Origin of the sequence: Sulfuricurvum sp., from assembly GCF_023229695.1 — a bacterium.
In the GTDB taxonomy this organism is placed as follows: domain Bacteria; phylum Campylobacterota; class Campylobacteria; order Campylobacterales; family Sulfurimonadaceae; genus Sulfuricurvum.
The window spans coordinates 115344-173014 of the sequence record NZ_JALNYS010000002.1 but is presented as its reverse complement, the minus strand read 5'-3'; the positions used below and the strand labels follow the sequence as shown (position 1 = coordinate 173014).

At 46.6% G+C, this 57671-nt stretch carries 54 protein-coding genes and 1 tRNA gene (2 of these 55 cut by a window edge); 28 read left to right on the top strand and 27 right to left on the bottom strand.

The window, feature by feature from the left end:
* Positions 1–1258: the 5' portion of an adenylosuccinate lyase gene (gene purB / locus M0P91_RS02225; protein WP_295063871.1), read on the bottom strand. 71 nt of this gene lie to the left of the window's left edge; only the first 1258 of its 1329 coding nucleotides appear in the window; it begins with the start codon at positions 1256–1258; its stop codon lies off the left edge, out of view.
* A 94-nt stretch (positions 1259–1352) separates the two neighbouring features.
* Here purB and M0P91_RS02220 point away from each other — a divergent pair, with 94 nt between their 5' ends.
* Both M0P91_RS02220 and M0P91_RS02215 read left to right on the top strand, forming a co-directional pair.
* A complete protein-coding gene (locus tag M0P91_RS02220) occupies positions 1353–2267 on the top strand; it encodes an RluA family pseudouridine synthase (RefSeq protein WP_295063870.1) in 915 nt (304 codons plus the stop codon).
* Between the two features lie 5 nt (positions 2268–2272).
* Positions 2273–3190, top strand: a complete 918-nt coding sequence (locus tag M0P91_RS02215) for an RluA family pseudouridine synthase (RefSeq protein WP_295063867.1) — start codon at positions 2273–2275, stop codon at positions 3188–3190.
* Positions 3191–3429: 239 nt separating this feature from the next.
* Here M0P91_RS02215 and M0P91_RS02210 read toward each other — a convergent pair whose 3' ends face one another.
* Both M0P91_RS02210 and ruvC read right to left on the bottom strand, forming a co-directional pair.
* Positions 3430–5151: a GNAT family N-acyltransferase gene (locus M0P91_RS02210; RefSeq protein WP_295063865.1), complete on the bottom strand. Its 1722-nt coding sequence runs from the start codon at positions 5149–5151 to the stop codon at positions 3430–3432.
* A 599-nt stretch (positions 5152–5750) separates the two neighbouring features.
* Entirely contained in the window at positions 5751–6278 is a 528-nt protein-coding gene (gene ruvC, locus M0P91_RS02205) for a crossover junction endodeoxyribonuclease RuvC (protein ID WP_295063863.1), read from the bottom strand.
* 105 nt (positions 6279–6383) lie between these two features.
* Here ruvC and dnaA point away from each other — a divergent pair, with 105 nt between their 5' ends.
* The 6 genes from dnaA to queF all read left to right on the top strand — a co-directional run bounded on the left by dnaA (position 6384) and on the right by queF (position 13229).
* Positions 6384–7709, top strand: coding sequence for a chromosomal replication initiator protein DnaA (gene dnaA / locus M0P91_RS02200; protein WP_295063860.1), 1326 nt, complete (start codon positions 6384–6386; stop codon positions 7707–7709).
* 189 nt (positions 7710–7898) lie between these two features.
* Positions 7899–8966, top strand: a complete 1068-nt coding sequence (gene dnaN, locus M0P91_RS02195; RefSeq protein ID WP_295063857.1) for a DNA polymerase III subunit beta — start codon at positions 7899–7901, stop codon at positions 8964–8966.
* Between the two features lie 171 nt (positions 8967–9137).
* Entirely contained in the window at positions 9138–11456 is a 2319-nt protein-coding gene (gyrB, locus tag M0P91_RS02190) for a DNA topoisomerase (ATP-hydrolyzing) subunit B (RefSeq protein WP_295063855.1), read from the top strand.
* On the top strand, positions 11457–12659 hold the full coding sequence (locus M0P91_RS02185; RefSeq protein WP_295063852.1) for an EAL domain-containing protein: 1203 nt from the start codon (positions 11457–11459) through the stop codon (positions 12657–12659).
* Complete coding sequence (locus M0P91_RS02180) at positions 12623–12868, top strand: hypothetical protein (protein WP_295063849.1); 246 nt, start codon at positions 12623–12625, stop codon at positions 12866–12868. The genes M0P91_RS02185 and M0P91_RS02180 overlap by 37 nt, the downstream gene beginning before the upstream one ends.
* Positions 12855–13229 (top strand): preQ(1) synthase, encoded by a 375-nt coding sequence (gene queF, locus M0P91_RS02175; protein ID WP_295063846.1) that lies wholly within the window; start codon positions 12855–12857, stop codon positions 13227–13229. The genes M0P91_RS02180 and queF overlap by 14 nt, the downstream gene beginning before the upstream one ends.
* Before the next feature lie 160 nt (positions 13230–13389).
* Here the strand turns inward: queF and M0P91_RS02170 are convergent, their stop codons facing one another.
* The 11 genes from M0P91_RS02170 to M0P91_RS02120 all read right to left on the bottom strand — a co-directional run bounded on the left by M0P91_RS02170 (position 13390) and on the right by M0P91_RS02120 (position 26297).
* On the bottom strand, positions 13390–15321 hold the full coding sequence (locus M0P91_RS02170) for a TonB-dependent siderophore receptor (protein ID WP_295063843.1): 1932 nt from the start codon (positions 15319–15321) through the stop codon (positions 13390–13392).
* Positions 15322–15336: 15 nt separating this feature from the next.
* A complete protein-coding gene (locus M0P91_RS02165) occupies positions 15337–16905 on the bottom strand; it encodes a HAMP domain-containing sensor histidine kinase (RefSeq protein ID WP_295063840.1) in 1569 nt (522 codons plus the stop codon).
* Complete coding sequence (locus M0P91_RS02160; RefSeq protein WP_295063837.1) at positions 16892–17431, bottom strand: YfiR family protein; 540 nt, start codon at positions 17429–17431, stop codon at positions 16892–16894. The genes M0P91_RS02165 and M0P91_RS02160 overlap by 14 nt, the downstream gene beginning before the upstream one ends.
* Complete coding sequence (locus M0P91_RS02155; RefSeq protein WP_295063834.1) at positions 17431–19134, bottom strand: GGDEF and EAL domain-containing protein; 1704 nt, start codon at positions 19132–19134, stop codon at positions 17431–17433. The genes M0P91_RS02160 and M0P91_RS02155 overlap by 1 nt, the downstream gene beginning before the upstream one ends.
* Before the next feature lie 116 nt (positions 19135–19250).
* Positions 19251–20036: a phosphate ABC transporter ATP-binding protein PstB gene (gene pstB / locus M0P91_RS02150; RefSeq protein ID WP_295063832.1), complete on the bottom strand. Its 786-nt coding sequence runs from the start codon at positions 20034–20036 to the stop codon at positions 19251–19253.
* Positions 20037–20144: 108 nt separating this feature from the next.
* On the bottom strand, positions 20145–20987 hold the full coding sequence (pstA, locus tag M0P91_RS02145) for a phosphate ABC transporter permease PstA (protein WP_295063829.1): 843 nt from the start codon (positions 20985–20987) through the stop codon (positions 20145–20147).
* Positions 20984–21835: a phosphate ABC transporter permease subunit PstC gene (gene pstC / locus M0P91_RS02140; protein ID WP_295063826.1), complete on the bottom strand. Its 852-nt coding sequence runs from the start codon at positions 21833–21835 to the stop codon at positions 20984–20986. Before pstC ends, pstA begins: the two co-directional genes overlap by 4 nt.
* A gap of 129 nt (positions 21836–21964) precedes the next feature.
* Positions 21965–23341 carry an HD domain-containing protein gene (locus M0P91_RS02135; RefSeq protein WP_295063824.1) on the bottom strand — a complete coding sequence of 459 codons (1377 nt, stop codon included), beginning with the start codon at positions 23339–23341 and terminating at the stop codon, positions 21965–21967.
* On the bottom strand, positions 23338–24747 hold the full coding sequence (locus M0P91_RS02130; protein ID WP_295063821.1) for a HAMP domain-containing sensor histidine kinase: 1410 nt from the start codon (positions 24745–24747) through the stop codon (positions 23338–23340). Before M0P91_RS02130 ends, M0P91_RS02135 begins: the two co-directional genes overlap by 4 nt.
* A complete protein-coding gene (locus M0P91_RS02125) occupies positions 24741–25415 on the bottom strand; it encodes a response regulator transcription factor (protein WP_295063818.1) in 675 nt (224 codons plus the stop codon). The genes M0P91_RS02130 and M0P91_RS02125 overlap by 7 nt, the downstream gene beginning before the upstream one ends.
* A 210-nt stretch (positions 25416–25625) precedes the next feature.
* Entirely contained in the window at positions 25626–26297 is a 672-nt protein-coding gene (locus M0P91_RS02120) for a PhoU domain-containing protein (protein WP_295063815.1), read from the bottom strand.
* Positions 26298–26434: 137 nt separating this feature from the next.
* On the opposite strand from M0P91_RS02120, the gene pstS reads away from it, so the two are divergent.
* The 3 genes from pstS (at position 26435) to M0P91_RS02105 (ending at position 29622) form a co-directional block, all read left to right on the top strand.
* On the top strand, positions 26435–27430 hold the full coding sequence (gene pstS / locus M0P91_RS02115; protein ID WP_295063812.1) for a phosphate ABC transporter substrate-binding protein PstS: 996 nt from the start codon (positions 26435–26437) through the stop codon (positions 27428–27430).
* Between the two features lie 364 nt (positions 27431–27794).
* Positions 27795–29105 carry a hypothetical protein gene (locus tag M0P91_RS02110; protein WP_295063809.1) on the top strand — a complete coding sequence of 437 codons (1311 nt, stop codon included), beginning with the start codon at positions 27795–27797 and terminating at the stop codon, positions 29103–29105.
* A 100-nt stretch (positions 29106–29205) separates the two neighbouring features.
* Positions 29206–29622: a hypothetical protein gene (locus M0P91_RS02105; RefSeq protein WP_295063807.1), complete on the top strand. Its 417-nt coding sequence runs from the start codon at positions 29206–29208 to the stop codon at positions 29620–29622.
* Between the two features lies 1 nt (position 29623).
* Here the strand turns inward: M0P91_RS02105 and M0P91_RS02100 are convergent, their stop codons facing one another.
* The 3 genes from M0P91_RS02100 to M0P91_RS02090 all read right to left on the bottom strand — a co-directional run bounded on the left by M0P91_RS02100 (position 29624) and on the right by M0P91_RS02090 (position 31043).
* A complete protein-coding gene (locus M0P91_RS02100) occupies positions 29624–30283 on the bottom strand; it encodes an energy transducer TonB (RefSeq protein ID WP_295063804.1) in 660 nt (219 codons plus the stop codon).
* Positions 30284–30352: 69 nt separating this feature from the next.
* Positions 30353–30874 carry a hypothetical protein gene (locus M0P91_RS02095; RefSeq protein ID WP_295063801.1) on the bottom strand — a complete coding sequence of 174 codons (522 nt, stop codon included), beginning with the start codon at positions 30872–30874 and terminating at the stop codon, positions 30353–30355.
* Between the two features lie 93 nt (positions 30875–30967).
* Positions 30968–31043: transfer RNA gene (locus tag M0P91_RS02090), tRNA-Ala, on the bottom strand.
* Between the two features lie 219 nt (positions 31044–31262).
* On the opposite strand from M0P91_RS02090, the gene M0P91_RS02085 reads away from it, so the two are divergent.
* A complete protein-coding gene (locus M0P91_RS02085) occupies positions 31263–31871 on the top strand; it encodes a hypothetical protein (RefSeq protein WP_295063798.1) in 609 nt (202 codons plus the stop codon).
* On the opposite strand, the gene M0P91_RS02080 is transcribed toward M0P91_RS02085, so the two are convergent.
* On the bottom strand, positions 31868–32290 hold the full coding sequence (locus M0P91_RS02080) for a hypothetical protein (RefSeq protein ID WP_295063795.1): 423 nt from the start codon (positions 32288–32290) through the stop codon (positions 31868–31870). The genes M0P91_RS02085 and M0P91_RS02080 overlap by 4 nt on opposite strands.
* Before the next feature lie 202 nt (positions 32291–32492).
* A complete protein-coding gene (locus M0P91_RS02075) occupies positions 32493–33182 on the bottom strand; it encodes a sulfite exporter TauE/SafE family protein (RefSeq protein WP_295063792.1) in 690 nt (229 codons plus the stop codon).
* Between the two features lie 148 nt (positions 33183–33330).
* Between M0P91_RS02075 and M0P91_RS02070 the strand changes: the two genes are divergently transcribed.
* Positions 33331–33594 carry a heavy metal-associated domain-containing protein gene (locus tag M0P91_RS02070; RefSeq protein ID WP_295063789.1) on the top strand — a complete coding sequence of 88 codons (264 nt, stop codon included), beginning with the start codon at positions 33331–33333 and terminating at the stop codon, positions 33592–33594.
* Positions 33595–33812: 218 nt separating this feature from the next.
* Here the strand turns inward: M0P91_RS02070 and M0P91_RS02065 are convergent, their stop codons facing one another.
* Both M0P91_RS02065 and dnaG read right to left on the bottom strand, forming a co-directional pair.
* A complete protein-coding gene (locus M0P91_RS02065; protein ID WP_295063787.1) occupies positions 33813–34784 on the bottom strand; it encodes an argininosuccinate synthase domain-containing protein in 972 nt (323 codons plus the stop codon).
* 11 nt (positions 34785–34795) lie between these two features.
* Positions 34796–36439: a DNA primase gene (gene dnaG, locus M0P91_RS02060; RefSeq protein WP_295063784.1), complete on the bottom strand. Its 1644-nt coding sequence runs from the start codon at positions 36437–36439 to the stop codon at positions 34796–34798.
* An 88-nt stretch (positions 36440–36527) separates the two neighbouring features.
* Between dnaG and rpsU the strand changes: the two genes are divergently transcribed.
* The 4 genes from rpsU to M0P91_RS02040 all read left to right on the top strand — a co-directional run bounded on the left by rpsU (position 36528) and on the right by M0P91_RS02040 (position 39639).
* Positions 36528–36740 (top strand): 30S ribosomal protein S21, encoded by a 213-nt coding sequence (gene rpsU / locus M0P91_RS02055; RefSeq protein ID WP_015652475.1) that lies wholly within the window; start codon positions 36528–36530, stop codon positions 36738–36740.
* 108 nt (positions 36741–36848) lie between these two features.
* Positions 36849–38012, top strand: coding sequence for a formate-dependent phosphoribosylglycinamide formyltransferase (gene purT / locus M0P91_RS02050; protein ID WP_295063782.1), 1164 nt, complete (start codon positions 36849–36851; stop codon positions 38010–38012).
* On the top strand, positions 38009–38938 hold the full coding sequence (locus tag M0P91_RS02045) for a D-2-hydroxyacid dehydrogenase (protein WP_295063779.1): 930 nt from the start codon (positions 38009–38011) through the stop codon (positions 38936–38938). The genes purT and M0P91_RS02045 overlap by 4 nt, the downstream gene beginning before the upstream one ends.
* A gap of 101 nt (positions 38939–39039) precedes the next feature.
* On the top strand, positions 39040–39639 hold the full coding sequence (locus M0P91_RS02040; RefSeq protein WP_295063776.1) for a hypothetical protein: 600 nt from the start codon (positions 39040–39042) through the stop codon (positions 39637–39639).
* A gap of 9 nt (positions 39640–39648) precedes the next feature.
* Here M0P91_RS02040 and M0P91_RS02035 read toward each other — a convergent pair whose 3' ends face one another.
* Positions 39649–40563: an AEC family transporter gene (locus tag M0P91_RS02035; RefSeq protein WP_295063774.1), complete on the bottom strand. Its 915-nt coding sequence runs from the start codon at positions 40561–40563 to the stop codon at positions 39649–39651.
* A 158-nt stretch (positions 40564–40721) separates the two neighbouring features.
* Here M0P91_RS02035 and M0P91_RS02030 point away from each other — a divergent pair, with 158 nt between their 5' ends.
* Positions 40722–41222, top strand: coding sequence for an outer membrane beta-barrel protein (locus M0P91_RS02030; RefSeq protein ID WP_295063771.1), 501 nt, complete (start codon positions 40722–40724; stop codon positions 41220–41222).
* 54 nt (positions 41223–41276) lie between these two features.
* On the opposite strand, the gene M0P91_RS02025 is transcribed toward M0P91_RS02030, so the two are convergent.
* Complete coding sequence (locus M0P91_RS02025) at positions 41277–43403, bottom strand: hypothetical protein (RefSeq protein ID WP_295063768.1); 2127 nt, start codon at positions 43401–43403, stop codon at positions 41277–41279.
* Between the two features lie 217 nt (positions 43404–43620).
* On the opposite strand from M0P91_RS02025, the gene M0P91_RS02020 reads away from it, so the two are divergent.
* From M0P91_RS02020 to M0P91_RS02000, 5 genes are all read left to right on the top strand, one after another.
* Positions 43621–45222, top strand: a complete 1602-nt coding sequence (locus tag M0P91_RS02020; protein ID WP_295063765.1) for an FAD-dependent oxidoreductase — start codon at positions 43621–43623, stop codon at positions 45220–45222.
* Positions 45223–45286: 64 nt separating this feature from the next.
* Complete coding sequence (locus M0P91_RS02015) at positions 45287–45994, top strand: 2Fe-2S iron-sulfur cluster-binding protein (protein ID WP_295063762.1); 708 nt, start codon at positions 45287–45289, stop codon at positions 45992–45994.
* Between the two features lie 206 nt (positions 45995–46200).
* A complete protein-coding gene (locus tag M0P91_RS02010) occupies positions 46201–46698 on the top strand; it encodes a YajQ family cyclic di-GMP-binding protein (RefSeq protein WP_295063759.1) in 498 nt (165 codons plus the stop codon).
* Positions 46699–46710: 12 nt separating this feature from the next.
* Positions 46711–47649 (top strand): HD domain-containing phosphohydrolase, encoded by a 939-nt coding sequence (locus tag M0P91_RS02005; RefSeq protein WP_295063756.1) that lies wholly within the window; start codon positions 46711–46713, stop codon positions 47647–47649.
* Between the two features lie 14 nt (positions 47650–47663).
* On the top strand, positions 47664–48269 hold the full coding sequence (locus tag M0P91_RS02000) for a DNA-binding protein (protein ID WP_295063753.1): 606 nt from the start codon (positions 47664–47666) through the stop codon (positions 48267–48269).
* Here M0P91_RS02000 and M0P91_RS01995 read toward each other — a convergent pair.
* Complete coding sequence (locus M0P91_RS01995; RefSeq protein ID WP_295063749.1) at positions 48202–51063, bottom strand: helicase-related protein; 2862 nt, start codon at positions 51061–51063, stop codon at positions 48202–48204. The genes M0P91_RS02000 and M0P91_RS01995 overlap by 68 nt on opposite strands.
* Before the next feature lie 69 nt (positions 51064–51132).
* Here M0P91_RS01995 and M0P91_RS01990 point away from each other — a divergent pair, with 69 nt between their 5' ends.
* The 5 genes from M0P91_RS01990 to M0P91_RS01970 are packed head-to-tail and all read left to right on the top strand — an operon-like array spanning position 51133 to position 53965.
* The gene (locus M0P91_RS01990) at positions 51133–51453 is read left to right on the top strand and encodes a hypothetical protein (RefSeq protein ID WP_295063746.1); all 321 of its coding nucleotides are present in this window, start codon (positions 51133–51135) and stop codon (positions 51451–51453) included.
* Positions 51429–51773, top strand: coding sequence for a DUF309 domain-containing protein (locus M0P91_RS01985; RefSeq protein ID WP_295063743.1), 345 nt, complete (start codon positions 51429–51431; stop codon positions 51771–51773). The genes M0P91_RS01990 and M0P91_RS01985 overlap by 25 nt, the downstream gene beginning before the upstream one ends.
* Before the next feature lie 15 nt (positions 51774–51788).
* The gene (locus tag M0P91_RS01980; protein ID WP_295063740.1) at positions 51789–52409 is read left to right on the top strand and encodes an NAD(P)H-dependent oxidoreductase; all 621 of its coding nucleotides are present in this window, start codon (positions 51789–51791) and stop codon (positions 52407–52409) included.
* Positions 52410–52421: 12 nt separating this feature from the next.
* On the top strand, positions 52422–53246 hold the full coding sequence (locus M0P91_RS01975) for a mechanosensitive ion channel domain-containing protein (protein WP_295063738.1): 825 nt from the start codon (positions 52422–52424) through the stop codon (positions 53244–53246).
* Entirely contained in the window at positions 53243–53965 is a 723-nt protein-coding gene (locus M0P91_RS01970) for a DUF481 domain-containing protein (RefSeq protein WP_295063735.1), read from the top strand. The genes M0P91_RS01975 and M0P91_RS01970 overlap by 4 nt, the downstream gene beginning before the upstream one ends.
* Here M0P91_RS01970 and M0P91_RS01965 read toward each other — a convergent pair.
* The 3 genes from M0P91_RS01965 to M0P91_RS01955 all read right to left on the bottom strand — a co-directional run.
* Entirely contained in the window at positions 53952–55115 is a 1164-nt protein-coding gene (locus M0P91_RS01965; RefSeq protein WP_295063733.1) for an MFS transporter, read from the bottom strand. The two genes, M0P91_RS01970 and M0P91_RS01965, sit on opposite strands and share 14 nt — an antisense overlap.
* The gene (locus M0P91_RS01960; RefSeq protein WP_295063730.1) at positions 55057–55566 is read right to left on the bottom strand and encodes an RDD family protein; all 510 of its coding nucleotides are present in this window, start codon (positions 55564–55566) and stop codon (positions 55057–55059) included. Before M0P91_RS01960 ends, M0P91_RS01965 begins: the two co-directional genes overlap by 59 nt.
* 313 nt (positions 55567–55879) lie before the next feature.
* Positions 55880–57671, bottom strand: partial view of a flagellar hook-basal body complex protein gene (locus M0P91_RS01955; protein ID WP_295063727.1) — the 3' portion only. Its footprint extends 8 nt past the window's final position; only the last 1792 of its 1800 coding nucleotides appear in the window; the start codon falls outside the window, past its right edge — the gene reads right to left on this strand; its stop codon occupies positions 55880–55882.

Genomic DNA, 57671 nt, shown 5'->3' with positions numbered 1-57671 from the left:
TCGCCTCTTCGCTCAAACTTTGCCCCAGCTCTTCGTCATCCAACAAATACTGAAGATAGAGGCTCTCCCCTTTTTCGTTGACGGCACTTTTCCCCTGTTGCAACCCTTCCCACACTCTCATCGCGTTACGCTGAACGATACGGTAGGCATCCTCACGGCTTACCCCTTTAAGCGGAAGCTCCAACAGTACCCGCTGAGAGAAAACCAAACCGCCCGTTAGGTTGAGGTTACGCATCATGTTTTCCGGATAGACGACGAGATTGGCGATAACGCTGTTAAAACGGTGGAGCATAAAATCGGACGTGACAAAGCTGTCCGGCAACCAAAAACGTTCCGTCGAGCTGTGGGAGATATCGCGCTCATGCCATAACGCGACGTTTTCCATCGCCGGAACGACATAGGCACGAACCATACGGGCCAAACCGGTGATGTTTTCGGTCAAAATAGGGTTACGTTTGTGTGGCATTGCGGATGACCCTTTCTGCCCTTTGGAAAAATATTCCTCACACTCGTAGACTTCCGTACGTTGCCAATGACGTACCTGCACGGCAAATTTTTCGATCGAACTGGCAAGAAGGGCCAACGCGCTTGCCAAACGGGCATAACGGTCACGCTGTATAACCTGGTTAGAAGCGGGAGCCGCTTTAAGCCCTAACGCTTCACATGTATATTCTTCAAGCTCTAACGGTGCGTGAGCGAAGTTCCCCATTGCCCCCGATACCTGACCGACGGCAATGACCTCCATCGTTTGTTCCAGGTTTGTTAGGTGGCGTGCCATCTCATCGTACCATACCGCTAACACGAGGCCAAACGTAATCGGTTCACCGTGGATACCGTGGCTGCGCCCTACCATCAACGTCATCTTGTGTTCTTCTGAGCGCTTCTTGATCGATTCCATCACCATTTTGACATCATCGATAATCAATGCAAGAGAATCACGCATCTGAAGAGCCACTGCCGTATCGACCGTATCCGAAGAGGTCATGCCGTAATGAAACCAACGGCTCTCTTCTCCGAGAGTTTCGGATACCGATGTCGTAAACGCGATAAGGTCATGTTTCGTTACCGCTTCGATCTCATCAATCCGTTCAACACTGAATCCCGCATTCTTTACGATCTTCTCTGCGTCCTCATCCGGGATAAGTCCCAATCTGTTCCATGCCTGTACAACCGCTTTTTCAACATCAAGCCATGCTTGATATTTTGCTTGGATGCTCCATTTGGATTTCATCTCTTCTCTGGCGTAACGATCTACCATGATTTGCTTTCCTTAGTATGCTAAAATGCGCTTTTAGATATCGCGCTTAAACTATATTTTTAGTCTATCCAACCCTCCCTAAAAAGGAATTAAATTGCCCTTTATTACCAAGAAGCTTCATGCCCCTACGCGACAAAAAGCTTTTTTATTTTTAATCCAAGAGCTAGGGATAACCCAAAGCGAAGCGCAGCGGCTCATCTCCAAAGGGAGACTCTCTCAAAACGGTATTGTCATGTCCAATAACGCGGGGTATATCGAAGGAGATTTTGATTTTATCTGTTTTGAACCTGTTTCATTCGGTCTGATACCGACATTTGTAACGGAAGAGTTTGCCGTATATGATAAGCCAAGCGGATTGCTTGTCCACCCTCAAAATCGTCACACCCCTTATTCGCTCAATGATGAGATCAAACACCGTTTCGGCCACGAGGCCAATATCACCCATCGCATCGATCAAGAGACGAGCGGTTTGGTTTTAGCCGCACGCAACAAAATATCCGAGCGGATTTTAAAAATGATGTTTGAAGAGCGCCAAATCACCAAACGCTATCTCGCACTAATCAAAGGGCATCTACAAGAGCCGCTCGATATACAAGAGCCGCTATTGCGGCGTGAAGACCCCGATTCTGTCATACGTATGATCGTACGGGTTCATCCGGAGGGGAAAGCATCTCGCACCTTCATTAAGCCTCTGCACTATTTTCCGGAAACCGACACCACCCTCGTCGAAGCTTCCCCCTATACCGGACGGCAGCATCAGATACGGGTTCATTTGTTTCACGTGAAACATCCTATCGTCGGCGATCCTATCTATAATCAAGATGAAAACGATGCCGTCCGTTTTTTAGACAGAGAGATGTCGGCAGAAGAACGGTATGCCAATACCGGAGCATCACGCCTTTTACTCCATGCCCATTCGCTTGAATTTACCTATGGCGATAATCCATACCATATCGTATCCAGAGAAGATTTTATTACACAGTGTTTCGACGCTATGAAAGCGAAATGATTTTCATGCCTTTCATTACTAAAAAACTTCATTCGCCTAAGTATCAAATGGCCCTCACCTTTTTGATGGATGAGTTAGGACTAACCCGCAGCGAAGGACAACGTCTGATTGCCAGAGGCCGTTTGTCCCAAAACGGTACCGTTATGTGTGATCAATTCGGATACATTGAGGGTGATTGTGAGTTCATCTGTTTTGAGCCCTCTACCCAAGGATTCAAACCGATGTTTGTCACTAACGACTTTGCCGTGTATGACAAACCGAGCGGTTTGAGTGTCCATCCTCACAGCCGCCTCTCCCCCTATACGCTGAACGATGAGATCAAACATCAGTTTGGAGATGATGCTAACGCAACCCATCGTATCGATCAGGAAACAAGCGGCTTGGTTTTAGTATCACGCAACAAAAAAAGCGAGGCTGTTTTAAAACGGTTATTCTCACAACGCGCTATAACCAAACGCTATCTTGCACTGGTCAAAGGTCATTTGAGTGAATCTCTTGACATTCATGAACCCCTATTTCGAAACGATCATCCTAACCTTTTAATCAGTATGGTGGTCAAAGTTCATCCCGAAGGGAAAAAAGCTCATACGATTATCAAACCCCTCCGTTATTTTCCCGAACACGATATGACGTTGGTAGAGGCATCGCCGTTAACCGGGCGCACCCATCAGATACGGGTTCATTTGTTTCACGTGAATCATCCGATCATCGGCGATCCGGTCTACGGCCCTGAAGAAGAGGAGATCGTCCGTTTTATAAAAAAAGAGTTGAGCGCTCAAGAACGACTGAAAAAAAGCGGTTCGACACGTCTATTGCTTCACGCCCAGTCGCTTGAATTTGAGTATGAAAATGAGGTGTATCGCATTGAGTCGGAAAAAGATTTTGTCAAAGAGTGTTTTGAAGCGATGAATGTTGATCACTGACACTATAGCGTCAATCTTTAACGGTATATACGTATAAGGTTGGTAATCTCCCGTATCCGAAAGATACGGGTAGCTTCAGGGGGTGGGTAACATCAGTTTTTTTATTAGAGTTCTTGCAGAACTCTCTTTTAAACGTGCTTTGAGCAAAGCCCAAAGCACTACGCTAGCCGCTATGGCGCTAAAGCTTGCCTCTTCGAGGCAGAAAACTTCTTGCATAGCAAGGTTATGCAAGAAGTCTATTAAACAGCCTGTATATAGCGTTGCCGTTTTACCGCTTTTATTTTTGCTATCTCTACCAAAATATATCCGTCGATACAATTATTAAAATCGACATCGATCCCGAAATCGATAAATTGAGCACCCCCCTCTTCACACAACTCACTGTATTGTTTATAAAGGGTTGGAACCGCAACGTCAAACGTTTTAAGATAATCCTTCAGCACTCTAAAATCTTCAGTGTAATTATTTCCGGAAAAAAGTTCTCCAAATTCCGCCTCTACGAAGTCAGAGAGGCGATAGGGTGATTTTGCTTTCAGATAACTGTGATCCGATCCGAAATAAAGATTGTAAAAATAGACCAGCGCTTCTTGTGCATGTTTCGGATAACTCCCCGATATGCTTACCGGCCCGATCATGTATTTGATGTGCGGATTATGACTCAGATACGCACCGATCCCCTGCCATAGATAATCCAGTGCCCGCGTTCCCCAATATTTCGGTTGCACAAAACTGCGTCCCAATTCAATCGCATCTTCTAAAATCGGATCAAACCGTTCATTGATATCACACAGATCACTCAGATAGAGTCCCTCTTGTCCCAGCCATGAAAGGATCCATCCGCATTCACCGATACGATAAGCCCCTACCACTTCCAGCGCTTCATCGTCCCATAAAACGAGGTGATGATAATAACGGTCGTATTCGTCCAGATCTTTTGCCTTTCCGCTCCCTTCACCCACTTTTCGAAACGAGTACTCTCTCAAGCGCCCGATTTCGTTAATCAGATTGGGAGCATTTTCATGTTCAATCAAATAAATGTGTTTGTTATCGCTTGTCGTACCGATCCGTTCACCGAATTTTAATTCGGCACGGATATCTTGCCGCGATACCGGATGGGCGATCGAACATTCGGTAGGATAGATCCCCACTTTCCCTTTTGCGATTCGAAGCAGATGTTTTCGAAAAAGTTTTGCATGATGTTTATCGGTCAGATTAAAATCGTTTAACGCTTTTTCGCTCACCAGTTTGCCGATTGTCATATCAAAAACCCGATTGCGTGCGGCAAACATCTCATGACTGAGCAGCAATGTCCCCAACGGTTTGTAAATCCATGATGCGGTATAAAACAGCGAACTGTTTCTTGCCCGGATAAAAATGGGGAGGATGGGGGCGTTATTGCGTTTGGCAAATTTTACAAATCCCCCTTTCCACGCCCCCTCTTTGAGTCCGAACATCCCCCCTCGCGAAACTTCTCCGCTCGGAAAAAAAATAACCGCCTCTTCTGCGCGCAATGCCGTATCAATTTGTCGTAATGCGTATTTTGAGACTTTTTCATTCATGTTATCGACACTGATTAAAAATTCTTTGAGCTGCGGTATGGAGGAGAGCATCTTGTTGGCAACAATTTTCACTTTTTGATCTTGTCGGACGTGGCACACCATTTGAATGAGAGAAAGGGCATCCAACGCACCGAGAGGATGATTGGCGATGATAATGACTTTTCCGATGGCCGGTATATTTTCTACTTGACGATTGTTGATTTTATACGATACATTTAAATGTTCCAGAGCCGCGTCAATAAATGCCAAACCGGTTTTTTGTTCATGCATTGCCATAAATCGATTAATCGAATTTTCATGAACGATCCACTGTGAAATTTTGACAACGCTTTTTGAAATAAGATCAGGATATTCAAATAATTTTGGATACTCTTTTTTTAGGATATATTCGATACTCACCATTTTCATTCTCCTGAATGTGATGGTATATGGTAGAGAATAACCATTTCAAATCAATTACGGTTTGATTACCCCTCCGTAATCATCTCAAAAATGTGAATAACTTTTTGAAATAAAAACTTAAAAATTATTTAAATCATTTAAAATTGATGCAATTCCCTGAAATAGGGAGTTTGCGGAGTTTTCAACAATGAAATTCAGTTCTATTTTAGATAAATATTTTCTGAATTTAAATGGATTCACACCATTATGAGGGGGATTCGCCTCACATTTTGTTCACATTTCACTCACAGTGTGAATGTTGAAAAATTGAGCAGATTTTTGATCTGTTTTTAAAGATACGCAAGGGATTTCGCAGATTATTAAAACAGAGGGGTATTAAGTCTTAACCCTATCATCAATTGAAAAAAATTAAGCCCCTCTAAGACTCTTTCGATACACTTTCGGCCGAGCGACCTTCCTGGTGTGTCGGTCGCTTATTACTTATTTTTGATACGTCATCGGAACAAGTCCCGATTGACTACGCTAACGCTTTCCTACGATAGTACTTCGTACAATATCTTCGGTTTCGAACCTACAAACGTGAAACTATTCACATTTGCTTAACGGCTCTCATCTTCGGCAGAATGCCCACGCGCAGTTACACCGCGCTTATTTTTCTCCAACTTCACTCTTTGGGCATGGGTAATCGCTACTGCCATCGCATCGGTAATATCCATCGGCTTAATCTCTTTTGTAATCCCTAAAATCTGTTTCACCATAAATGCCACCTGTTCTTTGGCCGCTTTGGCTTTACCCGTTAACGCTTTTTTCACCTGCAACGCCGTATATTCGGCAAACATTCCGTGTTCCTGCAAAAGTTTGAGGGTAATTGCTCCGCGAAACTGTGCCAGTTTTAACACCGTTTTCGGGTTATGGGCATAAAAAATATCTTCCATCGCTACTTCATCGATCGTATGCGTTCTAAAAATCTGTTCCAACGCTTCAACCACCTGCGGAATCTGATATTGGAGTGTTTCACTTTTAATTTTGATTAATCCCGCTTCGATCAAACGGATCTTTTGTCCCTCAATCATGACGATGGCATAACCGCAATTACGTGTCCCCGGATCGATCCCTAGTATCATCATATTCACTCCTATTCACCCCTGTGAATTATTTCATTCACATAAATTTTATCCCTAATTATAGGGAAAAAACGGTATTATTCACATAGCTATTCACAGGGGTATGTAATGAATTCGATCGGTAAACAAGTTTTAAATGCACTCAAAAATGAGATCAGCGAGCTTGATTATTCACGCTATATTAAACAACTTCAATTCAATGAAGAACAATCCAAAAGCAATCTTGCCGTTTACAATGCACCCAATGCGTTGATCGCCAATTGGATTCGAACCAAATATGCCGATAAAATTGCCCACCTGTTTGAAGTCAATACCAATATAAAACCGACCGTTATTATCAGTGTCCTCACCGCGAGTACTGCTTCCTCTACCCCGAATGCTCCGGTTGTCGTCCCGGAAAGAACCATCACCTCATTATTGAACCCCTCTTATACCTTTCAAAATTTCGTCGTAGGGGGATCCAATAACTTTGCCTACATCGCCGCAAAAAATGTGAGTGAAAAACCGGGGATGGTTTATAATCCCCTCTTTATCTACGGCGGCGTGGGTTTGGGGAAAACCCACCTCATGCACGCGGTCGGCAATGTCATGGCGGCTCAGGGAAAAACGGTCATTTATACCTCGGTGGAACAGTTTCTCAACGACTTTTCAAGACACCTCAGTAACCGTACGATGGACCGGTTCAAAGACAAATACCGTAAATGCGACCTTCTTTTGATTGACGATATTCAGTTTTTAAGCGGTAAAAATCAGATACAGGAAGAATTTTTCCATACCTTTGAAGCACTTCGCAATGAAAACAAACAGATCATTATCACCTCCGATAAAAAACCCAAACAAATCGGCGGACTGGAAGAGAGGCTCAAAAGCCGCTTCGAATGGGGACTGGTCGCCGATATTCAACCCCCCGAACTCGAAACCAAAATCGAAATCATCAAGAAAAAGTGTGAAATCAACCGTGTTAAACTCGATCGGGAAGTTATAAATTACGTTGCTACGATTATCGAGAACAATACCCGTGAAATCGAAGGGATCCTCTCCAAACTCAATGCCTACTCCCAGCTGATGGGGGTTGATATCACCATCGAATTTGCCCGAAATGTCCTCAAAGAACAAATGGCCGAAAAACGGAGCAATATTACGATCGATTTGATTATGGATACCGTAGCCAAAGAGCTGAATGTCAAAACCAGTGAAATCCGTTCCAAAAGCCGTAACAGCAACATTGTCTATGCCCGCCGGATCGCCATTTATCTTTCCCGTTCCCTTACTCCCAATTCCATGCCTCAGCTTGCCCAATACTTTGGGATGAAAGACCATACGGCCGTCAGTCATACCATGAAAAAGATACAGGAACTGATGAAAAACGATGAAGATTTCAAAATCAAAGTCGAAGAACTCTCCAACAAAGTTTCGATGGTCACATCCCAATAATTTTTCTATTTGTAAAGGGGTTTTAAAAAAGATATAATTCAAGAGGTGAATGGATGTGAATGAAAGCGCGCCTTTTGATCACACCCCTCCATTACGCTGATTTGGGAGTTTGCAAAGTGTTTTCACTTATTCACACCCCCTTATTACTAACTACTAGCTATTGTTAATATAAATAATAAGGAATCGCTCATGAAAATTACCGTTGAAAAATCGGTTTTAGAAAACATTCTCCTTCATCTACAACCCTTTTTAGAGAAAAAAGATACCTCCCAAATTACCTCTCATATTTTTCTCTCTACCGATGGAAGAACGCTAACCGCAAAAGCAACCGATTATGAGATAGGGCTTACCATACAAACAAACTCTCTTACTGTTGAAGAACCCGGCTCATTAACCGCTAACGGTAAAAAGCTTCTCGATATCATCCGTATCCTCAAAGACGAAGAGATAGAACTCGATCTCCAAAAAGATACCTTGCATATCCGTCAAAAACGTTCAAATTTCAAACTTCCCACGTTTAAAAGTTCCGAGTTCCCCTCATTCCCCTCTATCGACGGAAAACCTAATATTGCGATCAACTCTCAACTGCTGATCGAATCGCTCAAAAAGATTACCCCCGCAGCCGATACCAATAATCCTAAGTTCGAGCTCAATGGAGCATTGATCGATATTAAAACCAATCAGATCAATTTTGTCTCTACCGATACGCGTCGTCTCGCTCTTGTTCACATAGAGAGTCAAAATAACGAAGAACTCTCCATCATTGTCCCGAAAAAAGCAATTATAGAGATTCAAAAACTGTTTACCGATAACATCGAAATTTATTACGATAACACCCATTTGATTATCAAATCCGAGGATTCTCTTTTTTACACAAAATTGATTAACGGTAAATTTCCCGATTACACCCGCATCATCCCCAAAGAGGTTCAACGCTCTATTACCCTTCCCAAATCAACAATCATTACGGCAATCAAACAAATTACGACCATTTCCAATGACCTGAAACTCACTTTTCAAAACGATGCTATTTTGTTTGAAAGTCTAAGCGACGATAACATCGAAGCAAAAACAGCCATTGAGATTACAAACGGATTTGATGCCCCTTTTATCCTTGCCATCAATAGCCGCTATATTTTAGATTTTTTAGGTCAGGTTCAAGGGAACACTTTTACCCTTGAAGCCAATGAATCGAATCAACCCTTTGTGCTGAAAGATGAAAATTTCAAAACCATCGTCATGCCGATCGTCATTTGATTTTATTTCGGAGATGCCCTTCTCCTGAAATAAAATCGCATATCCGGTTTTCTCACTTACACCCTCTTCTCCTGCCCTATACGGCTTATTCATCCAAAATCCGTTAAAAACCTTCTTTTTAGTTTAAATCGGGTAAAATAGAGCTTTTAACACGCTATCGCGGGAGCAATTATGGAACAAAATTACGGTGCCAGCAATATTAAAGTCCTAAAAGGGCTCGAAGCCGTTCGAAAACGGCCCGGTATGTATATCGGTGATACCGGTCATCGAGGATTACACCATCTGATTTACGAAGTCGTTGATAACTCAATCGATGAAGCGATGGCAGGGCATTGTGATACCATAAACGTCACCTTGACAAAAAAAGGGACAGCAATCATAAGCGATAACGGACGGGGTATTCCGACCGATATCCATCCGGGTGAAGGGATATCAGCTGCAACGGTTGTTTTAACCGTTTTGCATGCCGGCGGAAAATTTGACAAAGATACCTACAAAGTTTCAGGCGGTTTGCACGGGGTAGGGGTATCCGTCGTCAACGCACTCAGTTCCGATCTTAAAATGACCATTTTTCGCGAAGGTCAGACATTTGAACAAAATTTTAAATGCGGTATACCCCAAGAACCTTTGGCAACAACCGGAACTACCCGTAAAAAAGGGACAACGATCGAATTTTTTCCGGATCCCACTATTTTTACCGAAACCATCATTTTCGATTACGACTATCTGGCAAAACGGTTTAAAGAGCTTGCCTATCTTAACCCCCGCATCACGATAAAATTCAAAGACGAGCGTAACGGTGCCGATAACACCTACCATTTCGAGGGGGGAATTACCCAATTCGTTACCGATATGAATAAAAAAATCGTTGTGGCTACTCCGTACGAATTCAACGAAAAAATAGAAGATATCGAGATGGATATAGCCATCATGTACAACGACGGTTATGATGAAAAAAGTTATACCTTCGTCAATAATATCAATACTCCCAACGGCGGTACCCATGAAGCCGGTTTTCGTGCCGGTTTGACCCGTGTTGTTTCCAATTACAACAAACAAAACGGCAATGCCAAAGAGAAAGATATCCCTCTTTCGGGTGAAGATGTTGCCGAAGGGCTGATCTGCGTCGTTTCGGTCCGGGTACCTGAACCGCAATTCGAAGGACAAACCAAAGGGAAACTCGGAAATACGTATGTTCGTCCATTAGTCCAAAAAGTAACGTACGAAAAGTTGACCAAATACTTTGAAGAAAATCCGATTCAGGCCAAAGCGATCGTCCAAAAAGCGCTAATGGCGGCACGCGGACGCGAAGCGGCGAAAAAAGCGCGTGAACTGACCCGACGTAAAGACGCGATGACGGTTGGAACCCTGCCGGGGAAGCTGGCCGATTGCCAAAGCAAAGATCCGAGCATCAGTGAACTCTATCTGGTGGAAGGGGACTCTGCGGGCGGTTCGGCAAAACAGGGTCGTGACCGTGTATTCCAAGCGATTTTGCCGCTCAAAGGTAAAATTTTGAACGTTGAAAAAGCCCGTTTGGATAAAATTCTCAAATCCGAAGAGATCACCAACATGATTACGGCGCTGGGATGCGGAATCGGAGAAGAGTTCAACGAAGAGAAACTCCGTTATCATAAGGTCATTATCATGACCGATGCCGACGTTGACGGAAGCCATATTCAAACGTTATTGCTCACCTTTTTCTTCCGATATCTTCCGAAAATTGTCGAAAACGGTTATCTTTATCTGGCTCAGCCGCCACTTTTTCGATACAAAAAAGGGAAAAAAGAGATCTATTTTAAAGATGATCGCGTCATGAATGCCTTTTTGATCGAAAACGGAATTGAAGCGCTGGAGATGGAAAACCTCAATGTCGGCGTAAACGATTTGATCTCTTTTTTCAAAATGGTGGACCATTATCGAAGTACCCTTGATGCATTGGAACGACGGTATGCGTTGGTCGAATTGATCCGTTATTTTATTGAAAATCCGGATCTTATAGCACTTTCTTTAACCGAATTGTATACCCACGTAGAAAAATTTCTGAACGATCAGGGGAACAATATCCTCTCCAAAAATGTCAGTGATGAGGAGATGCATCTTTTTGTCCAAACCAAAGAGGGGCTTGAAGAGCTCTATGTCAATGATGAATTGTTTGCATCGCCCCATTTTGCCGAAGCAAACTACATTTTTCAAAAAATCCAGGAGTGGAATCTCCCTTTAGAGGGGGATCTGCTGGAACTCCTGACGATGATTACCGATCACGCGAAGAAAGGGTCTTATATCCAACGCTATAAAGGGCTAGGGGAGATGAATCCGGAGCAGTTGTGGGAAACAACCATGACGCCGGAAAACCGTGTATTGCTCCGTATTACGATTGATGATGCCGAATCGGCCAGTGAATCGTTTAACCTCTTTATGGGAGATGACGTTGAACCCCGCCGTAATTACATCGAAACTCATGCCAAAGACGTCAAACACCTCGATATCTAAATGGCATATACTCAACAAGTTGAGAGATCGCGTCGATTTCGTTTAGCACTTCGGATGGGGCTTCCCATCTTTTTATTAACCCTCATCACCTTTTTTGCGATGTTTAATCAACATAAAGAGGGGTTGTTCGTCTCGTTTATCACCGCGTCATCCCTCTTGCTCGGGGTAATGGTTTATTTTATTTTTTACCTCATTTACCAAAGCAGCCGTGAAAATATTATCGATACGACGACCCATACCTTCACCCCCGATTATTTTTTCTCTTTGTATGCAAAAGAGAAGGGGGTTAAAACCTTATTGATGATCTCTTTGGAAAATATTTGGGCGATTAACGAACGTTACGGTATCAAAAACGGGGATGCGATTTTAAAAGAGAGCGTTGACAAAATAAATACATTTTTCAGTGACAAAGGGTTCGAAAAATTAATTATTACCCGTTATAAGGGGGGGGATTTTTTACTTTTTTTCTCCGGAAAAAAAGAGAATTATATCCCGTTGCTTGAACTCTTTATCGCTAAATACCAAGACCATCTCGTCAATGATATCGAGGTAAGATTGGAAAGCAGCCTCGTCGATTCAAGGCTCTCCGATGATTACGATATGCTTATCAGCCGTTTGTATGAACTCCATTTTGATCGTAAAAGTAATGAAAAATCGGAAATTTATTCCATTAACGAACTTGAAAATCAGATTCTTGATGCACTCGAAGGAGAGCGGTTTTCCATCGGTTTATGGCATTTGTCCGGTCCGAACGAAAAAATGTATGATACGTCAATCAAGCTGATCGATTCAAAAGGGGGATTAATCCACCAAAGCCGTTATGTGCCGGTACTCAATCGACTGAATAAAATGCGTAATTTAGAGATGTCCCTTCTGGAAAAAATCGGTAAATTGTGCGGCTCTCATGAAGGAAATTTTATTCTGACCATCACTTCGGTTACCCTCCGCAATCCCTATTTTTTCGAACATGCGGTAACCATGTTTGAACGTTTTCCGAAAGCCCGAGGGAGAATTACCCTGATGTTCGAAGAAAAAGAGTATTGTCATCAACTGGACCGTTTTAAACAGCAGTTGGGACACTATCGAAAAGTGGGGTATAAAATCGCATTAGACCGTTTAGGAGGATACCATACGACGATGCTCTATCTTAAAGAGCTGAAATTGATTTGGTACGATTTGATTCGATCTATGCACGCCATTTAAAAGAACAGGGGTATCAGAATATCCTTCAGGGGCTTAATTTGAGTGCCCATTTATGCGGGGCCCAAACCTGGCTGCCGCTGATTGAGGACGAACATACCGAACTTTTGGCAAAATCACTGAAAATAAATTATCGTCAGGGAAATTATCTCGGTAAAATTTTAACTCTGGACGAAATTGCCCACAAGGAAACAAACAATGAAATACGGTGAACAGATAGTAGAAAATTTCGATAGCGAAAAAGATTTTGAGATTTGGCCCAATGAACATCAAAGAGATTACGTGATTAAGGTAACGTTGCCGGAATTTACCTGTCTCTGTCCGCGAAGCGGATACCCCGATTTTGCAACGATTACCGTAGAGTATACGCCGGACAAATGGGTAGCTGAGCTCAAAGCGGTCAAACTCTACATTAATTCGTTCAGAAACCGCCATATTTCGCACGAAAACAGTGCCAATGAGATCTATAGTCTTTTTGAGACTAAAATCGCTCCTAAGCGTTTAAAAGTCGTTGCCGATTTTTATCCGCGCGGAAATGTCCATACGGTAATTGAGATTGATAGTGAAAAGTAGGTGATTTTATTAACTGATGTTATACACTTTCCGCTCATAGCCCGTAAAGTGGCGGGGACAATTTGTCCCCTGCACCCCCCTGAAGCTACCCGCATCTTTCGGATGCGGGAGATTACTAACCTTTTTGCACTTGTTTAGACAAAGTGTATAAGGTCAGTTATTAAAACTTGTAGCTATAGGTTATATTCGCACTGCGTCCCCAGTGGTGGGGCACGGTATTGGTTCCGTTGGTATAATTGAGATTGGGGGTATAAATCTCTTTATCCAGTAAGTTATCGAGATAGAGTGTTATCATAGAATTTCCCGGTTTTCCGACTCCCCACATTTTGGCCGTATCGACCGATACGTTTGCCGTTAAAAGGTTATAGCCTTCCGGTTTCGGATTTTTTAACGGAACACCGTTCGTGACGGTCAAATCGGTCGATTTTCCGAAGTAACTGTTAAAGAGGCCGATCCCCATTCCGCGAAACCCCTGATGGGAAATTCCTATTTTAGCCATCACATTCGGGGCAAACGTTGTATCTTCAACCCCTTTGTCGTTTTTGTTGTGCTGATAACTGAAATTGCCGATGATGCTCAAATTCTCTTTTGCCTCCATTTTCCCTTCGACTTCCAACCCCTGAAACCGTACATGCCCCTGATTGGTGAACGTCGTCGGTGTTCCCGGAACCCTGACGATTAAATTTCTAAGGGTTGTATCGTACAAGCTCACTGCAAAATAGCGAGTCGGTGTCTGATAGATGAGCTGGGCATCGTATGTTGCCACTTTTTCGGGATCGAGAAATGGATTTCCTTTGAGGGTCGGAGCATCGATTTTTGCCTCCTGGAGATTTGCAGATCGGTACGCTTCGCTGTAGAGAAGTTTTACCCACCATTGGTCGGATAGTCCCTGAATAAAACCGATCCGGGAGGACAAATCGGAACAAGTCTCTTCGGGTTTGTTCCATTGTATCCCTCCAATTATTTTTTGTTTCGGAGTAAGCATGTAATCGAATTGGGTATAGGCGCTTTTACTGCGCATACGCGAAGAGGGAAATCCGATCGTAAAAGCGGTGGTGTAATCCATAAAATTGGCACCGAAAAGGAGATTCAGATCACTCGCGACGTTGCCTCGCACAATGGCCTCCGTCATGTTGGAGCGGTCCTTGTAGTGATTTCTCCCCCCGGCTTCGCTGATCTGCCAGTCGAAATCGGCAATATTGACCGTATAATTCAGGGAAGCGTCCCATCCGCTGGCAATAGTGTATTGATAGCCGGCATCGATAAAATAGCGGTTTTTCTTCATCGGCTGAGAGGGGAGTTGAAAGGTTGAACCGCCGCTGTCTAGGATATTCTTCATCACCATGGTATTGAGGGTAAAATTTTTGTAAGTGGCGTTGATAACGAGATTGTCGCTCTTTTCACCGCTCTCGTAGGCTCCGGGAAGGTTGTCTTTATCAATCACTCCGTTGATCGTGTCGCCCTCGGAACGGATCGAATTGAGTCCGATATTCAATGAATAATCGGCCCCTCCTTTGAGGGTTGAGAGTTGAAGCTGACGGCGGTTGAAACTTCCGCCGCTCAGATCGATCCGAGTTTCGTTAATCGATTTTTTTGGATCTTTGGTAATGATGTTGATGACCCCGGCCATCGCATTGGATCCGTAGATAACCGAACCGGGTCCCCGTATGATCTCGATACGATCAATGGTATTCAGGGGAAATCCAAGATAAAGATCAAAATTGAACCCGCCGTCGGTTGCGTCGTGTATCGGACGTCCGTTGAGGAGAACCACCTCCCACCCCTCCTGATGGGCTCCGTTCATCGCCCGAATCGAAGTTTTGTTATGGGGGCGCTGATGGGAACTGAGCACCTGCATGCCGACGAGGCGATCGATTACATCGCGTAAATGGCGTGCTCCGAATTGTTTGATCTCCTGGGCGGAGACGACGGTGATAACTCCGGAAGCGAGGTGTTGAGGCTCTTCGCGGCGTGACGTACTGGTTACCTCGATTTTCAGGAGATCTTCGAGAGAGAGGGATTCCAGATCGTTTGAATTGTTTGCCAGAAGGAAAGAGGAAAATATTCCGGAGAATAAAAAAAGTTTTTTCATATCGATATCCTTTATTCAAACTTTCGTTTCGGTTTGGGGAGTCGTCGGTTCCAGAGGGAGGGTGAGGGTAAACGTCACCCCTTTGGAGGGTTCGGAGGTGAATGAAATGTCACCGAAAAGTTTTTGGACGACGAGATTGTACACAATGTTGAGCCCGAGCCCGGTCCCCCCTGCATTTCGTTTGGTGGTCGTAAAAGGGTCAAAAGCGTTCTTTTTCACTTTTTCATCCATTCCCGAGCCGTTATCGGCGTAGATTACAACAAGGGTATCCCCCTGCGTATGAAAGCGGATGGTGATTTGAGGATCGGCGGGGGGATTTTCAAAACCGTGAAACAGGGTATTTTGGATGAAATTACTGAATATCTGTGCGTAAACTCCCGGATACGATTTGATGATAAGGTCGGGATCCCCTTCGATGCATATCTGTGCGGGAACTTTTTTAATTTTGTTGTGGAAGGTGAGAAGAATCTCTTCAATGTAATGATATAGATTAAAATCCCGTTTCTCTTCGACGCTTTGGTCTACCGATATCCGTTTGAAACTGCGGATAAGATCGGCCGCCTGAGTGATGCTTTTAAGGAGGAGAACGGCCGTTTCATTGAGGACATGGAGCCCTTCTTCCATTGTGGAGCGCTTCAGGGTCCCCTCCTCCATCTGTTTGAGAAGTGTTTTGGACTCGTTGACGATAATGGATCCTCCCGTCATGGCATTTCCAAGGGGGGTATTGACTTCGTGTGCGACGCCGCTGACCAGATTCCCCAACGAGGCCATTTTTTCAGACTGTACCAGCTGCATTTGTGTCTTTTTAAGGGTTTCGATACTCGCTTCGAGTTCCTGCGTCCGTGAGGCAACCCGTGACTCCAGATGGGTTGTTAACGATTCGGTATTGGAGAGAAGGTAGTTGAATGCATCATAAAGATAGGAGAGTTCATCGTTGCGTTTATGGGTGACGCGGAGAGAATAATTGTTATTCTGGGAGACCTCTTTTGCCGCTTCGGTCAACGTCAGGATCGGTTGAAGGATCCTTTTACCGAGCAGGCGGGAGACGAGATAAATAAGCAAGATCAATCCGAAGGAGAAAAGAGAGACATTTTTTAAAAATGTCAAAACATACGTAGTAATCTGATCGGTCTCTTTTTCAAGATACAGATATCCTAAAAGCTGACTGTTTTGCGTAATTTCGACCGTAATGTGCAATTTCCCGAATCTCCACGGGAGCCAATGATCGTTTTCAAAAAAGACTCCGAGGGTGGGAAGGGTACCCGGTAGAGGGGTATTTTTATTGTTAATAAAAGTTATCGGAGTTTTATCGGCACCGTACACAACGGCCAGATTGATCTCTTTGTTCCCTTTTAACCGGATGAGATGCGTTGCAATCCCCTCGGTATCAAAAAAGGCCAACGGTGCGGTAATCAAATCGGCGATTAAATCGGCTTCGAGATTACTTTCATGGAGAAAAGAGATTTTTTCATGGTTCGCGGTGTAAACGAGATTGAAAGCGGTTTCGATGCAGATGATAAAAATACTCGTTACGACGAGAGAGAGGATAATCTGGATGGTGAGAGAATGGTTATTTAGCTGCATTTTTACCCTCCGTAGGGTCGATTAGGGTGGCAAAATTGAGCAGTTTGTAACTCGCTTTAAGATTTGCCGTTTCAAGATTCCGCTGGCTCAGTAAAAATCGAAATGCGTTGTTTTCAAGATAAAACCCGATAGCTGCCCCTTTTTTAACATCCGAAGCCTCATCGCTGATCAGTAAAACATTATTTTTACGCAGCAGGTTCAGTTGCGCTTCATTTTGGGCCGGTTTGGCCGTCCGGAAAAAAAGGATATGACACTCCGACATCTCTTCGGCAGAGCTGCCGGTGAAAAGGGGAATTACCGTGGCGGGACGGTTATTAAAGAGGTTGGAATCGTACGATTTTTGAAGTGTTTTTGAAAAAACCGGATCGTTGAAAATACAAATATTGTAGCTCTTAATCGGTTTTGGCCATTCGATAAACATCGCAAAACGTTCGAGATAGGCTGCTTTGATACTCTCTTCCGAAACGGCGAAAAGAGGAGCGATACAGGAGTGTACAAAAAGGAGAAGAAAAACAGACGCTTTCATCACAGTAAATAGGGTTTGGGTTCCCCTAAAAAATACCCTTGAGCATAATCAACCCCTAACGCTTTCACAATCGTATAAACCTGTTCGTTATGGACAAACTCCGCAACCGTCTGCACCCCTATTTTGTCGGTGAAAAAAAGGATCGTTTCGGTAATGGATTTGGATTTGAGATTGATGTCGATATCCTTGATATAGGTTCCGTCAATTTTTAAAATATCGAGTTTCAAATTTCCGAGCTGGGCAAAATTGGAGCATTGAACGCCAAAATCGTCCAGACAAAGGTGATACCCCATTTCGGTCAGTTGGTGGAGGTGTTTTTCGGCAATAGGATTGGAGAGGATACTACTCTCTTCGAGAATTTCAAAATAGATCCGTTCCGGCTCAATTCCGTACTTTACCCGGGTTCTCTCGATAAAATTTAAAAAATCGTTTTCAATCAGATCCTGATCGGTGATGTTGATGGAAAAGGAGAGGGTGTTGGAAGCGAACAAGGCACACGTATGTTCAAAAACCCGCTGGGTTATTTTGTAAAGGAGCCCTGCATAGCGGGCGGTTGAGAGAAAATGGTGGGGGGTATAAATCACTCCGTCACGTTCCAGACGGACCAATGCCTCGTATTTGGAGACCGTTCCGCTTTTGCATTCGATAATGGGCTGGAAATAGGGGTAAATTTTACCGTTTTCAAACGCATCGATAAGCCATTTGGTCCATTTGGTATTCTCTTCGATTTGTTTGATCACCTCTAATGTGTCCGAATAGAGCTGAACCCGGTTTCGGCTCATTTTTCGCGCTTCGCGCAGCGCAATTTCCGCTTTTTGGATCATATTACCGATATCGTGTTCGACCACACCCATCGTCACGTTGATGCGATGATCGATACCGCTGATGTGAAACGACTGGGAAACAATGGTATTTTGGATCCGATACACTTCGGCGTTGAGATTCTGCGTCTGGGTGTAACAGGCTAAAATCGCATAAATATCGGCTTCGAGGCGGTACACTTTCCACGCAGGATCGACGGCATTCAAGAGTATATGGCTGAATTGTATCAGCAGTTCATCTCCTACATCGAATCCGTAAACATCGTTAATCATACTGAACGCATCGATATTGAGGAGAATCAGCGACATCGGCTTGCCCGTATCGAGATCATGGGTGAGCTTGACCCGGTTGCCGAGTTTGGTCAAACTGTCGGTGATGAGGGTATTGTAAATTTCATTTTTTTTATTCAAGAGCTCAACAAGCTGTTTGTACTGGCTCAGGGCACTTCGAACCGTTACATAGAGGCGGTCGCTCGTCAATTCGGTTTTTTCTTTGTAATCGTTGATATCGTAATGGTCGATGACGTACCGCTCAGGGGCGACACCGGGCTGTCCGGTACGGATGATGATACGGGATATTGTATTTTTTAAACGGTAGCGGATGGTTTCGACGAGTTCAAGCCCCGATGTCGCCGTTTCCATGACGACATCCAGAAGGATAACGGCGATATCCTCCGAGTGTTGCAAAATTTCCAACGCCTCTTTGGTGTTGTGCGCGGAGAGAAAAATAAGAGGGCGCTCATCATAGATAAAATTTCGTAATGCTAGTTTCGTAAAGGAGTGCACTTCATGATCGTCATCGACGATGAGTATTTTCCACGCCTCACGGTTGGATGATGGTTGTTCATCTTCGGGAAGAAACACAATTTCATCATTCAACATCACGATTCTCCTTGGGACAGTACACGGGTGGTAGTATTGTTTAAATCATATCACAATAAATAAAAATTTGGAAGACAAACAGAGCTATGCGGGGAAGAGAAGGGTGGGGCAGGGGATCAACCGAATTTACCGGTGATGTATTCCTGCGTTAATTTTTCTTTTGGTGTGACAAAAAGATTTTCGGTATTTCCAAGCTCGATCAGCTCTCCCAAATACATAAATCCGGTGTAATCACTGACGCGGGCCGCTTGCTGCATATTGTGGGTGACAATGATGATGGAGACGCGCTCTTTAAGCTCGATGACCAGTTTTTCGATCCCTTGTGTCGAGATCGGATCAAGCGCCGATGTCGGTTCGTCGAAGAGCAACACTTCCGGTTCTACCGCGATAGCGCGAGCGATGCACAGACGTTGCTGCTGTCCCCCCGAGAGGCCGTTGGCATCGTTTTTAAGACGATCGCTCACCTCTTTCCAGAGTGCGGCATCTTTGAGTGCTTTTTCGACACGGTCGGAAAGCTCAGATTTGTTTTTAATCCCCTGCAGACGCAGTCCGTAAGCGACGTTATCAAAAATGGACATCGGAAACGCGGTCGGTTTCTGGAAAATCATTCCGATTTGTGTCCGTAACTGGATTAAATCTTCTTTTGAAGAGAGGATGTTGCGCCCCTCAAATTCAATCTCGCCGTTATACACATTGCCGGGATAGAGATCATGCATTCGGTTGAATGAGCGCAACAGTGTTGTTTTACCGCAACCGGAAGGGCCGATAAGGGCCGTAATGGAATTTTTGGCGATAGGCATCGTTATTTTTTTCAGACTCGGAGCTTCTGCCCCTTTATAGGTAAATTCAAAATCACGCACCTGTAGTGCGCATTCCTCTTTGATATCGATAATGCTTGCCATAAATTACTTCCTTTTTCGTAAATTAATACAACCCCTCGCATTTGATTAATGCGAGTAGCTTTAGGGGGTTGCAAGGGACATTTCTCCCTGCCTCAAAATGGGCTTTGCTTATTTTGAGCGTGACATCAGTAATACAAGTCGTCCTAAGATATTAAGACCCAAAATAAACATTGAGAGGATAAAGGCTGCTGCCCATCCGAGCTGCTGCCAGTCTTCATACGGACTGATTGCATAGTTAAACATGGTTACCGTAAGTGAGGGCATCGCATCGTTTAGATTGGTTGTGAAAAAATTGTCGTTAAATGAAGTGAACAGCAAGGGTGCCGTTTCCCCTCCGACGCGGGCGATACCCAATAAAATACCGGTTAAGATTCCCGCTTTGGCCCCGCGATAGACCACATCCATAATGACTTTGTATTTTGGGGCACCGAGGGCAAATGCCGCTTCGCGAAGGGTTCCCGGTACCAATTGTAGCATATCATCCGTGGTCCGTAAAATAATCGGGATCATGATGATTCCCAAGGCGATGGCACCGGCCCAGGCACTGAAATGCCCCATCGGCATAACGACAACGGCATAGACGAATGCTCCGATAACGATGGAGGGGGCCGACATCATGATATCAGAGATATCCCGGATGGTGTGGGCCAGTTTGGAATTTTTGCCGTATTCACTCAAATAAGTACCGGCCAATATCCCCAAGGGTACACCGATGGCGGTTGCCATCGCAATCAAAATGGCCTGACCTACGAGGGCATGTCTGAGACCGCTCTCCGCATATCCCGGAGGGGCCCCTTCGAAGATAAAGATGTTCCAGTTAAGGGCACTTAACCCTTTCATGACTAAAACGCCTAAAATCCAGAACAAAAACCCTAAAGCGATAACAGCACTCAGGGTAGACAAGGTTAAAACAATACGGTTTGCAATAACCCGTTTTTGCGTAGCGGTCATTGTCCGTTCCTCACTTTACGTAAAAAGTAAAATTTTGCAATAGCGATTACCACGAAACTCATAACGAGAAGGGTCAACGCCAGACCGAATAAACTGGAGAAATAGAGTGACGAATCGGCTTCGGTAAATTCGTTCGCTAACGTAACGGGGATCGATGTCGTCGGATCAAGGATACTGCTTGGGGTGTGGTGGACATTACCCATGACAAAGGTAACGGCCATCGTCTCACCGATCGCCCGTCCGAGTGCCAAAATAAGAGAGCCGATAATCCCCGCTTTTGCGTAAGGGATGATAATGTCTTTAATGACGTCCCATTGCGTCCCCCCAAGGGCATACGCCGACTCTTTGAGGATATCGGGAGTTGTGTTCATCGCATCACGGGTAACGGCTGCCATAAAGGGGAGGATCATAATCGCTAAAACAATCCCCGCCGCGAGAAGGCCGATCCCGACCCCTCCGAAAATGTCACGGATAATGGGGACAAAATAAAATAATCCCCACATTCCGTAGATGACGGAGGGGATAGCCGCTAGCAATTCGACGCTGACACCGAAGAACCCTTTGATTTTATCATGGGCAATTTCACTTAAAAAGATAGCGACGCCGATGGCAACAGGGACGGCGAGGAGCATTGCCAAAAATGTTGATGCAACCGAACCGAAAATTGCGGCGTAGGCACCGAATTTTTCGAGATTGGGAGCCCACTCGTCTTGGGTAATGAAATCAAGCCCAAAAGCGTGCATCGCTTCGGTAGAGTGGTTAAAGAGGACCACAAATATCCATGCCACGATAAAGAGAATCAAGAGGGCGCTGGTACGGGTCATGTTAAAGAAGATTTTGTCAATCATGCCTAGCCTTGATACAAAAATGTTGGCAATTATAGTATATTTATGATTACATATACGTTACGTAGCGCTATTTTAAGCCCCGGCGGAATAAACCGTCTGAGAGGTGTTCGTGTTGCGAGAGGGATGAAATCACCCCTTTTCAAGGTAAAAATTCAACCATTCGCACGCTTCGGCAGGGGTGGTGAATTCCAGATTGATCTGCGCTGCATAAGCGGCGTCCAAAATAGTTTTGAATGTTTCCGAAGGGGAGAGGCCCAGGGCGACAAGATCACGTCCCCTGAGAAGAGGCTCAGGGGGAAAATGCAAAACTCCCAACGCTTGCGCACGTTCATAGAGCCATTTGCCGGCTTTAAAATCATCCGGAACGGAGGGTAAAGATCGGCCGAAATAATCGGCGCGTGCTACAAGAATTAAATCGGCAATAGCTACTTTTGTGCTGAGGCGGAGTATTTCAGTATCGGGGGAATGGTTCTGATAAAATTTACGGGGGGTTCCGTGATGGCGTACAAGCGGTAAAACCGCTTCGATCAACGACTTCTCTTCGGTTATGCGCGACAGCCAGATTTCGGCTATGAGAGCCCCCTCCTCGGCATGACGGGGAGCATTGATCTTCCCGTCGCAGATGAACGTGGTAACGGGTTTGGCAATATCGTGCAGCAGTGCCGCAAACATCAGTACCGTATCACGTTTCGAATCTCCGGTACGCAGCCGGGCCATTTCATCAACACACATCAGGGTGTGGGTCCAAACATCCCCTTCGGGATGAGAGCCGGGATCTTGGAGGGTTGTTTCGAGTTTTTCGAGAGGAGAGAAAAAAGAGAGCCCCCCCATTGCTTTGAGAAGCGATAAACCGACAGAGGGTTTTGGAGAGAGGAGAAGTTTTTTAAACTCTTCGAAGATACGCTCTTTCGGAAGTTCCTGCAATGCCCCTTTTTCGATCATGATGCGGCATAAGGACAAAAGTTTTTCATCGCATTTCAAATCAAAGCGTGCCGCAAATTGAACCGCACGTAAAAGGCGCAGGGGATCTTCAATAAAGGTCTCCGGATTGACGCAGGCAAGACGTTTCTTGGATAAATCCCCTCTCCCTCCGAAAGGATCGAGGAGGGTTTTATCGAGGGGATTGTATCCGATTGCATTGATCGTAAAATCACGTCGGCGCGCTGCGGCAGTGAAATCGGTTCCACGCATAAAAGCGATCTCAAACCCTTTGTGCCCGGAAGCTTGCTTCGATTCCGTGCGCGGCGGGGAAAAATCGATCGAAAATCCCTGATACGAGAGTTTTAGAACTCCGAAGCTTTTGCCGACGGCATTGAGTTTTCCGAAAGGTTTTAAAATACGTTCCAGTTCATCGAGCGAGGTGACCCCGTAGAGTTCAAAATCCAGATCGGTTCCCGTATGGCCGATAAGGGCGTCGCGCACGTATCCTCCGACCAGAATCGGGGTGATTCGGTGGCGGCTTAACGTTTCGATAATGGGGAGAATGGGGAGGGGGACGGAGATCATTTTTTCGAAGAGGGTTTGGGGAGAAGTGCATCGAGCTTAAGGCTGAATGTTGAGCCTATCCCCAGAGTACTCTCTATGTTGAGTGTCGTATGGTGCAGTTTTAGAATATAGCTGACGATAGAGAGTCCCAGTCCCATCGAATTGTCCCATCGGTTTTTCTGTACGCGGTAAAATTTGGAGGTAATTTTATCCAATTCGGTGGGGGCAATTCCAATCCCTTTGTCACGAACGCTGAGAGAATCTTCGGTGAGGATAATGCTCACCTCCTCTTCCGAGTATTTAAGGGCATTGTCAACGAGATTGACGATCACAAGATCAAGCATCGTTTTATCGGCAAAGACTTTTTTGGAGATGCCGCTGTAGAGGATACGCCGATGGGGATATTTTGCCTGAAGTATCGAAACGGTTTCGGCGCACACTTCGGCGAGGTCAAAATGGATGGGTTTAATGCTGAGATCGTTGTTTTCAAGCTTAACGGAGAGGGCAAGCCGATCGAGCATCAGGGTGATTTTTTGGGTATTGGAGAGGATCTTGGAGAGGAACCTCTCCCGAATTTTCGGATCAAGGGAAAGATCGTCGTGGAGCGTTTCGGCATACCCCATGATGGCGGCAATCGGATTTTTAAACTCGTGGCTGATGGCTGAGAGGATATCGTTTTGCTGTTTGTTGATCAGCCGGAGTTTGGCGGTATGTTTCCGTTTTTGTTTGTCTCGGTTATGAAGTTTTTTGACCAGATTTTTCAGCAGGATCGAGATTTGTAAAAATTCTCTGAAATATTCGGGTTTAAGGATCGCTTTGTAATTTTTAGCGGAAATCTGATCCAGATAGTGGGTGATTTGGGCAATATCGTGGCGTGCTTTTTTAGAGATGTTGTAAGCAATCACAAGAGAAATGACCATGATAATCGCAAATGCGGCGAAAAGCTTGAGCCATAAGGCGTAAAAATGGTCCATTACCCCCTGAAGAGACATGGCAAGTCGAAAATAGAGGGTTCTCTGCGGTGTCGAAACTTTTCGGGCGACGTAAATAAGATCGGTTTTAAGGGTATTGGAATAGCGGATAGCAACACCGTAGGGCTGCGTCATGGAGTGCATCACCTCGATACGTCCGGAGTGGTTTTCCATCGTTTTTTTATTGGCATTGGTCTCGGCGATCACAACGCCGTTTTCGTCTATAACGGTGACCCGATAGCCGGTTTTTTTGGCGGTTTGGGCGGCAAAAAGGTCAAGATCTTTAGTGCCGATCAGCTGCGGTTCAATAAGGCTGATGCATCGTATCAAAGAGGTTTCGCCGTCTTTAATCAACATTGATTTAAGGGTTAAAAAGGTGATCACCGAAGCGATGAGGAGGGCAAAGGTAAAAAGTCCCAGAACATTGAGAAAAAAGAGTTGGTGAATTCTTAGCACAGCGTGTATCCGACTCCCCGAACCGTTTTAATATACTCTTTATTTTTCGTGGGGTCAATTTTCTCTTTAAGGCGGTTAATGGCGACGTTAACGGTACGGTCTTGATAGACATCGTCGCCGCCCCATACGTTTTCGAGGAGAAAATCACGGTCAAGGACGACGTTTTGATTGGTGATAAGGGTATGCAGGAGGTCAAATTCAAGCTTGGTCAGCTCTACCTCTTTGGATTCAATCATGACGGTACGCGATGCGAGATTGAGAGTAATGTCACGGTAAAAAAGAGCGCCCTGAGAGGAGAATTTTTTGGTACGGCGTAAAATGGCACGGACCCGCAGAATAAGCTCTTTCATGCTGAACGGTTTGGTAAGGTAATCATCACCTCCCCGTTCAAACCCCTGTTCTATCTCCTGATCTTTTTGTTTGGCACTGACAAAGATGACGGGGGTGTGAATGCCCCGTTTGCGGAGCGATTCGACAAATTCACTCCCCTCTGCCCCGGGTAAATTTCGATCCATCAAAATGAGATCGATACTCTCCTCTTCGAGGGCATCGAGAACATGTTTCGTATTGAGAAAACCGATGGTTTCAAATCCCTCTTTGGCAAGATGGTATTCCATTAACTCCAAAATGTCCTGTTCATCTTCGACGATCAGTATCAACCCATCCACTGCCGATCCCTTTTAAAAATTTTCTGTAAAACTCAGTGTATTGACACTTCTCTGCCCCAAAGAGGCAAGAAGGAGAGTTAATCTCCCGCATCCGAAAGATGCGGGAAGCGTTTCAGGAAACATCCCTTCGGGAGCGCTTCGCTTGTTTTGGGGGTTGTAGGGACTTTAGTCCCTGCCACTTTCCGGGCTTCGCCCGAAAAGTGCGTAACATCAGTTATAAATCTGCATCTCCCCCCCTTTTTGCGCATACAGCAAAAGGGCGGCAATATTGACGGCTCGGTCGCCGGAACGCTCCAATTTACGGAGTGTTCCCAAAACCTTGACATATTCTACGGAGAGTTCACCGGAACTGATGACAAGGGTGAGAAGCTCTTTTTCCATAATAGAGAAAAGGTCGTCGTTTTTAGACTCTTCAACCATGACTTTACGGTAAAGTTCTTCCGCATCACACCCCTCTTTGATTTCAAGACATTGGTGAATATAGTGTAACGCATTGATCGTGGTTTTATGCAATTGAATAATGGTGCTTGTGAGAATAGAAAGATCGATTCCGCCGTTCAGGTGTTCTTCAAGACGTTTGGAATATTTACGCATCCCGTCACCGATACGGTCAAGTTCGTTGGTCATTTTTAAATAGGAAACAAGGAGACGAAGCTCATCCGCTTCCGGTCCGAAGAGGGCAAAGGTCTTGATAATTTCGTTATCAATTTTATTGGCGTCACTTTGGAGACTTTTGAGATAGTTGCGTGCGGTTTCGTAGAGTTCATTTTGGTTATTTTCAAACGCAAGCAATGTCTCTTCACTGGAGTGAATAATTTGTAATAGCAATGTGGAGATCATTGAGCGGATCTCGCTAAGCTTATTTTCATAGCGTGGTAGCATGAGGAGCCTTTTAAATAAATAGTACGCGATTATAACGACTTTGTATAACAGTGTGATTACAAATCACCCTTTTTTCTTGTAATCTTTTCGTTACACTACCATTTTACAATGTCACCATCAAATACCAAGGACAATCCATGCTAACGAAAGTAACAAAAGGTTTAGTGATCGCGGCTATTGCAGCCACGTCAATGATCGCTGCCGACAAAATCAGTGGTGCGGGGGCGACTTTCCCGGCTCCGTGTTATTATGATTGGGCGTATAACTACCAAAAAGCGACCAAAACCCGTGTCAACTACCAAGCAATCGGTTCAGGCGGCGGTATCAAGCAAATTTCTGAGCGTATCGTTGATTTCGGTGCGACGGATGCACCGATGACGCCAAAAGAGTTGGATGCGGCAAAATTGTTACAGTTCCCTGCGGTTATCGGTTCAATCGTCGTAGCATTTAATATCCCGGGTGTAGCGGATGAGCATCTTAAGCTTAAAAACAGTGTTGTTGCCGATATCTTCGCCGGTAAGATTACCATGTGGAACGATCCTGCAATCGCTGCGGATAATGCAGGGGTTAAACTTCCTGCGGAAAAAATCGTTGTAGCGCATCGTTCGGACGGATCAGGTACAACGTACGTATTTACCGATTATTTGAGCGAAAGTTCAAAAATGTGGAAAAGCAAGTTCGGTGTGGGTAAAGCGATCGGCTGGGCAACCGGTATCGGCGGAAAAGGGAATGAGGGGGTAACCAACCTTATCAAACAAACTCCGTACTCTATCGGCTACATTGAAAATGCTTATAAAGAGAAAAACAATCTTTCGGCTGCGACGCTTCAAACGGCTGAAGGCAAATGGGTAACGGCGCGCAAAGATAATTTCCAAGCAGCGGTTAAGCAGGCAAAATGGTCTAAAAAAGACCATTTCTACAGCTCCCTTGTTTTGCAGGACGCATCGTATCCGATCGTAGCGGCAACCTTTATCTTGATGCCGCGTGAAAAAGCGGAAGTGAATGAACAAGTTATTAAATTCTACGATTACTCATTCCGTAACGGGGATCAGGCGGCTGAAAAACTCGGCTACATCCCATTGCCGACGGAAACAACCAATCTTGTCCGCCAATACTGGGCAGAAACAAAGTAACGACCTTACGCACCTTGTTTAAACAAGTGCGAAAAGGTTAGTAATCTCCCGTATCCGATAGATACGGGAAGCTTTAGGGGGTTGTAGGGACTTTAGTCCCTGCCACTTTACGGGCTTTGCCCGGAAAGTGCGTAACATCAGAAAGTAACGACCCTACGCCCTTCGGGGCGTTCTCTCCTTTTCTTTTTTCTCTTTTCGTCAACTTTAAGTTTTTGTAGCCCGTGTACACTTTGTGCACGGCTTTTCGGAACATTTCCTATCACATATTTATATTCTTTTTTCTTATTGTAATCATTCTGTAATGTAACAACATCGTAACCTAGTTTTTCTACAATACCGCCATTACATTACAGGAGTGCATTATATGAAAAAAGTAGCATTATCCGCCCTTGCTGCGGCGATGGTGAGCGGAGTTGTCTATGCAGACAGTATGACACTTTACAGTGATCCGAAAACAGGTCAAGTATTTACGGCACCGGGCGAAAACCGCATCGAGATGGGTGATTTCGTAGACGCAAAAACAGTGGACATGGCGGATCGCGATCAAGAATCAAAATTTGCAGAGTACCTAGACGGGCAAAAAAAATACACAAAAGTAAAGTCAAAAGCGAAAACCATCGAGTTTAGCGGAACCCATTACTTCGGCTTGACATCGGCTACGCCGGAGACAACAAGTGCGACGGGTGATACATCAACCGGATTTGAACTTCGCCGTAACTATGTGCAGGTAAAAGCGTATTTCAACGACAAAGACTATTTCCGTGTCACCATGGACACAACAAAAGAGTTGGGTTCAACATCAACGACGTATGCCAACATGTTTGCAAAATACGCCTACCTTTATTTGGATGATGTCCTTCCGTATACCGGCGTAGAGATCGGTATCGCCCACCGTCCGTGGATCGATTATGAGGAGCACAACTCATGGCACTACCGTTCGTTCAATAAAGTTTTTCTTGAGGAAAAAGGGACGACTACCGAAGCAGGTGTTGACCTTGTCAACTCGGCTGACCTCGGGTTCAACCTAAAAACTAAAACTGATATGTTCAGTTCTGAAATCGGTATGTTCAACGGTGAAGGGTACCATGCAGATAAAGTGGCAAAAAATCAGCAAAACAGCAAAGATTTGTCACTTGAGTGGCGTTTGACGGCTCACCTCCTTGGAAGCGGGACAAAATTGGGCAAAAACGATCGTACAAAAGACACCTATGCTAACCTTTCAACGTACGGTTTGATCTCTAAAAACCATAAAGATGACAATGCGACGATCGGTGATGCAAAAGAATACGATCGCTCTTTTTACGGTATCCACGGGGTGTATAATCAACCGGAGTTCTTGATTGCGGCACAATATTTCAAAGCAACGGATGACGTCGTTTTGGCATCAGCGAGCGATTCAAAATATACAGGTTGGTCCGTCAATGCTGAAATCCGCCCTATGACAGATTGGACGATCATCGGACGTTACGATGATTATAAAAAAGAGTCTGAATCATCAACCGTAACAAAGATCACGTACGAAGGTACTAAAAAAATCGTTGCTCTAGCGTATAAAATGAATAAAAACGTGAGCTTTATCGGTTCAGGAAAATTCATCAACGAGAACAACTCTGCCGGAATTGATGATGGTCAATCCAAAAAAGTTTACATGATGACGACCGAAGTTAAATGGTAATTTTTTAAATATTTATACACTCCTTTGTATTCCCGCACGACGCGGGAGTATCTCTTCATCCAATTTTTGCTACAATCGTTAAAATCATACCGGAAACATCATGCCGATAACGTTGATCCTCACAATGGTGGGACTCCTTTTTTTATTAATCCTTCTGGTTTTTCTCTACGTTTGGATTTTCCATTCTAAAACCGTCTCCAGACAGCCCGTCATGGTTTCACCCGATCCCCCGGCGGTTACCTTTGAGAGCTTTCAGTCGATGATTAAAAGTCCCTCTTCCACCAAAGAGGAACTCAACATGGCCGTGGATATGATTCTGGAACGTTACGGCATGATCGGGGAGGGGGGACATCCTCTGCGTATTTATGAATTGCTGATCGAGATGCTGTGTCTCCATCCCAATACCGATGCAAAAATGGTACTGCGTTTTGAAAAAGGGCTTCGAACGGCAAATCCTAAGTACATCAACGAGATTGAGCGCTCCCTTGCACAGGGGTTGAGGATTCGGAGAAAATAATTTAACGGATTTTATACTCTATCGGAATCGTAATCCGTACACTTTTGGAGGGTTTTGGAAACATCTGTGCCGTTGTTTCGATGAGGGTGCGTGCTGCATCGTCGAGGAGTTCGAAATCAGAACTTTTAACGAGGGTTACGGCACTGATATCCCCCGAAGGGGAGAGGGTAAAGGCCATAATGCTAATCCCTTGCTGTTTAAGGCGCAAAGCATTTTTAGGATATTTCAGACGTTCTGCAAGAAGGGCTCGGATAGGCCCCAGATTCTCTTCTTCGTAGAGCGTTTGGATATTGGGTGTTGGGGGAGGAGGCGGTGGCGGAGCTTTTGCGATGAGCGGTTCGGGTGGAGCCGCTTTCAGCGCTACCGGTTCTGTATGGACCGGGGCAATCGGGGTTAGGGGCAAACTCGGTTTTATGGCAGGATCTGATTCCATTTCGGCAGGGCGGGAGAGTGTTTCACTGCTTTTTTGTTTTTGGGGTCGAATATCCGGTTCAGGAGTTTTGGTCACGATCGGTGCTTGTACGATGTGTTGTTCCATAGGCAGAGCGATCTTTTGGTGCTGCACTGAGGGTGCGGATTGAATTTGAAGCGAGATTCGGAACGGATTCTCTTTTTTTGGAATCTCCTTCAGAACTGTAAAGGCCGCCCATCCCGCTACCACAATAAAAGTATGTGCGCTAACCGATAGGAGAAGTGGTCTGAGTGAATTCACGCGTCGGCGGTACAAGGATTAGAGTTTAACTTCAACTTTTGAGTTTGCACGCAATGTTTCGGTCGTTTTACCCATTTGTGCTTTGAATTTTTCCATTTTAATAAACTGCATAATTTCCCCTTTTACTTGGTCAAAGGTGAGCTTTTTATCCCCCTGTTTCATCTTCTCCCCGTTGGAATCGTAAAAGGATTTGGCCTCTTTTTCATTAACGGTAATTTTGGAGAGCTGTTGTTTCATCCACATATCGACGGCAAGATCATCTTTGAGAGCGCTGTAGGACAACTTGAACTGAGGGGTATTCTCAATGCCGCTTTTGAGTACGAGATCCTTAATAAGGCTTTGATTGATCAATTGGTCAACAACCTGGCGTTTGGTTTTGGCATCCAGCTTCTCAAAGCTGGTACCCGGGATGGCTTTGGACATAAAAGCATTGGCATCATTGAGTGTAATCGCTTTTCCGTTGATGGTTGCTAACGTCACAGGAGCTGCGAAGGTAAGGGTAGTAGCGGTTAGTAAAATCAGGGGTAAATGTTTAAGCATAAGGGTTCCTTCTGATAGCGGTAATAAGGGTGCTATTGTAACGAAAAAAAAGGAAAATCGGTAAACAAATAGGTTACGAAGAAAAGGATGGAATGGTGGAGCATAGCGGGATCGAACCGCTGACCTCGTCGCTGCCAGCGACGCGCTCTCCCAGCTGAGCTAATGCCCCAAAAGAGATCTTTTGGAAAGGATGAAATTATACGCTTTATGTTCTTAAATTTTGATGAGAAGGGCAAAATGATAATTCTAACTGATGTTACGCACTTTTTTCAAAAGGGGCGACATAGATCAGTAATCTCCCGCATCCGAAAGATGCGGGTAGCTTTAGGGGGTTGTAGGGACATGAGTCTGGTTACAGTTTTTTCATTATCGGGTCGATATAGATACTATGAAAAAATTAGCCCTAATATTTGTCTGTGGTGTTGCCGGTATGACTTTGAACGCGCAGGAGTATACGATTCAAGTCATTAGTGCGATCAAAGAGAGCTCAATCACCCCCGCATTTGAAAAAAAAGTTAAAAAAACGGGAATCCCGTATATCAAAAAGGAGGAGGGGGAACGCCATGTTCTCCTTGTCGGAAGCTATGAAACCCGAGATCGTTCCGGAATGGATGCGAAAAAAGTAAAAAAGAGTGTCGTGCATGACGCTTTTGTCCGTCCGATGGAGAGGAAAGAGGTGTCAGGTGCGATCTCCAAGGAGGAACATTCCTCGACACACAAAGCGATAAAAGAGTCCATTGCCGCAGATCACGTATCACCCCTTGGCACGGCTTCCGTTGTTGTGAATCACAACGAACCGGCTGTGGCGATTTCATCTGCCGCTCCCAATCATGATACCAATGCTACGGGAGAGATGAAAGAAGCGAAGGGATGCTCAGCATCGAATATCGTAGTGATATACGATCGCAATGCTATCCGAAAATACGATATTTCCGAAGCGATAGAATACTATAAAAATTCATCCTACTACACGTTTAAATCGACAGCCGGGCGTTAAGGCTTCCGCTCCACCGCACTGTAAAGGCAATCGAGATCGATTCGGTGGAGTTTTTTCGCTTCGAGATGGAGCGATTCAAGCAATTCGGCAGGATTTTCCCCGTTGACCGGATAGCATACCGCAGCAGAGGGGACAGGTTTGACGAAAAGATCTTCTACCATCCGCTTTACAATTCCCGTCCCGTATCGGTCGGTGTAGGGCATCACGAAAAAATAGTAGTGTTCATAATGGACGATGGAATCGGAATTGCGAAGCAGACTCGGAAGATTGGTGTCGATTAGCGACTGCGGGATACCGGAAAAATCGCAAAACAAAATCGTAAAACTCTCAGAGCGGTTTTCATCCAACCGGTTTGCTATCCCGATATTGAGTTCCAAGAGCGCTGAAAAATTATAAAATGAAAACATTACCCCGGCCATCACAAATCCTTCAAATAAAAGTTCCAAGTAGTATAACGTAAAGTCTGACCTTACGCACCTAACTTCAGTAAGTGCGTTAAGGAGAATTAATCTCCCGCATCCGACAGATGCGGGAAGCTTCAGGGGGGTGTAGGGGACAAATTGTCCCCTGCCACTTTCCGGGCTTTGCCCGAAAAGTGCGTAACATCAGTAACGTAAAGTTTTAAATCGGCAAATCGAAAAAATAGGCCAGACCGTAATAGATACTGTAAAGTCCGTAAATGAGAATGGCCAATGCGGCGATACGGTTCATCGTTTGGCGAAAAGCGATCTCTTTGAAAAAACTGACCGATTGTCCTAACGCGAGCAGGGTGGGGACGGTGGCAAGCCCGAACGCCGCCATGATCAATCCTCCGTCGATGATGGAGGCCGAAGCGGCCGCTTTTGCGGCGAAGAAAAAGACAAAGCCGCAGGGGAAAAAGCCGTTCATAATGCCCAAAGCAAAAAAACTCCCGATGCTTTTGCTTTTGATGAGGCGCGAAAAGAGAGTTTTAAAGAGGGTATTGGTCGAAAAAGAGCGCTCCAGAATATGGATCAATCGAGAGAGACCGAACATCCCCAGTGCCGTGATGATCATCACGATTCCGGCAAAGATAAAGAGTACGCCGTGCATCTCCATGCTCAGAGCAAAGAGGGAGCCGACGGCTCCGAAAAACATCCCCAGAACGACATACGAGCTGACGCGGCCGAGGTTGTAGGCACTGTGGCGGATAAGCTGCGCGGTGCGGCTCATCGACGCATCGATTTTCGTCGAGCTGTAAGCGACGATGAAACCGCCGCACATCCCGATGCAGTGGCCGAAACTGCCGGCAAAGGCAATCGTGATGATTGCCCACCATTCTATAGAAGTCATACAATTCCTTCAATTAGGTTCATAGATGCGAACGTGTCTGATTTTAGTCATATTTTGTTACAGGAGTGTTAATTTATTTCGATTTTTTAACGCTTTTGTAACACAAGTATGGAACAATAGCATGAAAATATTTAAAAGGGTTTCGTTTATGAAAAAAGTTTTACTTACTCTTGCGGCATTCATTTCACTTGCAAGTGCGGATGAATTGGTTAATCTCAAAATTGAGGGGATGATGTGCCCTGCCTGTGCCAAAACGGTCAAAGAGAGCCTTGGGGGAGTTAAAGGGGTGTCCGAAGCAAGTATCTATCTCAAAGAGGGCCGCGCTGAGGTAAAAGCTGCAACGGGTACTAAGCCTGCCGCAATGTGCGACGCGGTTAAAAAAGCGGGTTACGGCTGCGCGGTAAGCAAATAATAGGGGCTTTGCCCGAATGGCACTTACTTAAGCTTTTAAGCCTTATTTCGGATACTAAAACAAATGAAACTTAATCGGAAGTGGGACTTCAGTCCCGCACGATGGCGAGGCTAAAGCCTCACTTCCAAATAGATTCACATAAACAAGTAAATATATTAGGCTTTTTAGGCTCTTTTTTCCTTAAGTAAGTGCCATTCGGGCTTTGCCCCTATTGGCGTTTAAATAAAGTATTTCGCCGCCTCTTTGCGGCTCAGATCGCTGAGGGTAGTGATCTTCTCGTCACCGAAATCAAGCGTTTGTTCCCCCTCAAATCCTGCTTTGCAATAGGCCAAGACCAGTTTTGCCGCCAACGTTTTATCGGCTTCGGATGCTTGTGCGGAAATCATTGCATGCGGTCCGACAAGCTCGGTGCTGATATGGGTAAACTTGGGATTGTCAATTGTTTCGAGTCTGGTATTGTCGTTCTCATCGCGTCCGATAATCAGTTTTGCCCCTTCGGGAAGACGGAGCTGCCGTCCGTATTTCAGGGTGATGATATCGGCCACTTCGAAGGTGTCGTGTGCAATAAAATCGCGTATTTTTCGTGAAAAGTGCTCATCGGTCAGGAGGCATCCGCCGCCGGGAGATTCATAATCGACCAGTCCGAACGCTTCTGCTAATTCCAATTGCCGCTCGCGGTTACGTCCGACGATATTTTCGAGTTTGTCACGATCTACCCATCCGTTTAACTCCGCTAGGGTCGGTTCCAATGATTTTGCGCTCATCGGGCGCAGCAGCAGACCGTCGCAAGCGCTGTCGTTCAGCACTTTTGCCAATGATTCGCGATTTTGGCTCATCGGGCGCTGTCCGAGGACTTCACCGCTGATCAAAAAACTCGCCCCCTCCGCTTCCATAATCCGCTTGGCTACGGCAAACATTTTGGCATGGCAGTCGATACAGGGGTTGAAATGCTTGCCGTAGCCGTGTTTTGGACTGAAAAGGACCTCTTGCAGGTATTCGTTCTGGATATCGATGATTCGCAGCTCGGCACCTGCTTGTTCGCACATGTTTTTCATGTGGGCAAGGCGGTCTTTGGTGGAACCGAATCCTGTATTGATATTGCATGCGATTACTTCGATCCCTTGATTGATGATCAGTTTCATGGCAAGGGTAGAGTCGAGGCCGCCGCTGAACAAAGCGATAGCTTTCATGGAATTCCTTTTTACGTTAATGGTACGAGTTCGCCCCGTTTCAAGCGTTCGATTTTGTTTCGAAATTGACGAATCAAATACGATTTTTGATCGAATGATACCGTATTTTGGGTATTAAGTTTTTTGAGTTCGCGGGTGTAGTGTCCGATTAAAAAGGTGATCAGTTCGGCTTTGAGCCCCTCATCTCCCGAAAATGGATGGATCCTTTCATCCATCAGCAATGCACCCAGCCTTGGATCGTCGGTACGACCGCTGATGGCCGATTCAAATTCCTGTACATGGTACTGAAAGAGTGATGCATCGATAAAATCAAGGAGGGCATCGGTCACTTCAGGGCGTTCGATAATGGTTTTAATGAGGCTGAGTTCCCAGATATCGTGATGCGAAAAATTGATCGCTTTGGGTTGGATATTTTTACTCTGTCCGATCCGGATCAGGGAAGGGGATATCCCCAGTCGTGAAGCGACATAAAGGCGGTACTCCTCCTGAAGCAGTGGAGAGAGAGTTGCAAGATAGCCGAGGGACTCGTGCAATGCACTCTCTTTAGCTTTGGGATCACGCAGATCATACCCTTCGATCGTGCTTTGGATGACAAACTCGATAAAGGGAATAGGGCGGTGCAGCAGAGCGTTGAGCTCATTGGTAAGCCCCTCTTTGATCATGTCGGCGGGATCTTTCCCCTCTTCAAAGAGGATTACCCCTCCGTCAAACCCGGAGGTGCTGAGAAGCTTGGCCGCTTTGAACGCTGCGGCACGCCCCGCTTTGTCCCCGTCGTACGCGACGAAGACTTTCGGTTCCCCTTTACGCAGCAGCGGCAGATGTTCGGTAGTGAGCGCCGTTCCCAGCGTCGCGACGGCATGGGTAAATCCCGCCTGATGGAGCATGACGACATCGAGGTACCCCTCGGTGACGATGATCTCGCGGCGGCGGTAAATGGTATCGCGGGCGAGATGATAGGCATAGAGGAGGCGCGATTTATTGAAAATAGCACTTTGGGCGGAGTTGACGTATTTGGCCTGATGCCCCGTGATGGTCCGTCCGCCGAATCCGACGATGGCTCCGCTGGTGGAGTGGATCGGAAAGGTAATCCGCTCGATAAAGCGTGCAAAAAGTCTCCCTTCATCCCCTTTGCCGATGGCCCCTTGTTCCAGCGCTTCGGCGGCAGAGAGCTTGCGCTGCTCCAAAAAGCGGAGCGTTTCTGGGGAAGTGGGGGCGTATCCGATCCCGAAGCGCTCGATACTGGAGGCGTAGATACCGCGTTCATGCAGATATGTAAGTGCTTCGGGTTTCTCTTCGAGGAGTTTTTGGTACCAGTCGTTGAGGGTTTCGAGGAGATTGGAGCGTTTTTTTTGCGGTGCGTTGTCGGTATAGTGGAGGGTGAAATTCATCGTAGCGGCAAGCTTTTCGATCGCTTCGGGGTAGCTGAGTTTTTCGTACTCCATGACAAAATTGATGGAGTCTCCCCCAACGCCGCATCCGAAACAGTGATATTTCTGACGTGCGGGATTGACGACGAAGCTGGGGGATTTTTCATCGTGGAACGGGCAGGGAGCTTTGAAGCTTGCACCTGCGCGTTTAAGCTCGATATAGGAGCCTACGACGTCGACAATGTCAAGTCGGGCTTTGAGAGCCTCGATCGAATCTTGGGTAATCATAAAGATATTTTAGCGAAACGGTGCTTTAGGTAAATATCTATGCTATAATTGCGGTTCAAAAATTTTAAATAGAAAGTAGGTGATGTGAATGCCTGGTATCGTTCTTAGACAAGATGATAACTTTGATGCAGCTTACCGCCGTTTCAAGAAACAAACAGATCGTAATCTGATTGTTACTGAAGCCCGTGCTCGTCGTAACCATGTTACAGAGACTGAAAAGCGTAAGCAATTCAAAATCAGCGCTCGCAAAAAGATGTTAAAACGTCTGTATATGATGCGACGTTACGAATCTCGCCTGTAATGAACAGCGCTTCGGCGCTTTCGTTACACCTCTCCTTCAAAAAATAATCCCCCCTTTAAAAACCCTGTGTTACACTTACGGACTTAATTTACACGCAAGGCTAATCTTATGCTCTTCAGTGCACCTTTAAAAAGCAACTCCAAACGTATACTGTTACTCGGTTCGGGAGAACTGGGCAAAGAGGTCGCTATCGAGGCGCAGCGTCTCGGGATCGAAGTGATTGCCGTTGACCGGTATGAACATGCTCCGGCCCATTTGGTCGCCAATCGTTCTTATGTCGTCAACATGCAAGACCGCGAAGCGGTGTTGGAGATTATCCGGCTTGAAAAGCCCGATTATATTTTACCTGAGATCGAAGCGATCAGCATCGATGCGTTGTTTGCCGCCGAAGCCGAAGGGTTCTGCGTCATCCCCAACGCCGAAGCGGTCAATAAAACGATGAACCGTAAAAACATCCGCCGTTTTGCAGCGGAGGAGTTAGGGCTTAAAACCAGCCGTTACCATTTTGTGAGCACCTATGAAGATATGTGTGCGGCGGCAGACGATGTCGGATTTCCGTGTGTAATCAAGCCGGTGATGAGCTCTTCGGGACACGGACAGAGTGTTGCCCACAGCCCGTTTGATTTAGAAAACTCATGGGAGATTGCCAAAGAGGCACGCGGCGATGCGAGCGAACTGATCGTCGAAGAGTTTATCCGTTTTGATTACGAGATCACGTTGCTCACCGCACGCAACGGCGTGGAGACGGTGTTTTGTGAGCCGATCGGACACATCCAAAAGGATGGTGATTACATCTACAGCTGGCAGCCGATGGAGATGTCGAAAAAAGCGCTTAAACGTTCTCAGAAGATTGCTAAAGCGATTACTGACGGCCTTGGCGGCAAAGGATTGTTCGGCGTCGAGCTGTTCGTGGCGGGGGATGAGGTCTATTTCAGCGAAGTGAGCCCCCGCCCGCACGATACGGGGATGGTGACATTGATTACCCAGAGCCAGAGCGAATTTGCCCTCCATGTCCGTGCGGTACTCGGATTGCCGTTAGGCTTTACGTTCTACGGAGACGGGGCGAGTGCGGCGTTTAAATCCGCCGTTGAATCGGATGAGCCGGTGATCGATGTGGATGATTCGCTTTTTGATAACAACACTTTTGTCCGGGTGTTCGGAAAACCGGAAGCCCATATCGGACGCCGTATGGCAGTGGTGCTAGTGTTTGATAAAGTAGAAAAAGCGTTGAAGAAAGCGAAAAAATTGATCAAGGGGATTAAAGACGCATGAAAATAGTTCTTTTGGATACCCTCACCTTTGGAAATACGTCGTTAGAGGGGTTTGCCGCGTTAGGTGAGGTTATTGTCTATGCAACGACATCAGCCGATGAGACGGGGGAACGGATACGTGATGCCGAGATTATCGTCACAAACAAGGTCGTGATCAATGATACTGCAATGGCAGCAGCCCCGAATCTTAAGCTCATCTGCGTCGCGGCGACGGGTATGAATACCATCGATCACGATGCGGCGGCACGTCGGGGAATCACTGTGAAAAACGTGGCCGGGTATTCGACCGATGCCGTTGTGCAGCACACCTTTTCAATGCTGTTTTACCTGATGGGATATTCGCGTTATTACGATGAATACGTCAAGAGCGGCGGCTGGCAGAATGAGGAGGTGTTCACTCACATCGGCCCCTCATTCCATGAACTGCGCGGGAAAACGTGGGGGATTATCGGTTTGGGGGAGATCGGGCAAGGTGTCGCTCGGATTGCTCAGGCTTTTGGTGCAAAGGTGTGTTATACCTCCACTTCGGGTAAAAACGAAAACAGCGAGTTTGAGAAAACGACGTTGAGCCGTTTGATCGAAAACAGCGATATCGTCTCGATCCATGCTCCGCTAAACACCTCGACGGAAAAGCTCATTTCCCATTCAGAATTGTTGCAGCTCAAAGACGGGGCGATTCTCCTTAATCTCGGACGGGGCGGAATCGTCGATGAGGATGCCTTGTCCGTGATTATCGACGTTAAACCGATCTACGTCGGACTCGATGTATTGGTACAAGAGCCGATGAAAACGGCGCATCCTCTTTTAAAAATCAAACATCCTGAGAGACTCTACATGACTCCCCACATTGCGTGGACCTCGGTTGAAGCACGCCAGCGGCTGATAATGGCAACAATAGAGAATATCCGGTCTTTTTTTAAGATTTAAACGGAGTTTTCCAAAATTTCTATGAAAGAGGTAATGACATTGAGTGATGGAAGGGGTATGATAACTCTTATTTGATCCTAAAAATAGTGTAAGGGGGTATTTTGAAAAAAGTTTTCATGACAGTTTTGTTTGCCGGCGGATTAATGGCTGCAGAACAGGGTTGGTATATGGGAATAGAGTCCGGTTTTGCTATCGGTACCCTTAAAATGACAAAAATGGATGAGACGAATAGCCTATATGATACCGAGCGAAGGCACCATACTACTTTCAGTGATGTAAAACTGAAATTGGGTAAAGGGAGAGATGGTGATATCAAGTTTCAAGGTGCGCTCTCTTTTGTCCGATTTGGCGAGTATCCGTTCAGTATAAGAACTAAACAAGTGACGGAGGGAAGCGTGGAGATAATCAAAGAATTTGATGCAGGCAATCTGTTCTATCCTTTTGTTAAAGCGGGCTTGGGGATTGGGTATATGGGAGTGGAAGGATACAGCACCAGTCGTATTCAGGAAGTTTGTTACAACATGGGGGCGGGCCTTTCTTATAAAACGGCGGATCATTTATACCTGCTTGCGGGAATCGATTTTGTCGGCAAAATATGGGAAGAGTTTTACATCTATGATCCCAAGGTTAATAAGGTTACCGTTGAAAGTATTGACATGGGCGGATTTAAACCCTATATAGGTGTGAACTATCGGTTTTAAGTTCTTTTCCTATAACAAGAGTGTTAATACTTTCGGCAGTACGAAAGCAATTCCCAAAAACAGTACCGAAGTGATAAAAACCTGTACCGTTACGGTACGGGGGGCACAATTGTAAAGAGAGGCGAGATTGACATTGGCAACCGCCAGCGGGACGAGCAGCTCTAAAAACAAGACCCCTTTGATCATCGGCTCCATCTCGACCGTTTCTAAAACAATCCAGGCCAGCAACGGTAATAGAATAAATTTTGTTCCGTTGACCCATACGGTGAGTTTGAGAGTGAGCTCTCCTAGTTGAATTCCGTAAAGATAAATGCCAAATAATACCAGCTGCATCGTCATCGAAGCGTAGGCTCCCATCATTAATGTTTTATCGACGGCTTGTGTGGGGTGGTAGCCTCCCAGATTGAGGATAATAGCAATCATTGCCGCCCATAATATCGGAAGTTTGAGGATATTGAGGAGTGAATCTCGGACACTGAACTCACCGCGTGAATAGTAAAAGACCCCAATCGTGTAGACGATGAAAACATTGGCGAGATTAATAAGGGTCGTATAGGGGATACTCTCTTCGCCGAAGAGGGCAATGCCAAGCGGTATCCCGAGATTGCCGGTATTGCCGATCAAAGCCGCTACGGCCGCAATAGAGCGCTCCTTCGGATCGCTAAAGAGCATTTTTGAGAGAGGTATCATCAGCAGAAGTGCTATCATCGTAATGAGAAGATAAAGAGAGGGGGCCAAAAGGAGATCGGTATCGATCGGGCGCTTGAGCAGTCCCCAAAAGGTGAGAAAAATCTGAAGAAAATAGACACTGAGCAGGGTAATCGTACGGTCGTCTATTTTCTCTTTGAACGTCCATTTGGCACCGAAGCCGACGGCGATAAAAAGGTAGATGCCCAGTAACGATATAAGAGTTTCTGTCGTCATTAAATGGTTCCGAATCGAGAAGATGGAGTGTGATTATAGTACGTGAACAAGGATAGGTCAATCGAAGCCTATTCGGATAAATTATCTCTTAAGTGTAATCTCTATACAATCTTTGCCAAATAACTATTGTTGGTTAAATTTAACACGGGACTGTAGAAATGAAAAAAATAGTATTGGCGGCATTGGTGGCAAGCGGAGCGATGGCCGCAGGGAACAGTGATTATGCGGCGATTAGCGTCGGAGAGGCTACGAGTTCGTTAAGTAGGGGCGGAAATACGGTTACCGATACAAAAACGGCCTACAGTATCGGATTGGGCCATTATTACGGCGATAAAGGGCGTGTGTCCGGAACCTATTCGCATATCGATTATACCGGGATCAATTCAGATTCCTTGTCGCTTTCGTATGATTTTATGCTGCCGGTGGCAAGCAGTGTGAGTGTGTTTGCGGGACCGAGTGCCGGCTATATGTGGTTTGAAGATTTAAGCGGTCTTATTTACGGTGGTGAAGCGGGGGCGGTGTATCGTATTAACGATGCGATTGAAGTGGAAGCCGGATACCGTCTGATGCTGGGTACGGGAAGTTATACGGTGGGGACTACGAAAACCGTTTTGGATGATGTTTCGGGATGGTATGTCGGAGCGAATTTCCGATTTTAATTTTCTACTGCTCTTACGATCCCCTTCAGGGATCGCTTCCATTTTAAAGATATTTTAAAACTCTGAAGCTAGAACTGGGGAGATAGTTATGGTGCCACCATCTATAGCTGTAACATTATAGGTTATCCATGCTTGCCCGCTGCTACTGCAACTGTAAATATTATCGTTTAAGCTTGATGTGTACGAGGCACTAACATCACCGCTCACGTTAACCATCGCTCCGAAATGGCTATTCATGAGCCATTCGGCCGTATCGGTCAGCTTTATGGAAAAGGTGACGGTTCCGCTATAGCCTTTTGGTATGGTGAAGGCTGCTGGAGAAGCCGTTAGCCCATGTCCCCGCAATGTCATCCGCTTCACTTCTCCCAGACGGATTTCGTTGCCTGAACTGTTGAGAACACCGACCAGATTTGCAAAGAGGGCAATTTTCTTGCCCACCATATATGGATCATATTTGACTTTGACGAGGGCATATCCATCGCTATTAACCTGATAGGTACCGTCAGACGAGTCGACCTGAACGAGATGCTCGTCTCCGAAACTGCACACCTCCTGACGGTAGTTATGCCCGACCGCATACCCGAGATTGGGGACGCTTGCCCCCTTGAAGGTATCTTTGAGGGTAATGGTGGAACCCGAAACACTTTTGATATCCCATTTTCCGGATGCCTGATAGGTGTAGCCGTTTCCGAAGGTGACGAGAATATCGTTATTGCTGTCAATTTTAGTGAGGTCTATGGCTGCACCTGTCAGTTTGGCACCGGAGGGGTCTTCGGCAAGGGTGGCAACCGCCCTCTCTTCGATAAGATATTTATTGCCGGTGGGACTCGTAGAACTCTCCGTATATCCGGCAAGGGCCCCGGCATAGATGGTGGGAGCGGTATTGACGGGGTTGTTCCACTGATCGGCCAAATGGATGGCCATATTCTCGATAAATTGCCCCGAGAGGAGATCTTGCCCGGTATTGAGATAGACGATGCTCATGGCCGTTGCCGGTCCTGAAAAGATGGTGATCGCTTTGGTAATGTTTTTATCTTCGGTGCCGTTGGTTGTGTTGATTTTAAACTGGATGTCAAAATTGGCCAGACCGGCGGCGGTATAGGTTTTAAGCTTGAGCGAAATATTGTTTTTCTTCGTAAAGGTCAACGATGTTTGCGTCGCGCCGGTCGAATCGAGGAGTTTGACCATATTGGGCTGTTTGGCGGTAATGGTCGCACTGACGATGTCCGCATCGGCAACCTGTTTTCCGGTCGTGTCTTTGAGGGTCAGGTTAAAGGCTGCCGTTGTTTGTAGATTAGTGGTTGGTTTGCCGTTTGAACTGAGAAATTCGACGTCGTATCCGGTCAGCTTCACCGGCGGAGTTGTTGTGTCCGGAGCATAATTGATGGTTAGGGGGATCGATTTGCTCGGATTGTTCGTGTCGTAAAAGGTAAACGTTGCCGAGGTGATCCCGCTGTTTTTAAGATCAATCAAGTCGGACGGTCCGATATAATCAAAAATGGCTTGCCCATTTTTGACATCGACGGTTTTGATCGGATTTAAACTTCCGACATCGACACCGCTCGTGATTTGGCTCGGGTAACTGACGGAGATGGACCCGGAGGAGAGGGGGACATTCGTCGAATCATAAACATTGAACGTCAACTTTCTGCTTTCACCGTTTTGGGTCAACGTAATGTTTTTGGTCGCCGCATTAGGGAGAATCAAGGCTATAGGAGAAGCATTGCTGATCACTGCCGGATTAATGAGCGTTTTTTTGGTCCATTGGAGAGTCTTTTGTGCGTTGTCCGTTTCCGAAGCGTTGAGGGTCAAGACGGTAGCGCGGCACTCCGATCCCAGCGTGATGACTACGTTTGATGTTTTTGAATTATTGTCCGAATAAGAGAGTGTGTTATTGACATCGACAGTCGTGTCATTGACGGTACATCCATCAATCGTTGCGGAGATGTTGGAGAGGGTTGCGTTTCCCCCCTGCAAATATTTGGTGGTTATGGTCCCCGTTATTTTCATCCCCGTTGAATCGTATTGCAGCGATGAGTTTGTCAGTTCCACCACATTTGATCCGGATGCGGTGGTCGCATTGACAGGAAGAGAACCGCTTCCGCCCCCTCCGCATCCGCTTAACCCAATTGCAACGATAAGAGAAGCGAGAGCTGTTTTCAGCATGTATTTTAACTCCATTGCTATGCCTTTTGTGATTTTTTGATCTATTCGTGCCCGATTATACAACCTTTAAATTTAACTACTCTTGAAAGTTTGAATTGGATTTAAAGAGTTCATTTCGTATTTTTTTTGCTACAATCGCACACAATATGCATAATGAATTGGACAATGGGCTGTTCTCTCTTCTCACAGGGGAAGGGGAATGTATCTCTAAGGGTAGAATGAGGTTATTTAAATGGCAAGAATTTTAATTATCGGCGGCGGCGGTGCCGGGCTGGTCAGTGCACTGAGCGCGCAGAAATCGGGTGCAGAGGTGATGGTCGTCTCCAAAACGGTTCCGACCCGTTCGCAAACGTCAATGGCGCAGGGGGGGATGAATGCCGTTTTGGGGGGAGAGGATACGATTGCACGCCATATCGAAGAGACCCTCCGCTCCGGTGCCGGACTCGGGGAGGAAGAGAGAATCGCATTTTTATGTGAAAACGCCCCCGATGCGGTGCGATGGTGTAATCTTTTGGGGCTCCCTTTCAGTTGTGATGCGGAGGGTGAAATTGCCCGTCGCCGTCTTGGCGGAGCATCGGCACCTCGGGCGTGTCATGCTCAGGATTATACGGGGCTAAAGCTGCTTCATACCCTGTACGATCAATGTTTGAAAGCGGGTATCGCGTTTAGGAATGAGCGGTTTTTGTTGAACCTGATTGTAGATCACGAAGAAAATCGGGTAGTGGGGGCAACCTTTTTGGATATTGCGAGCGGTGAAGTCGAAGAGATCCGTGCCGATGCGGTGATCCTTGCTACGGGGGGGTATGGGGCAATTTACGGCAAGCACTCCACAAACGCGGTAGGGAGCAGCGGTGACGGATTGGCAGCGGCGGTACGGGCGGGGGCAAAGCTGGCCGATATGGAGTTTATCCAGTTCCATCCGACGGCATTGAAAAATTCATCCATCCTGATATCGGAGAGTGCGCGGGGGGCGGGAGGATATCTCGTCGATGAACAGGGGGACCGTTTTACCGATGAACTGGCCCCTCGTGATGTTGTTGCCCGTGCGATACACGATGAGATTAGTAAAAGCGGCGGTGTTTATCTCGACATTCGCCATTTGGGAGAGGAGTTCATCAATCATGAACTTCCGCAAGAGCGTAAGCTGGCCCGGATTTACGAAGGGGTTGACCCGGTGAACGATCTGATTCCGATCAAACCCTCTGCCCACTACAGCATGGGGGGAATCGAAGTGAATGAAGCGTGTATGAGCAGTGTAAAGGGTCTCTTTGCCGTCGGCGAATGTGCGAATCATAAAACACACGGAGCAAACCGTTTGGGGGGGAACTCACTTCTTGAACTGGTTGTTTTCGGCCGCCATTGCGGAGCGAAAGCGGCTGAATACGGAGCTAAAAATCCCGCTTCGTCATCAAGTAACCCGCAGTTGGCGAAAGATACGAACTTTGTTCGCGGCGTGATGTATTTTACGAATCAGATCGATTTTTACCAAAAACAGGAGATGCTCGCCAATATCTTCTATAACAACGTCGGTTTGGTGCGGGACGATATGGGGCTCAAAGCGGTACTGGGAGCGATCCGTCAGATGCAGAAAGAACTCCCCTTTATGGGGCCGCGCGACAAGTCGAAAGTGTGCAATACCAATCTGGTCGAATTTATCGAATTCGGAAATAAGATCGAGTTGGCGGAGATCATCGTGGTGAGCGCGATCAGCCGTGTCGAGAGCCGGGGGGCGCATTACCGCGTCGATGCCCCAGTGCGAAACGACCGGATGTTCGGCGCCCACACCGTTACCTGGAAAGAGGAGGGCGTATTATGTGCCGATTTTATGGAATAAATGAACCGTTTGATGACGATTTTTATGAGGATGACGATGATAACGAAAAAGAGTGGTGTGACTGATGAATATTTTAGTTAAACGTTCCGGCAACGAAGAGGCGCAAACCTATACGCCAGATGTTGACAACACAACCTTGCTCGCAGCGCTCAATCACATCAAAACCAAGATCGATCCGACCCTGACGTACGCGCACGGATGCCGCAGCGGGGTATGCGGTAGCTGCGCGGTACGGGTCAACGGAAGAGAAGTGTTGATGTGCGAGTATAAGGTTCAGGAGGGGGATCTCGTAGAGCCGATCCGTAACGCCCGTGTGATTCGCGATCTGATCGTCGATTCAAGTGATATAGAACGTTTCAACCGTACCGCCAAGGCGTGGAGCGAAGGATCCAAAGAGGAGAGGGTAAGTGAAGAGGAGGCGAGCCGTATCGAGACGCAAAGCGATTGCATTTTGTGCACTTCGTGTTACAGTGCCTGTCCCGTATACGCTATCAATCCTGATTTTATCGGCCCTTTTGCCCTTACCCGCGTATGGCGTTACGTGAACGATGCGCGTGAAACGCAGAGTACGGAAAAAATAGCGGCGGTGCAGACGAACGGGATTTGGGACTGTACGCTGTGCGGCGAGTGTGTCCCCGTATGTCCCCAAAACATTGCCCCCAAACAAGACATCACCATGCTTCGGATGAAAAGTGCGATGATGGGGTATCAAGATCCCAATGCGGCGATGGCGTTTGGGGGAGGATTGGATTTTGGCGGAGGGAGTTTTTAACTGACATTACGCACCTTGCCTTAACAGGTAGTTCAAGGGGAGTTAATCTCCCGTATCCGAAAGATACGGGTAGCTTCAGGGGGTTGTAGGGACATCTGTCCCTGCCACTTTCTGGGCTTCGCCCAAAAAGTGCGTAACATCAGTTTTTAAAACAATAAGGTTTTGATGTGTTATACTAATGTTATAAAACCGTTAGGAATAGTACAATGGCATCTGAACACTCTCTTGATATCTCTGCAAAAATTGATCTCCAAGCTTTTAAAGACGCGATTGCCCAAGCCGAAAAAGAGGTGGTGGGGCGTTATGATTTTAAAGGGGTTGCGTATGAAATCAACTACCGCGAAAAAGAAAAACAGCTCATTCTAGTCGCTTCGAGCGATAATAAACTCGACGCCCTCAAAGACGTGGTGATCGGCAAGCTGATCAAAAGGGGGCTCTCCTCCAAAGCAATCGATGAGCTTAAAACGGAGGATGCAAGCGGAGGAAGCCGCAAAGCGACCTATAAAATCGTCGATACGATTGACGCCAAAGAGGCGAAAAAAATCCAGGCTGAAATCAAAAACCTCAAAACCAAAGCCTCCGTAGCGATCGAGGGGGAGCATATCCGCGTCAAGTCCAAACAGATTGATGAGCTTCAAAAAATCATGGCGCACATCAAGGCAATGGAGTGGGACGCCCCACTCGTTTTTGACAACTTCCGTTAAGGGGGTATACGCATGCAAAAAAGGTATAAACTCATCGATAAGCGACTCATCACCGAAGGGTCACAAATCGATTTCAACCTTTTTTTGCCGAACGAAACCAAAACCTCTATGAGCCTTTTTCTCCAAAGCCATAGGGCAGTGGACGCAGATGCGAAGGTAAAACTTCGCGAAATTGAGATGCTGTATGTCCGAGAAGAGGATGAAGCGCGCTACAAAGCTTATGTCGAGCGGCATATCCAAAGTGTAGTCCAAAACGGGGCCCTATCAACCGAACAAAAAGGGCGCTTGATCTATGAAAAAGCGGCTGAGTCGATTGATGCGATGTTTAAAAATCCCGAGTCGCTTGAAAATGTGAAAAATGCCGAACCGGTGGTGAAAAGTTTCATTGACATTATTTTGCACGACAAGAGTGCGGTAGAGTCTCTGATGCACATAACGGCACACGATTATTACACCCATACCCATTCGATCAACGTCAGTATCTATACCCTGAGCTTAGGCTCCTTTTTGGGAATTACGGGAAAAGATTTGGAAGCGCTGGGGATGGCGGCCATTCTTCATGATTTGGGAAAGAGCAAAGTGGATTATTCCATTATCAACAAAAACGGCAAACTCACGGATGTTGAGTTTGATCAGATGAAAAAACATCCGGCACTGGGTCATGCGATCGCTTTAGAGCTGGGGATTTCGGATGAGCGGATTTTGACCGGCATCCGGCATCATCACGAAAGAATTGAGGGGGGAGGTTACCCCGATAACCTCAGAGGGGGGCAGATTAGCCAATTTGCCCGTATTATCGGGGTATGCGATGTCTTTGATGCCCTTTCGACCAAACGGTCGTATAAAGATCCAATGAGTTCGTTTGAATCGCTGCGTCTGATGAAACAGCAGATGGCGGAGCATTTGGATATCGGCATGGTTGACGCATTTATCAGAATGTTACACAAATAAGGAGAAAAGGGCTCATGAAGAAATTAACCGTTGCCGATGCGGCAGAGCATTTCGGAGTCTCCAGAGAGGCGATTCACAACCGTATCCGGCGGGGTTCTCTTGATTGTATTGTGGAAAACGGAGTGAAATACGTTGCCGTCCCTGCGATCAAAGCCGCTTTAAACGCTAACGCCGTGAGCGATACCCGTTATACGCATTATATTGAGCAGGAGAATGCACGTCTTCGCGAGAAAGTGGATCTTTTGGAAAAAGAGACGACCCGTCTTCGTGACCAGCGTGAGCAGATGCTGATCGATGAGAGGATAAAAATCGAGCAGATTTACAAAGAGCGGGATGCCCAATTGCGAAGCGTATTGCACGTCGTCGCCTCCAAATTTCTTTCGCATCCGAACGCCGATGCGATTGTCGAAGAGGCGATTAATGCCGATGTGGTCGAAACGGATAATGAATGGATATCCCTCAAAGCATTTTTGAAACTGAAGCGGGTAAAAGAGAAAGATAAAAAAAAGATCAAGAACCGCTTTAAGGAATCCCAAGAGGGGGATTCACGGATCAGCGTCCGCGATAGGATGATCTTTTTGAATCCTTCACGGCACGATTATTCGGATTTGCTGCGTTAACGCGGGTTCGGCTTGGTTCAGAGGTCTGGGGGGATTTAAGACGGCGGAAACAGCTTTGGCAGATGTTGAATTCGCTTTGAGGCGGGAGCGGTTTTGAACAGGTTCTACAGCGGGGGACGAAGTGGCTTTGTTTGAGCGAATTTTCGATAAAACGGTTCAGCTCTCCCCGAAATGAACGTGCTTTTTCCGCATCGACAAAATACTCTCCCAACCGGTAGGACAACCACAGATAGAGCGATATCTCTTTGATCCGGTCTTCGGCATCTTGGAGCTCTTCGCTGGTGTGGGCATAGGTTCCCAAATGTTTTGGGGGGATATAAGCGATCGGTTTTTTCTGCTCCAGAGCATGAACATAGCGCTCAAATGCCCCCATCACCAGCAAGGATGAGGTGGAGAGGGGTGCAGTGGCGAGGGTGTATTTGGTCCGCATATCCAGATCGTGACGATCGACAATGGCGGATGCTTCGCTCATCGATTCGAGATTGGCCGCCCGAAACGGTCCTTCAAACTTCATGTTTTCCACGAAAAATTCGACGATGGACGAGAGGGAGTTTTCCTCCAATATTGTCGAGACAAGGAGAATATGGTCAAAATTGGCCATGACGTTAAACGGAAGGGCAATCGGCTCAATCTCTTTGGTAAAAAGGGAGCTGATTGTTTTGAGAACATCCGAACTCAATGCCCCAACGTACCCTTTTTCGCTCAAACCGTAGCGCCCCGCCCGCCCTGCGATCTGACGCACTTCGCTGACACTTAGGTTGCGTTGGTTTTGACCGTCGAATTTATCGGATTTGGAGAAAAGGAGGGTTTTGATCGGGAGATTGAGCCCCATCGCAATCGCATCGGTCGCCACCAAAATCTCCGTTTCTCCTTCGCGAAAACGGCGTGCCTCTTCACGGCGAACTTCCGGGCTGAGATTGCCGTAGATGACACTGGTTCGGTAGGTGCCCGAGAGTTGCTGCTTCAGCCGAAGAACATTAGAACGGCTAAAAGCGATAATGGCACTTTGCGGTTCGATAGCGTTGATAGGGGTAGCTGTTTTAAGGAGTTCAAGGGGGTTCATCCGTTCGAATTCGATAATCTCCAGAGCCTCTCCCAGATACTCGGCGAGGGCGACAACCGCTTCGCGCGAATTGGGAGAACCGGTCATGATGACGGTTTTGGCCGGGGCGCCGATGATGCCGTTGGCCCATGCCCAGCCGCGGTCCCGGTCGCCGATCATCTGCACCTCATCGATAACGCAGCAGTCTACCTCCGTCTCAAAACTGAGCATCTCGATCGTGGAGCTGATATGGGTCGCATCCTCATCGATGAGCTGCTCTTCTCCGGTAATCAGCGAAGCATTGATCCCCTTCTCTCGTAAGCTCTCATACCCCTCCAACGCCAGCAGACGCAGGGGGGCGAGATAATATCCCGTCCCCGCTTTGCGCAATGACTCGAAGGCGGTGTAGGTTTTTCCGCTGTTAGTGGGGCCGATGTGCAAAATGAGCTTGCGGCGAAGCGAGCGTGCAAGCGGGAAGAGGTTTTTAAAGTCACGGATGCTGCGGGCAAGGAGCTCTTGGCGTTGCCGTTTGAGGAGTTCTCCCGCAATTTTTTGGTCAAAGGCAAATAAAACCCGTCGGGAGGTTTTGGCACTGATGTGGAGGGTTGCGGTGAGATAGGGGAAGAGAAGGGCATAGACCATCTGGTGCAGACGGGACTCTTCGAGTGCCAAGAGCTTGGAGTGTTCGCGGCATTCGTCGATCAAAACACTTAATTCGGCAAGAAAATGCCCTTTTTCCTCGTTGCACTGCTTTTCGATAGAGGCATTAAGATCGATCGGCTGTTCCATCCAGATTTGACGGGTAATGTCGGCGATATCGATCTGAAGATGGGTCGTATAGTTCAACGTTTCGGTGGCGTAGGGGAGCTCAAGCCGCTGGGTATGTTCAATCAAAAGATCCTCTTCCGATCCGACAAAAGCAACGCTCTCAATATTGCCGGACAAGAGGCGCTTGATCGTCTCCCTTGAGAGGGGGAGTGTCGTTTGCTGCAGTGATGGAGGAGCGCTTTTGAGGGCGGTGATGATCTCTTCGCGTTTCAGATAGCGATGGGTATCAAGAGGGAGCGAAGCGATAAAGGCATCGGTCTGGAGCTGCTTTTGTACGGTTATCGCTGTTTTAAGTTCGGTTATCTCCGGAATCAAAACCTCAGGCACCTCTTCATGAAGACGCTTGTTGTCGAGAGGGGGTGTTTTGAGGATATGGATTTTAGTAAAACTTTCCGAACCGATCTCATACCGGATAGGGGCGTAGTATTCGAGGGTGTCATCAAAATTAAATTTCCCTTCCACCCCTTTTTCGAGGAGCTCCCTCTTACGGGTATAGCGTAGATGCTCCAGTTTTGAGGAGAGCTTTTCCGGGGTGATTTTTCGGGTCCGTATATCGATGAACGCAGCATGAAGTGCTCTGCGCTCATCGGAAGTGATATCAAAATCCTCCAAGAGCTCATCGATTTTCTCTTCGCGCTCATGCGGTTTCTCTTTGGGTTTCGGATTGGGATAGATCCGCCCCTCATTGCGAAAAAAATCGACGATTATCGTCCGGTTATCGGTCTCCCCCTCCGACCATATACGGCGAAAGGTTTTAATCAGAGCCGCTTTTTCGGTCGTGCCGTTAAAAATTCCGAGTGCATGAGAGAGGGCGATCAGCGATTCGGTAGGAACCCGCTCGATCCCCTCGTCAAATCCTTCATCGCCGAAGAAATAGCGAATCTGTTGGTTGAGTTTGATCATTTTTTTCTTTTTCTTTGCCATAACGTAAGTGTAACCTAAATTTCTAAGGGACATCCTTTTTTAAGTTCGATAGACTCTCACAAAAACATGATGGATACAATAATGGTCGATCTTGACGTCGATGAGTGGACGCAAACAGAGTATTTGACAAATAAACGGGTGTTAGAAGAGAGGGGGGTTAAGGTGCTCCTCATCGATACGATCCTCAATCCGATTCTTGGGACACAGACGGTGACCTACAGCCCCCCATTGCTTCGTGCCGAGCCGGAGGGGAGTGTATTCGTCTTTTATTGCGATACCGGAAAATCCTCCAAAGAGCGGTTAAAAGAGTTTCGGAGCAAGTTTCCGAATCATGTTTGTATCAGTTTGCGGGGAGGGCGAGGGTATTGGCGCAAGAATTTGATCCTCTAGTCGATGGGTGTGAAGCATTTCTCCTCTCGATACGGGAGGGGCGTTATTATGATGCCCATGAGGATTTTGAAGTGCTCTGGTATCCACGCCGTTTTGAAGATAACGATGAGGTGCGGCTTTGGAAAGGGTTTATCAATGCGGCAGTGAGTTTTGAGCTGATAAAGCGGGAGCGTCCCGGCCCTTCCCGTACCGCTTGGAATACGTATCGTAAATATTGCCGTTTGCTCGGCTCCTTTGAAACTCCCTATTATCCTCTCTACGTTACAATTATCCGATTAATTGAGACACAATATCGGGTCTTAACGGCCGAAAATCAGTAATTTAGGAGTTGCATCATGTCCGAATTTTTAGAGGCAATGGCGTTTCGTCACGCGTGCAAACGGTTCGATACCGAAAAACAGATCCCCTCAGAGCAGTTTGAATCGATTTTGGAGGTGTGCCGAACCTCCCCCTCATCCTTTGGAATGGAACCGTGGCGGGTGATCGTCGTACGCAATGAAAAACTGCGCAAAGCGCTCAAGGCGTCGTGCTGGAATCAAAACCAGATTATCGAGTGTTCGGAGTTGGTCGTTTTCACCACCGATAACGATACCGTTCGCAGCGACAGCCCGTATGTGCGTAAAATGTTCGAGCGGCGCGGATTGAGCGCCGAAGCGGTCGATACCTATCTGGGAGTGTACGGTAATTATCTAAAGCCTCTTGAAGAGGATGAACTTTTGCTGGAGAATTGGACGGCCAAACAGTGCTATATCGCTATGGCCAATATGATGACCTATGCGGCAACGCTCAAGATCGACAGCTGTCCGATCGAAGGATTTGATAAAGAAGAGGTCGAAGCGATTCTCGATATCGAGTACGGCTGCAGTGTCGCGGTGATGTGTGCCTTCGGATATCGGGTTAATCCCCAAAGTGAGCAAAAAAGACTAACGCTCAAACAGATCATCGAGTATCGATAAGAGAGGAAACGTATGCTTGGACAAGTTGAAAAATACACCGATCTGGTGATTCAGTACGGGGCCGAATACGGGATTAAAATCGTCGGTTCTCTCCTGATTTTTCTGATCGGGAAGTGGGTTGCGGGAAAAATCGTCACTTTGAGCAAAAAAGGGATGGAAAAAGCAAACGTGGATCAGACGCTTATTTCGTTCGCGGCAAATGCAATCTATGTCGCGTTCATTGTGGTGGTGGTGGTTGCCGCCATCAGTCATCTCGGGGTCGAAACGACGTCGTTTGTCGCGGTATTCGGTGCGGCGGGGCTCGCCATCGGACTGGCACTCAAAGATACCCTCTCCAATGTCGGTGCGGCCGTACTCATTATCTTTTTTAAACCGTTTAAAGTGGGAGATTTTATCGAAGCTTCGGGGGTGATGGGGACGGTAAAGGCGATGAACCTTTTCTCGACAACGTTAACGACGGCGGATAACCGTGCGATTATTATCCCCAACGGTACTTTGATCGCCGGGAATATCATCAACTATACCGGAAATGAGACGCGGCGCATCGATATGGTGTTTGACATCGATTACAAAGATGATTTGAAACTCTCCAAAGAGGTGATTATGAAGGTACTCCTTTCCCATCCCAAAGTGCTTCAGGAACCGGCTCCCCTTGTCGCGGTCGGAGCATTGGCGCAAAGCTCCGTACAGCTGTATGCACGGCCGTGGGTCCCGGTAGAAGCTTATTGGGAAGTGAAGTTCGAAATCACCGAAGCGGTGAAGCTCGAATTTGACAAACACCATATCTCTATTCCGTTTCCGCAGATGGATCTGCATGTCCGAAAAGGGGAGCTGTGATCCGAACCGTTGCCGGATTGGCATTAGCCATGTCGGTGTGTGCTGGGGATGGATGTCTGAACGTCTCCGGAAACAATAATGGGAGTATCCCCCTTGCCGAATTTTTGCCAATCAATACCAAAGGGTACTGCGAGACGGTTGTCCTTGCATTTGACAAAAAGGTCGCAACGGTGATCGATAACCATATCGTCAATCTCCGCGCGGATGCCTACCGTTCGGTCAAAAGCGGAACCATGAGCAAGGACAAGTGGTCCGTCGAGCTCAATTACGATTATAAGGTCAACGGGATCTATTCGCTGAATAATTTGACGCGGTATAAAGAGGACCGCTTAAGCGGATTCGACTACCAGTTCTTTATGAAGCCGGGGATCGGAGTCAAAGTGATCGATCGTGAAAAGTATAAATTTGATGTACAGGCGGATCTTGTGTACGGACAGGACAAGCCCGCTCTCCTCCCGATAAGAGATTCTTTATCGAGCAAAGTGGGGGCCATTTATCAATGGCAAATTGAAGATGACCTTAGGTTGATCGAAGAATCAACCTTTCGTTTTAATCTGGAAGAGCGGCAAAACTATTTTATTTACACGAAAGTGGGAATTGAAAATAGAGTTAATCGTCATGTATCCATGGGGATAAATTATAAAATCAATTTTCTCAACATGTTCCCCTCTTTGAACAGTGACCGTACTTTTTTGGTATCGCTGATTATCGCGTATTAGCGTGCAGTTTAAATGCGATTCCCGCCCCCAGTGCCGCAATAGCACCTCCGGCAAAGAGATAGGCCGGAGTATAGTGATAGAGTACACCCGCCCCTAGCGCCCCAACAAATCCCCCCAAGCCGTAGGCAATACCGAAGAAAAACTGTTGTGAGAGACGGCGCGCCGGATAGAGTGAAAACAAGACGCTGATCGCTGCCGTATGAAACAGGGCAAAACTGAAGGCATGAAGGATTTGGGAGAGAAACAACAGCTCCAGCGAATTGGGGAAGAGTGCCACGATCAGCCATCGAAATGCGGTAATGAATGCGGTAATCCAAAGAATACTAAAGAGGTTGCGCCGTATGAGGGGGGCCTGAAAGTAAAACATGGCGATTTCGGCAATGACTCCAAAACTCCAAAGCCATACCGTCGACTCCAAAGAGATGCCGTGATAGGTCGTATAGATCGTGAAGAAATTGTAAAATGGGCCGAAACTCACCTGCATCAGAAAAAAACCGATCCACAGATAGGGATGCAGAAACGGATTGAATCCCGATATCCCCTCCTCGCTATTCTCCTCCTGATGGGGTGGATGGGGGTTGGCCAAACCGATAAAAGAGCCGAAAACAAGGGTGAGGAGCGCCATTGCGATCAAAAAACCGATCCCGATCTGCGCAGAGCTGAGCCAGTGAACCAGAATGAGGGCTACGGCAATAAAACCGAATGAGCCGAACAGCCGTATCCGCCCGTACCGCTCCCGCCCGATCTGTTCTAGTGCAATCACCTCGACATAGGGGAGGATCAGGGAGATCCCGATCCCAAAGAGGATGTTGACCCCGAGCAAAAACCAGAACGTCCCCAGTGAGGGATAAAATCCTACGGCTCCCGCTCCCATGAGCCCCAACGCCGTATAAAACATTTTTTGATCGAGTTTGAACCCTTTTAAAAATAAAAAAGGGACGGCAAAACGGACCAGCGGTGCGGAAGCAAAAATGACGCCGATCTGCAACGCGTTGAACCCGACCATTGAGAGGATTTTAGGAACGAAGATAATATGGACCCCGATCAGGGCAAAATAGAAGAAGTAAAACGAGGAGATGAGAGAGGGCACGTCAAAGGACTCGGATAACGGCCGTACCGCTGAGGAGATCGTGAAGGGTCCGTTTGTCACGCCGGAACACTCCGATAAAAAATCCGATCAGGGTGATAAAAGAGATAAAATAGCCGATAAACCGGAGGATAAGTTTCCAGTAGGGGGCATTTTCGAGTGTTCGCGCATCTACCACACGGATTTGTGCCAGTTTTTTACCGGGAGTTTGGCCGCTCAGGTGCCATAGCCAGACATAGGTGATCAGAAAAAGGAACATTTGGCTAATGGAAGCCATCGGATTGGGGGGGGCAAGACGTGCTTTGTCGCTGTGGACGATGACGTCCAGACCCGAAGCCGTATGCATCTGATCGTAACCGAACAGGAACATCATTAAAAGCGATATGGGTAAACCGATCATAAAAATATCGGTCGTAAATCCGAGTGCTCTAGGCCAAAAAGGGGCGTAATGAATTCTTGCTTTCGGTGTCGGAAGGGGAGTCGGGTGTTTTTTTTTGAGTGTTCGCCAGCGCATTTGGGTATTGTAATCCATTATTCATAAAAAAAGAGACTGAAACGCGGGTTTTTTTATCGGAATGATAGCTTTATTACTATTGGTTTACTAAACTCCTTCATAATTGCTCATCCCAATTGACACGCAGCAAGTCACAGGGTGTTTTTCCATTCTATAACGCAACTCCTTAAGTTTCAAAGCTCCATCAACGTTCAGTCGTTGTTGGGCCTCCTTTCCTCCGCCAAAAATCCATATACTACGTAAAAAAAAGAATCACTATTGTTTTTGTCTCCCCCTCCCGCCGTGAATGCGAGAAGAAGATTAGATGCGAGGGTTACCGTTTAATACCGAGCAGTGTTTCGAGGAGGGTATCGGCGGTTGTAATGGTTTTACCGTTGGCCTGATATCCCCGTTGAATAATAATGAGGTTGGTCAATGATTTGGACAAATCGACGTTGGACCCTTCCAGAGACGAAGATTGGATAAATCCGCGTCCCGCCGTCGCCGCCGTACCGATAATCGGATCTCCCGAGTTGGCCGATTGGAGATAGGTATTACCTCCGTCGGTAATCAACCCTTCGTTATTGGTGAATTTGGCCATACCGATTTGCGCCAAACCGAAAGAGCGCCCGTTTGAGAACGATCCGACCAGCGTACCGCTTTGATCGATACGGATACCGACCAAATCTCCTCCGACATAACCGTCTTGTGAAATACCGCTGGTTCCGGACGGATTGTCAAAGCTGGTTAAGCCGTCAAACCCGCCGATGGTTCCGAATTTCAGACTGACCGCTTGATTGGCGGCCGCACCGTTATTGGGCGAGAAGTTGATACTGGGGATATTGTATCCCATGACGGCACCGTTGCTGTCAAAGGAGACGAGCCCCCCCTCTAAGATGTTTTCATTCGGAGGATTGCCTCCGATAGAGCTGGGGAGGGGGACGCTGATGGTGTAGCCCCAGTCGGTTGTTCCGTTGAGAGTATTGACGCTTTGTTTGCGATAATCGACTTTGACGGTATGCTTCCCCCCGAGGGAGTCGAACACATCGATGCTTGCCGAATGGGTTGCGGCATTGATCGATTGCGATTGTTTCAACGTGGTACCGACCGGTAATGACCCTACGAGCGTTGAAAAGGTGCTGCTAAAGCGGGTATTTTCGATCGTGTTGCCATCCACGATCCCCTGTGCCGTAATGTTTAAAGGAAGAGCACCGGCCGCGTTATTGACAATGATTTTACCCTGATCGCTGATACTAACCGTTGCTCCTGCCGATCTGGTTTGTGCCAGTGTCTGTAAACCGGCACGCATCTCTTCGGTTGTCCGGAAATAGTAGGTCCCCGCGACGGTGGTTCCGGCTAAAGCGGTATCGGTGGTATAGCGAAAATCCTGAGTTGTCACACCGTTGTCAAAGGAGACGGCGATCCCCTGCCCCCCTATCGGTGCAGCGGCGGTTCCGCTTGAGGGGGTCAGCTGAAACCCTTCTCCGTTCGCATTAAACATCACCCCCATATCTTCGGCTTTTTCACCGGCCCCTAACCCCGCTGTCGCATCAAGTGCGTAGGTCGGCCCGTATTGATCCACGATCTGGCTGGCGCTTAGATTGGCTTTGAGGACAATTTGAGTGCTGGCATTGGCCGGTGTCGTCAAGCCGGGGGTGATTTTGATATCCGAGATCGGTTTGGTCGCATCGACCAGACCGGTTGTTTTATCGCGCACCCACCCTTGGACGATTGCACCGCTGTTGTCGACAAAATTTCCGAAACCGTCAAATTTAAAGTCTCCGGCACGGGTGTATTTATTGGTATTCCCTCCGTCTTGAGAGACGATAAAAAAACCGTCACCCTGAATCGCCACGTCGGTACTCTTATCCGTATTCTGGATGGAACCTTGCGAAAAAATATGGGTAATGGAGTTGACTGAGGAACCCAATCCGATCTGAACCGCATTTTTACCTCCCAGTGCCCCTTGGGGTGCCGTGGCAATTTGGTTTGTCTGTGCCAGCAAATCGGCAAAATTGGCGCGAGAATATTTAAAACCGACGGTATTGACGTTCGCAATATTATTGGATTCGACGTCCATTGCAATCTGATGCGATTGCAAACCGCTGACGCCGGAGAAAAGTGAC

Coding starts and splice junctions, on each gene's coding strand:
- dnaN (WP_295063857.1), top strand. CDS start 7,899: ATGAAAATTACCGTTGAAAAATCGGTTTTAGAAAACATTCTCCTTCAT.
- M0P91_RS01960 (WP_295063730.1), bottom strand. CDS start 55,566: ATGCGCTGGCGAACACTCAAAAAAAAACACCCGACTCCCCTTCCGACA.
- pstA (WP_295063829.1), bottom strand. CDS start 20,987: ATGACCGCTACGCAAAAACGGGTTATTGCAAACCGTATTGTTTTAACC.
- M0P91_RS02095 (WP_295063801.1), bottom strand. CDS start 30,874: ATGCTTAAACATTTACCCCTGATTTTACTAACCGCTACTACCCTTACC.
- M0P91_RS02035 (WP_295063774.1), bottom strand. CDS start 40,563: ATGACGACAGAAACTCTTATATCGTTACTGGGCATCTACCTTTTTATC.
- pstB (WP_295063832.1), bottom strand. CDS start 20,036: ATGGCAAGCATTATCGATATCAAAGAGGAATGCGCACTACAGGTGCGT.
- M0P91_RS02000 (WP_295063753.1), top strand. CDS start 47,664: ATGAAGAAATTAACCGTTGCCGATGCGGCAGAGCATTTCGGAGTCTCC.
- ruvC (WP_295063863.1), bottom strand. CDS start 6,278: ATGATGATACTAGGGATCGATCCGGGGACACGTAATTGCGGTTATGCC.
- M0P91_RS02045 (WP_295063779.1), top strand. CDS start 38,009: ATGAAAATAGTTCTTTTGGATACCCTCACCTTTGGAAATACGTCGTTA.
- M0P91_RS02015 (WP_295063762.1), top strand. CDS start 45,287: ATGAATATTTTAGTTAAACGTTCCGGCAACGAAGAGGCGCAAACCTAT.
- M0P91_RS02165 (WP_295063840.1), bottom strand. CDS start 16,905: ATGCAGCTAAATAACCATTCTCTCACCATCCAGATTATCCTCTCTCTC.
- gyrB (WP_295063855.1), top strand. CDS start 9,138: ATGGAACAAAATTACGGTGCCAGCAATATTAAAGTCCTAAAAGGGCTC.
- dnaG (WP_295063784.1), bottom strand. CDS start 36,439: ATGATTACCCAAGATTCGATCGAGGCTCTCAAAGCCCGACTTGACATT.
- M0P91_RS02215 (WP_295063867.1), top strand. CDS start 2,273: ATGCCTTTCATTACTAAAAAACTTCATTCGCCTAAGTATCAAATGGCC.
- M0P91_RS02110 (WP_295063809.1), top strand. CDS start 27,795: ATGAAAAAAGTAGCATTATCCGCCCTTGCTGCGGCGATGGTGAGCGGA.
- M0P91_RS02065 (WP_295063787.1), bottom strand. CDS start 34,784: ATGAAAGCTATCGCTTTGTTCAGCGGCGGCCTCGACTCTACCCTTGCC.
- M0P91_RS02010 (WP_295063759.1), top strand. CDS start 46,201: ATGGCATCTGAACACTCTCTTGATATCTCTGCAAAAATTGATCTCCAA.
- M0P91_RS02080 (WP_295063795.1), bottom strand. CDS start 32,290: ATGGCCGGGGTAATGTTTTCATTTTATAATTTTTCAGCGCTCTTGGAA.
- dnaA (WP_295063860.1), top strand. CDS start 6,384: ATGAATTCGATCGGTAAACAAGTTTTAAATGCACTCAAAAATGAGATC.
- M0P91_RS02185 (WP_295063852.1), top strand. CDS start 11,457: ATGGCATATACTCAACAAGTTGAGAGATCGCGTCGATTTCGTTTAGCA.
- M0P91_RS02170 (WP_295063843.1), bottom strand. CDS start 15,321: ATGAAAAAACTTTTTTTATTCTCCGGAATATTTTCCTCTTTCCTTCTG.
- M0P91_RS02210 (WP_295063865.1), bottom strand. CDS start 5,151: ATGGTGAGTATCGAATATATCCTAAAAAAAGAGTATCCAAAATTATTT.
- M0P91_RS02030 (WP_295063771.1), top strand. CDS start 40,722: ATGAAAAAAATAGTATTGGCGGCATTGGTGGCAAGCGGAGCGATGGCC.
- pstC (WP_295063826.1), bottom strand. CDS start 21,835: ATGATTGACAAAATCTTCTTTAACATGACCCGTACCAGCGCCCTCTTG.
- M0P91_RS01995 (WP_295063749.1), bottom strand. CDS start 51,063: ATGGCAAAGAAAAAGAAAAAAATGATCAAACTCAACCAACAGATTCGC.
- M0P91_RS02075 (WP_295063792.1), bottom strand. CDS start 33,182: ATGACTTCTATAGAATGGTGGGCAATCATCACGATTGCCTTTGCCGGC.
- M0P91_RS02070 (WP_295063789.1), top strand. CDS start 33,331: ATGAAAAAAGTTTTACTTACTCTTGCGGCATTCATTTCACTTGCAAGT.
- pstS (WP_295063812.1), top strand. CDS start 26,435: ATGCTAACGAAAGTAACAAAAGGTTTAGTGATCGCGGCTATTGCAGCC.
- M0P91_RS02120 (WP_295063815.1), bottom strand. CDS start 26,297: ATGCTACCACGCTATGAAAATAAGCTTAGCGAGATCCGCTCAATGATC.
- purT (WP_295063782.1), top strand. CDS start 36,849: ATGCTCTTCAGTGCACCTTTAAAAAGCAACTCCAAACGTATACTGTTA.
- M0P91_RS02135 (WP_295063824.1), bottom strand. CDS start 23,341: ATGATCTCCGTCCCCCTCCCCATTCTCCCCATTATCGAAACGTTAAGC.
- M0P91_RS02085 (WP_295063798.1), top strand. CDS start 31,263: ATGAAAAAATTAGCCCTAATATTTGTCTGTGGTGTTGCCGGTATGACT.
- M0P91_RS02020 (WP_295063765.1), top strand. CDS start 43,621: ATGGCAAGAATTTTAATTATCGGCGGCGGCGGTGCCGGGCTGGTCAGT.
- M0P91_RS02005 (WP_295063756.1), top strand. CDS start 46,711: ATGCAAAAAAGGTATAAACTCATCGATAAGCGACTCATCACCGAAGGG.
- rpsU (WP_015652475.1), top strand. CDS start 36,528: ATGCCTGGTATCGTTCTTAGACAAGATGATAACTTTGATGCAGCTTAC.
- M0P91_RS01980 (WP_295063740.1), top strand. CDS start 51,789: ATGTCCGAATTTTTAGAGGCAATGGCGTTTCGTCACGCGTGCAAACGG.
- M0P91_RS02105 (WP_295063807.1), top strand. CDS start 29,206: ATGCCGATAACGTTGATCCTCACAATGGTGGGACTCCTTTTTTTATTA.
- M0P91_RS02155 (WP_295063834.1), bottom strand. CDS start 19,134: ATGTTGAATGATGAAATTGTGTTTCTTCCCGAAGATGAACAACCATCA.
- M0P91_RS02025 (WP_295063768.1), bottom strand. CDS start 43,403: ATGGAGTTAAAATACATGCTGAAAACAGCTCTCGCTTCTCTTATCGTT.
- M0P91_RS01975 (WP_295063738.1), top strand. CDS start 52,422: ATGCTTGGACAAGTTGAAAAATACACCGATCTGGTGATTCAGTACGGG.
- M0P91_RS01990 (WP_295063746.1), top strand. CDS start 51,133: ATGGATACAATAATGGTCGATCTTGACGTCGATGAGTGGACGCAAACA.
- queF (WP_295063846.1), top strand. CDS start 12,855: ATGAAATACGGTGAACAGATAGTAGAAAATTTCGATAGCGAAAAAGAT.
- M0P91_RS02160 (WP_295063837.1), bottom strand. CDS start 17,431: ATGAAAGCGTCTGTTTTTCTTCTCCTTTTTGTACACTCCTGTATCGCT.